This window comes from Dokdonia genika, from assembly GCF_042652845.1.
Lineage (GTDB): Bacteria > Bacteroidota > Bacteroidia > Flavobacteriales > Flavobacteriaceae > Dokdonia > Dokdonia donghaensis.
This window is the reverse complement of record NZ_JBHSHB010000007.1, coordinates 57,672-115,342: the sequence shown is the minus strand read 5'-3', so window position 1 is coordinate 115,342 and position 57,671 is coordinate 57,672. Positions and strand designations below refer to the sequence as shown.

The window sequence follows — 57,671 nt, the reverse complement described above, 5'->3', positions numbered from 1 at the left end:
ATCTTACAATAGTATATTTAATTATGATATTCTAAAAAAAACACGCTAAAAATCAAGGATAATGTATATTTGTAGCTCTAACAGAACAATGTTTAAAGCATTGTCATAATAGATACCTTTTATGTCAGACAGCATTAAAAAATTTGTCGATTATGTTGCTCAGAGCAACCCAAATGAACCAGAATTTATGCAGGCAGTCCACGAGGTGGCAGAAACTGTAATTCCTTTTATAGAAAAAAATCCAAAATACCAGGGTAAGAAACTCTTAGAGCGTATGGTTGAGCCAGAGCGCACTATTATGTTTAGAGTGCCTTGGACAGATGATTCTGGAGAGATTCAAGTAAATAGAGGATACCGTGTAGAGTTTAACAGCGCTATAGGACCATATAAAGGAGGACTTCGTTTTCACCCTTCTGTAAACTTGAGTATTCTTAAATTTTTAGGGTTTGAGCAAGTGTTTAAAAACAGTCTTACTACATTACCTATGGGTGGTGGCAAAGGAGGATCTGACTTTAACCCAAAAGGAAAGTCTGATGCAGAGGTAATGCGTTTTTGCCAGAGCTTTATGAGCGAGCTAGCTCGTCACATAGGTCCTAACACAGACGTACCTGCTGGAGATATAGGAGTAGGCGGTCGTGAGATAGGATATATGTTTGGACAGTACAAGAGACTTCGTAATGAGTTTACAGGAGTACTTACAGGTAAAGGTCTTACTTATGGAGGTTCATTAATGCGTCCAGAAGCAACCGGTTATGGTGATGTATACTTTGCACAAAGTATGCTTAAGACTAAAGGTGAAACTTTTGAAGGTAAAGCAGTAGCAGTTTCTGGATCTGGAAACGTTGCTCAATATGCTACAGAGAAAGTTACTCAACTAGGAGGTAAAGTAGTGACTATGTCAGACTCTGGAGGTTACATTTATGATAAAGATGGTATAGATGTAGATAAGCTTACGTTTATTATGGATCTTAAAAATGTAAAACGTGGTCGTATAAGCGAGTATGTAGATACATACACAAGCGCAGAGTATCACGAGGGACAAAGACCTTGGTCTACTAAGGTAGATGTTGCACTTCCTTGTGCTACACAAAATGAACTTAATGGAGATGAGGCAAAAACACTAGTAGATAACGGATGTATATGCGTTGCCGAAGGTGCAAATATGCCTTGTACGCCAGAAGCTATAGAAGTTTTCCATAATGCAAAAATTCTTTTTTCACCTGGAAAAGCATCAAACGCAGGAGGTGTTGCGACATCTGGACTAGAAATGTCTCAAAACAGTTTGCGTTTTAACTGGACTGCAGAAGAGGTAGATCAAAAACTTCACAAGATTATGCTAGACATACACGAAGCGTGTGTAGAGTATGGAAAAGATGAAGACGGTTATGTAGACTACGTAAAAGGAGCAAACGTTGCCGGATTTGTAAAGGTGGCCGATGCTATGCTAGCTCAAGGAGTAGTATAATAAGTCACACATATAATATAGTATTACAATCAGACAGCTCAGGCTGTCTGATTTTTTTATGGGTAGTAGTACGCTTTCGCGAAAGCGTAATCAGGAAACCTAACTATCTTATGCATAACCTAGCTCCATTTCTGTGCTCAAAGCAATAATTGTACATTTGGTCGTTTTATACAAATAAACAGTTACCGGTAGTGAAGACGCGTTTTTTCTTATTGATTCTTCTCACATCATTTACAGTGATGTCGCAAGACTTTTCAGAAAACTGGACAGCACATTACTCTTATAACCGAGTGTCTGATATGACCTCTGGTAATGATAGAGTATACGTGGCTTCAGAAAATGCTGTTTTTATATATGACACACTTGATGAGACTATAGAGACTAGAACCACCGTAAATGGTCTTTCTGGTAATGTAATATCTGCTATTTATTATAGTGAAAATTTTGACACACTTTTTATAGGGTATGAAAATGGTGTTATAGATGTTGTAGTAGGTAATAGCACAGATGTTCTTACAGTGGTAGATATTTTTAATAAACCTGCTATCCCACCAGACCGTAAGCGCATTAATCATTTTGAAGAGTATAATGGCTTTGTTTATATATCATCAGGCTTTGGTATTTCTTTATTTGAACTCAACCAGTTAGAGTTTGACGATTCTTATTTTATAGGTAACGGCGGTGGCTTACTAGATATAGGTAGTGTAGCCATACAAGAGCCATACATCTATGCAGCGTCTAGTGACGGAGGTTTACGTAGGGCACTTGTTGCAAATGATAATATTATAGATTTTGATAACTGGGAGACTATACGCACTGGATCATATCAAGAGATCGTAAGTTTTAATGATGACCTTTACTTACAAGAAGATAACCAGATTCTTATCTCTCAAAATGGGTTAGATTATAACATTTTTGAATCATACCCAGAGACGGTAATAGACATTAGACCTAATGAAGATTTCTTATCTGTAACATATAATGCTACCGTCTTACTTTATGATGAAAATCAAAATCTAGCTCAAACCTATGGTGCGATAGAAGGTTTTACAACAAGATATACTACTACATTGACACTTCAAGGAGAAATCTTTGTTGGGACACTGGGTTCTGGTGTGGCGCGATTTTCTAGTAATAATATTTCTGATGTAGCAAGGCTACTTCCTAATGGTCCGCTAGAAAATGAACATTTTGATGTAGCAGCAAGTGCTGGAAACGTGTGGTCTGTTTTTGGAGATTTTGATGTCTCTTATAATCCTTTCCCGCTCAAAACACAGGGAATAAGTAGATATGAAGAGGGTTTAGGGTGGAGTTTTATAAACCCTGGAGATCTTTTTGGGGCGACAAATTTTGTGCACGTCGCTGTAAACCCCTTAGACCCAACACAGCTGTATGCAAGTTCTTTTAATGGAGGTCTAGTTGAGGTACTAGATGCAACGCCTAGTATTTTATATGATGAAAATAATAGTTCGCTATCTCCTGTTTCATCAACTACAGATGATGTACGTGTAAACGGAGGAGCGTTTGATGCTGAGGGTAATTTCTGGGTGACTAATGCAAGATCACCTTTAGGCTTGCATAGGGTAAGTCCAGCGGGACAGTTTTCTTCTTTTAATACAGAGGAGATTCTCGCCGGAAGTGATGCAAATCTTGATGCCCTTGCAATAGGTCTTGATGGTGTTGTGTTTTTTGGTACAGATACCAGAGGTGTGATTGCTTATAATCCCGCTACTAATGAGTTTGCAAGACTTGCAGGAGAAGATGGAGCAGCAAATTTACCTATAGATGATATACGCTCGCTAGCAATAGATAGAAACGGGGCTTTGTGGATTGGAACACGATTAGGTCTTAGAGTACTATTTGGCCCATCACAAATTTTTGAAAACCCTCAGATAAGCGCAAATGCAATTATATTTTTAGAGGATGGTCTAGCTCAAGAATTGCTTAATGACCAAGTGATAACAGATATCATTGTAGATGGAGCAAATAATAAATGGCTAGCCACTGCAGACTCTGGTGTGTTTTACGTGAGTCCTAATGGTCAAGAAACCATTTTTCACTTCACTACAGATAACTCACCACTGCCGTCTAACACGGTACAATCTGTTGCGATAGATCCAGAGACGGGTAGCGTTTACTTTGGTACCGTAAGAGGTATGGTATCTTTTGATGGTACTTCAACCGCTCCTGCAGATAACCTGGAGAATGTACTTATATATCCTAACCCAGTGAGACCAGGCTTTAATGGTAACGTGCGTATAGAAGGACTTACCGCTCGTACTAATGTAAAAATTACAGACCTAGTAGGTAACCTCGTTTATGAAGAAAATACCACAGGTGGCAGCATAGAGTGGGATACAACAGCCTTTGGCCGTCATAAGGTTGCTTCTGGGGTATACTTATTACTCATTACCGGCCCTCCAGAAGAAATGCAAGAGACTACCATAGAAAAAGTGATGATCATACGATAATGCTAGTAAAAACAGAAGCTATTGTATTCTCTGCGCTCAAGTATGGTGAGGCAGATCTTATTGTAAAGGCTTTTACAAAAAGCAGCGGTGTCAAGTCTTATCTACTGCGAAACATTCTTAAATCCAAAAAAGGAAAGCTACGTGTAGCGATGTTTCAGCCGCTCACCCATCTGGAGATAGAAGCAAACCATAAAGACAAGGGAACCCTCGAGAGTATAAGAGAAGCAAAAGTCATTACTCATTATACGAGTCTGCACACGCAGGTTGCAAAGAGTGCTATTGTTTTTTTTATATCAGATATGCTGCGATCTTCTGTGCAAGAGGAAGAAGAAAATGCTCCATTATTTGAGTTTCTGGTTGCCTCAAGCTTATGGCTAGATTTACATAGTGATATTGCAAATTTTCATCTATTATTTTTAGTGAAGTTAAGCGGTTATCTAGGCTTCTATCCAGATGATAGTGAGGCACATCACATATATTTTAATTTGCTAGATGGTTATTTTGAGTCTTCAGAGCGCACCTTGTATAGTAGATCTGGAGAAGAAATTGAGTTGTTAAAAAGGTTCTTAGGCATAAATTTTGATGCACTTACACAAATCAAACTAAACCAAAAACAACGCACCTCCTTTCTCAATATACTGTTACAGTATTATGAGTTACATTTGCAAGGTTTTAAGAAACCTCGCTCACTAGCGGTGCTTAACTCAATTTTTAGCTAAATGCGCATACTTTTATCCCTATTTCTGCTGCTGTCTTTTACTTCTTACTCTCAGGTCATTACAGTACTAGATGTAGACACGCGTGAGCCTATAATAGGGGTTGCTATCTTTAATAATGACAAGAGTAAAAGTGCACTCACAGATTTTGATGGTAAGGCAGATGTGACCGCTTTCGCGAAAGCGGAAACCCTTTATTTTCAAGAAGTCGCACATAAGGACGCTCAGTATACAAAAGCACAAATAGCAGCATTTTCAAACCGAATTTTTCTCAAACAAAAGGATAACCAGCTTACAGAAATTGTGCTCTCTGCTAGCAAATTTGCACAAAGCCGAAAGAATGTACCTCAGAAAATAGTAGGTCTCACCTCAAAGGATATTATAAGAGCAAACCCGCAAACAGCGGCAGATTTACTAGAGACAAGTGGGTCTGTTTTTGTTCAAAAAAGTCAGCAGGGTGGAGGTAGTCCACTCATACGAGGATTCTCTACAAATAGGCTACTTATCACATTAGACGGTGTGAGATTTAACACGGCCATATTTAGAGGTGGAAACGTGCAAAACGTGATATCTATTGATCCTTTTATTATAAACCGCACAGAAGTATTACTAGGTCCAGGTTCGGTAATTTATGGTAGTGACGCTGTAGGTGGAGTGATGAATTTTTATACAAAACAGCCCAAACTATCATTTTCAGACAGCCTTACGGTAACAGGTACAGCTGTGGCTAGAGTAAATACGGCCAATAATGAGAAGACGGGTCACTTTGATATCACACTGGGTAAGAGGCAGTGGTCTTTCCTCACAAGTGCTAGTTATTCAGATTATGATAACCAGCGACAAGGGAAGCACGGCCCAGATGATTACCTACGTTCTGAATATGTGCAGACTATAGATGGGGTAGATGTAGCTGTCACAAATGATGACCCACTGGTACAAGTAGGCTCTGCTTTTAACTCACTTAATCTAATGCAAAAAGTGAGATATACACCTAATGAAAAGTGGGATTTTAACCTTGGGGTGATTTATGCAGCCACATCAGATTATGATCGTTATGATAGATTAACGAGAAAACGTGATGGCGAATTTAGATCGGCAGAGTGGTTTTATGGTCCACAAAAGTGGTTTATGACTAACCTCCAGGTTAATAAAGAAGGTAATGGTCAGTACTACGATAGAGTGATAGGTACCTTTACTTACCAGAATTCTAAAGAAAGTAGAAATGACCGGGATTTTAACGCGACAGACTTCTTTGAGACAGATGAGAGTGTAGATGCAATATCTGTAGGTTTAGATTTTGTTAAGAAGCTTGAGACTAAGAGAAACAAAATATTTTATGGCCTTGAGTATATACATAACAAAGTACACTCAGATGGTCAAGTAACAGACATAACTACGGGTGACATTGCAAACACAGCCTCGAGATATCCAGATGGCTCTACCTGGCAATCGCTAGCAGCTTATGCCAGTGCACAAATAGAGCTTTCTGATAAGACACATTTACAAACGGGATTACGTTATAATCATATCTTACTAGCAGCAGACTTTTCTGATAATAATGAGTTTTTTGCATTTCCTTTTCAAAACGCAGACTTGAGTACGGGTAATCTCACTGGAAGTTTTGGAGTGACTCACGAGGTGTCAAAAAAAGTAAGTGTTAAGGCAAATGTAGGTACAGCTTTTAGAGCACCTAATATAGATGACGTGGGTAAAATTTTTGATAGCGAGCCAGGTTCTGTTGTTGTGCCTAACCCTGATCTTAAATCTGAATATGCCTATAATGGAGAGCTGGGCGTGAGTCTTAATTTTTCTAACGTACTAGAGTTTGATGTAAACGGGTATTATACACTGCTGGAGAACGCGCTGGTGCGTCGCGATTTTAATCTTAATGGTGCTACAGAAATAGAGTATCAAGGTGAAACTAGTAATGTACAAGCTATTCAAAACGCGTCTAAGGCAGAGGTATATGGTGTGGAGATAGGGGCAAATGCAAACCTCACAAAGCATTTAAAACTCACAAGCCAGTTTAATTACACGAGTGGTGTAGAGCAAGAAGATGGGAGTTATGTGCCTTTTAGACACGTGGCACCACTCTTTGGAAATGGGCATTTAATCTGGGCAAAAGATAAGTGGACACTTGATGCCTCTGTGGCATATAGCGGTAAGTTTGATTTTGATGAGCTTGCTCCTAGCCAGCAAAGTAACTCACACCTTTATGCACTAGACGGAGATGGTAATCCCTTTTCACCTAGCTGGTATGACTTGAGTATTGCTAGTAGATATGTACTTTCAGATAGTTGGTCTTTTACAGCAAATCTTGAGAATATTACAGACCAGCGTTACCGTACGTATTCTTCTGGAATAGCTGCTGCGGGAAGAAATTTAATACTTGCGGCGACTTATAATTTTTAAGATTACGCTTTCGCGAAAGCGTAAAAAAAACCATTTAACTACTTGCTTTTGCCACCTACTATGATGACAATCTCACCCTTAGGAGGTTTGTTTGTATAATGTGCTAGTACCTCTGCTGCGGTACCTCTCACGGTTTCTTCGTGTAGTTTTGTAATCTCTCTAGATACTGATACAGGTCTATCTTCTCCAAAGTATTCTACAAAGTGGCCTAAGGTCTTTACTAGCTTGTGAGGCGACTCATAAATAATCATCGTGCGTGTCTCTTCTTTAAGTGCAAGAAAACGAGTCTGGCGACCCTTTTTTACAGGGAGAAAGCCTTCAAAAACAAACTTATCATTAGGGAAGCCACTATTTACAAGTGCAGGTACAAATGCCGTTGCACCTGGTAAACAGTCTACCTCTATACCTGCCTCTACACAAGCACGCGTAAGTAAAAAACCAGGATCAGAAATGGCTGGTGTACCCGCGTCACTTATACAAGCTATGGTCTCCCCGGCAGCAATGCGCTTTACAATAGCATCTACCGTTTTATGCTCATTATGCATATGGTGACTCATCATCTGGGTGTCTATCTCATAGTACTTGAGTAGTTTACCGCTAGTGCGTGTATCTTCTGCAAGAATAAGATCTACCTCCTTAAGTATGCGTATGGCACGGAAGGTCATATCTTCAAGATTACCTATGGGTGTGGGTACGAGATAAAGTTTTGACATACCGCAAAGTTAGTGATTAATGACAGTTTGTAGCTGTAAATCTAGCGATACATAGGTCGTACCTCTTTACCAAAAAAATATGATGCAAGTACGAGAACCGTTGTAACAAGTGTGAGAGTAATATCCTGGTCTGCATTATAATGTGCCGCTACAGCGAGCACAACATCCATAAAAATACCAGCATATGCCCATTCTGTAAGCCAGGGAATACCTCGCCAGAGTACCATTGCAACACCTGCAATTTTTAATATGGCTAGCGGTATAACAATGTATGTGGGGTAGTTTAAAGATTCAAAAAAACCTTCAACCATCGCTGTGTTTCTAAAATACATTTGTGCAGAGTATAACATAATGGCACAAATACCTATGGTAGCAATCCAGTAAATGATGCGTTGTGTTTTCATAAGTTGGTGTTATTAAGGTTAGAATTGAATTTAAGCAACTGAGATTTAAGCTCTTTGCCTTCTTCGTAAGTAATCCTAAAAGCTTTTAACGATTTTTTAAAAACACCACTTTGAGTTGAAACTATTATTTGCTCTTTTAGTCCATCATAACTTATGAAGTTTATGCTCTTAAAATCTTTTTTTAAAATTGTTTTATTAGAAAGAATTAATTGTAAGTGATTTTCTGAAACAATTATTCTGTCAGTTTTGGTCTTTCTTAATTTTAATATAAGAAACAGCAGAAAGTTATTATTGAAAATTGCACTTTCCACAAAAGTGGAAGCAGATTTTTTATTTAAAACAGTTATAGACAAAGCAGTCTTGAATAAATTACGCGTATCGACTTTCAACGACCTCCATAAATCGCTCCTCTTGTATTTCTTTACCTTCCCAGTTATTATAGTCTGGCTTTACCATCTGGGTAATAAAGTTTCTCGCCTCGCTAGCAGAAGCAAATGTCTCTAGCTGGCTTAACACGCGGTTGTAGTCAGACGTACTTCCGGCAAAGAGGTGTTTTATAAAAGAGAGTTTATCATTAAGCCCTATTTTAAGCCCTGTCTTTAAGCGATCATTAAGGTTCTTAGGTTTTTCTTCTTCTTTGGGAGTCTCGGTTGTTGTTTCTTTTGGTTCAAATATGGGTGTTTGACCATACTCAGAGCCTATTGTAAAGCTGTCATTTTTACCTACAGCAGGTTCTTGCGGGATGATGGAGTCTATCACCTTATCAATATCTGCCGCTTCTGGTGCCATTTCTGGCCACATATCTTTTATTTTTTCTATAACGGGCTCGTGTACTGGATCTTCATCATTGTACTCTGTACCATCAGGTCTGTGGTGATCTGTTGTTCCTTTTGCCTGCTCACTTTCTGTAGGTTCAGAAAATAGGTCTTGCTTTACGGTCTCGATAGAAGTTACTGCCTCAAGATTATCTTCTACATCTTTGAGACCTATTGTGGGTACACCTGTTTTTTCTAGCTTTTCTGCATAGGCCAGTACGGTTAATTTTTCGTGTAGTTCTCTAGAGGTAGCTGCTAGCTTAGTATAATCTGCTGTATCACGTAGTTGTAATATTTTGTGTGCTAGGCTTACAAGGTCTGCCTTGATGGATTTCTTCATAACTTTGAGATATGTGGGGTCGGTTTCGACGTAATTTTGATACATTTACCTACTCCTAATCATTGGGATTGATAAAACGAAATTAAATTCGTTTTGGTGTAGAAAAGTACAAAATGTTTCTCGAAAATACAGTAAATCATAAAGAGCAATTTGGCTGGATAGAAGTCATTTGTGGGTCGATGTTCTCTGGTAAAACTGAAGAACTCATCCGTAGGCTCAAGCGCGCGCAGTTTGCAAAACAAAAAGTAGAAATCTTTAAACCTGCGGTAGACGTGCGCTATGATGAAGAAATGGTAGTCTCTCACGACTCAAATGAGATACGATCTACACCTGTACCAGCAGCAGCAAATATTCCTATTCTTGCAGATGATTGTGATGTGGTAGGTATAGATGAAGCACAGTTTTTTGACGATGAGATTGTAAAGGTGTGTAATGATCTTGCAAACCGAGGCATAAGAGTAATCGTTGCGGGACTTGATATGGATTTTAAAGGAAACCCCTTTGGACCTATGCCTAACCTTATGGCAACAGCAGAGTATGTGACTAAAGTACACGCCGTTTGCACACGTACAGGTAACCTAGCACAGTATAGTTATAGAAAAGCACAAGGCCAAGATATTGTAATGCTAGGCGAGACAGAAGAGTATGAACCTCTATCTAGAGCGGCATATTTTAAAGCAATGCTGCGTGATCGTCTTCGTAAGATGGATGTAGATCAACCAGAAGAGATAACTCCTACTCAAAAAGAGGCTCCTCAAGACCCTAGCTAGATGGCTATAACACGGTTAGAAATAGATCTCAGTGCTTTAAAGCATAACTATACGTATATGCGTAGCAAAGTCGCGCCAAATGTAAGAATGATGGCCGTAGTAAAGGCATTTGCATATGGTAGTGATGCACAAGTGGTTGCTAAAGAGTTAGAAAAACTCAATGTAGACTACTTTGCGGTGGCATACGTGGCAGAGGGTGTCGCGCTGAGAGATGCGGGTATCACAACACCTATTTTAGTACTGCATCCACAGCCAGATAATTTTGAAACACTGCTAGAGCGCTGTTTGGAGCCTAATATTTATAGTAAGAGGATGCTGGAGATGTTTTCCGCTTTCGCGAAAGCAAAAAAGCAAACCGCATATCCCATTCACCTTAAGTTTAATACAGGTCTTAATAGGCTAGGGTTTACAGCAGATGATGTCCCTTGGATTGTCGAACAGGTACTCAAATCCGAGCATCTAAAGGTGAAATCCTTATTCTCACACCTAGCGGCTAGTGAAGATCTTGACGAGCGCGATTTTACTTTACATCAAATTGCCCAGTTTGATGAAATAGCAAATGAAATAAAGACCCAATTAGGTTATGCACCATTTATGCATATGACCAATACTTCAGGGATTATTAATTATCCCAGTGCTCACTATGATTGTGTGCGCACAGGTATAGGGTTGTATGGATATGGTAATACACCAGAAGAAACAGCAAACTTAAAACCAGTTGCTCGTCTTAAGTCTGTAATCTCACAAAAACATATTATTAACTCAGGTGACAGTGTAGGGTATAACAGAGCCCTTATTGCAAAAGAGCAGATGGTAACCGCAACAATACCTATAGGTCACGCAGATGGTATTTCTAGAGCCTACGGTAATGGCGTAGGTTACGTAACAATTGCGGGAGAGAAAGCTCCTTTTGTTGGGAACGTCTGTATGGATATGATTATGGTAAACGTTACAAATATTACCTGTGAGGAGGGAGATGATGTAGAGATTTTTGGAACACACACAGGGGCAAATGCTTTAGCTCAAAAAGTGCAGTCTATCTCTTACGAATTACTTACTATGGTTGGTCAGCGAGTAAAACGTGTCGTTCTTCGAGAATAGTATTTTTAACATCAAAAAAATTAACGTTTCTTTAGGCTTTCATTTTTTTTGTTACCTTGTGTTAAAATTAACCTTAAAAACTGACTAAAATGTTAAAAGAATTTAAAGAGTTTATTATGACGGGTAACGTCATAGATCTTGCCGTAGCTGTTATCCTTGCAGGCGCAATAGGATTAGTAATAAACGGTTTTGTGGGAGATATTATGATGCCTATCGTAGGTCACTTTGCAGGAGGTGTAGACTTTGCAGATCTTAAAGTAGTACTTGATGAGGCTGTTGTAGCTGCAGATGGTACAGTTACAACTGCAGAAAATGCAATTATGTATGGTAAGTGGATCAACGCGATCATAAACTTAATCATTGTAGGATTTGTATTATTTATGATGGTTAAAGCTTACAACAAAACTAAGAAGCCAGTTGTAGAAGAAGCTCCAGCAGATCCAGGACCATCTGAGATTGATTTATTAAAAGAGATCAGAGACGCTCTTAAGAAGTAATTACTCGTAGCAACCGCTACACTATTATATTCTAACTTAAACCACCTTGTTTATCTAGCAAGGTGGTTTTTTTATAGGTTGTGAACAAACTTTAACAGATTGTTATATATGTAACTAACTTTTACAGTTTTAACGACTTATTAATGGAGCTTCGGTGCTAACTTTGGCGTTTTATAATAGTTTTCGCGAAAGCGAATAAAATGTTTACAAACCTCTTTAAAACGATACTATGAAAGTAGCGGTAGTAGGAGCCACCGGGATGGTAGGCCAAGTGATGTTAAAAGTTCTTGCAGAACGTGATTTCCCAATTACAGAGTTAATACCTGTAGCCTCAGAGCGCTCTGTAGGTAAAAAGGTTACTTATAAAGACAAGGAGTACACGATTCACTCTATGGAAGATGCTATTGCAGCAAAGCCGCAAATAGCAATCTTCTCTGCTGGAGGAAACACCTCAAAGGAGTTTGCACCTAAGTTTGCAGAGGTAGGCACAACAGTAATAGATAACAGCTCTGCCTGGAGAATGGACCCTACAAAGAAACTTGTAGTACCAGAAATAAACGCAACCTCGCTTACTAAGGAAGATAAAATTATTGCAAACCCTAATTGCTCTACCATACAGATGGTGCTAGCAATGTCTCCTTTACATAGAGAGTACGGTATTAAGAGATTAGTCATATCTACTTATCAATCTATTACTGGTACGGGAGTAAAAGCAGTAGAGCAACTAGAAAATGAATATGCGGGTGAAAAAGGTGAGATGGCATACCCATACCCTATACACCGCAACGCCATACCAGCTTGTGATGTTTTTGAAGAAAATGGATATACAAAGGAAGAACTTAAACTGGTAAACGAAACTCAAAAAATACTAGATGATCGCTCTATAGCTGTTACAGCTACAGCAGTACGTATACCAGTAGTAGGCGGACATAGTGAGTCTGTAAATGTAGAGCTGCGTGCGCCTTTTGAAGAGAAGGACATTCGTAAGGTTCTTAATGAAACTTCTGGAGTAACTGTACAAGACAATCCAGATACAAATACGTATCCTATGCCTATTTATGCAGAGGGTAAAAATGATGTTTTTGTAGGTCGTATACGTCGTGATTACTCACAAGAGAATACGGTTAATATGTGGATTGTGTCTGATAACCTTCGTAAGGGAGCAGCAACAAATGCAGTGCAAATAGGTGAGTACCTAGTAGCAAACGGATTAGTGTAAATCCAGCTTTAACATATCTTAGTGTATAAAAAGTCCCTCATCGCGAGGGACTTTTTATATTTGTGATAAATACCTCAAGCATTGAAAAAAATAGACATCACTACTTGGAAACGTAAGAAGCATTTTGAGTTTTTCTCACAATTTGAAGAGCCTTACTTTGGGATTACCTGGCAAGTAGATATGACACTTGCAAAGCAGCGAGCAAAAGAGCAGGGTATCTCACTTTTTGTGTACTACCTGCATAAATCTCTTGAGGCGGCTATGGCTATAGAAAACTTTAGATACCGCATTAGACCTAATGGAGAGGTGGTGTTGCTAGAAACTATAAGCGCTAGCGCTACGCTTATGAGAGACAATGAGACGTTTGGGTTTAGTTATATTCCTTACGATACAGATATGACGGTTTTTACAAAATCTGTAGAGCGTGAGGTGGAGCGCGTGAAGGAGTCAGATGAGCTTTTTCCGCCTATTAATACAGATGATGTGATGCATTGCTCTGCCATACCCTGGATGGATTTTACAGCAATCACACATTCAAGACTCTTTAAAGCAAAAGATAGTGTTCCAAAAATTTCTTACGGCCAGATTACTCAAAAAGAGCCAGGCGTTTACACAATGCCTGTTGCCTTATACGTACACCACGGTCTTATAGATGGTTTGCATCTCTCTAGGTATAAGATCAAATTTCAAGAGCTGCTAGACGGTAAAGAGTAGGTGTTGTAATTAAGTGCTGCTCACTTCGTCTAAGGTTAGGAACAATAAAACCAACCATAATGAAATTAGCACACACAATTATAAGAATAGGCCTAGGGCTTATGTTACTTGCCTTTGGTCTGAATAAATTTTTCTGGTTTATGCCAGATTTTGAATTTGGTGATAACATAGGCGCAGCAAATCTTTTTCAGGCATTTACAGATAGTGGTTATATGTGGCCACTTGTAGGAGGGCTTGAAGCGATTATTGGAGTACTATTTATTACTAAAAAAGCATTTCCTGCGGCATTACTAGCACTTATACCTATTTCGGTAAATATTGTGCTCTTTCACGCAGTGCTTGATCCGCCTAATATTGTGCCAGCTTTACTAGTTGCCATCCTTAATGGTTACTTCATTTATCGCAACTGGTCTTATTACAAAGATTTAGTGTAGGTAGTGCGCACCATAACATATTTATACCCACTTATTTGAGTGGGTTTTTTTATGCTTTCGCGAAAGCGTAATAACTCGTATCTTGAATCTCCATTCAAACACCCACACGTTATGAAAAAACTAGTTCTATTTGCACTGGCTACAACCGCAATAATAAGCTGTAATCAAGACGCCGAAAAACAATCAACATCGATGGCTGTAACTTATACTGAAACAAAAAAAGTAGATACGGTAGATACCTATTTTGGCACAGAAGTGCAAGATCCTTATCGCTGGCTAGAAGACGATCGCAGTGAGGAAACAATGGACTGGGTAAAGCGTGAAAACAACACTACGCAAGACTACCTCAAGAATATTCCTTTTAGAGCAGAGCTTAAAGATAGACTCGCTACTTTATGGAACTATGAGAAAGTAGGTTCACCTTTTAAAGAAGGTGATTATACGTACTTCTATAAAAACGACGGACTCCAAAATCAATATGTAATTTACCGCTACAAAACAGGTGAAAATCCTAGTACAGCTACGGTATTTCTAGATCCAAACACCTTTGCCGAAGATGGTACTATTTCCTTAGGAGGAGCTAGCTTCTCTGAGGATGGATCTATTCTTGCTTATGCTATTTCTGAAGGAGGAAGTGACTGGCGCAAGATTCTAGTAATGAATACAGAGAAAAAAGAAATTGTAGAAGATACCCTAGTAGATGTAAAATTCTCAGGAATGTCTTGGTATAAAAATGAAGGTTTTTATTACTCTAGTTATGATAAGCCTAAGGGCAGCGAACTATCGGCAAAAACAGATCAGCATAAATTATACTATCATAAATTAGGTACAGCACAGTCTACAGATAAACTCATCTTTGGCGGGACAGCTGCAGAGAAACATAGATATGTAGGTGGAAGTGTGACAAAGGATAATCGCTATTTGCTTGTGAGCGCTCGTAACTCTACCTCTGGAGGAAAGTTATTTATGAAAGACCTTACTAAGCCAGGCAGTGACTTTGTAACCATACTTGGTCACGAAGATTCTGATAGCTATGTGATGGAAAACGTAGGGAGCAAGCTTTTTATAGCAACTAATCTTGATGCGCCTAATATGCGTGTTGTAACGGTAGATGCATCTAACCCTACACCGGAAAATTGGGTAGATTTTATACCAGAAACAGAAAATGTATTGAGCCCAAGTACTGGCGGAGGATCATTTTTTGCACGTTATATGGTAGATGCAGTTTCAAAGGTAAAACAGTATGACTACAGCGGTAAGCTAGTGCGCGATGTAGAATTACCAGGAGTAGGAAGCGTAGGAGGTTTTGGCGCAGAAAAAGATGAAAAAGAACTGTACTATAGTTTTTCAAACTATAAAACGCCAGGGAGCATATATAAATACGACATCGCATCTGGTACCTCAGAATTATTTATCAAGCCAGATATAGATTTTGACCCAGAAGCTTACGAGAGCAAGCAGGTGTTTTATAACTCAAAAGATGGTACCAAGGTGCCTATGATTATCACATATAAAAAGGGAACTGAGCTCAATGGTAAGAACCCTACTATTTTATATGCTTACGGAGGTTTTAATGTAAGTCTTACACCTAGCTTTAGCATTGCAAATGCTGTGTGGATGGAGCAAGGTGGAGTGTATGCAGTGCCTAACTTAAGAGGTGGTGGTGAGTATGGTAAAAAATGGCACGATGCAGGAACTAAGATGCAAAAGCAAAATGTTTTTGATGATTTTATTGCAGCCGCAGAGTATCTTATTGATAACAAATACACCTCAAAAAAGTACTTAGCAATACGCGGTGGTTCTAACGGAGGTTTACTTGTAGGAGCAACAATGACACAACGTCCAGATCTTATGCAAGTAGCATTACCAGCAGTAGGCGTAATGGATATGTTACGTTACCACACCTTTACAGCAGGTGCAGGATGGGCATATGATTATGGTACTGCAGAGGATAGTAAAGAAATGTTTGAATACCTTAAAGGGTATTCTCCAGTACATAATGTAAAAGCGGGAACGTCATACCCAGCAACAATGGTTACTACGGGAGATCACGATGATCGTGTAGTACCTGCTCACTCATTTAAGTTTGCGGCAGAGCTTCAAGAAAAGCAAGCAGGAGATGCTCCAGTACTTATACGTATTGAGACAGACGCCGGTCACGGTGCTGGTACTCCAGTAGCAAAAACTATTGAGCAGTATGCAGATATCTTTGGGTTCACATTATATAATATGGGCTACGAGGTACTACCAGAAAAGGTAGGTAACGTGATGAAAAAGTAACTAGCACAATTAAGACATAAAATACAGATGATGAGTAAACCCACATTTGGAGTTATAGGAGGAGGTAGCTGGGCAACCGCTATTGTAAAAATGCTATGTGAAAACCTAGAGACTGTAGGATGGTATATGCGCAGTAACTATGCACTTGAGCACATTAAACGCGAAGAGCATAACCCAAGTTACCTAAGCTCTGTAGAGTTTAAGCCAGAACAACTTAAGTTAAGTAATGACATAAACGAGATTGTTGCTTATGCAGATGTAGTCATCTTTGCAGTGCCATCTGCTTTTATAGGCGGTGAGCTAGCAAAGCTCACAGCTTCTTTAGAAAATAAACTCATTATTTCTGCTATAAAAGGAATAATGCCAGAGAGTGGTAAGCTGGTGGGTGATCACTTTCATAATGTATATAACATACCTTTTGAGAATATAGGCGTTATTGCTGGACCTTGTCACGCAGAGGAGGTAGCACTTGAGCGTCTATCATATCTTACAATAGCTTGTGCAGATAAAGAAAATGCAAAGCTGGTGGCAAAAAACCTATCTAGTGATTATATAAAATGTACCACTAGTGATGACATTATCGGGATTGAGTATGCTGCTACGCTCAAAAATATTTATGCCATCGCGGCTGGTATTGCACACGGTTTAGGCTACGGAGATAACTTTCAGGCTTTATTAATGAGTAATGCCATACGTGAGATAAAACGCTATGTAAAACGTGCTCATAAGATGAAGCGTGACATTAATGGCTCTGCTTATTTAGGAGATTTATTGGTGACGGGATATTCTGTCTTTAGCCGTAACAGAATGTTCGGTAATATGATAGGGAAGGGCTACACGGTAAAAAGCGCACAGATGGAAATGTCTATGATAGCCGAAGGCTATTATGCAGCAAAAAGTGCTTTAGAACTTAATGAGTCTCGCGAAAAACAAGCCAAAATTCCTATTATTGAAGCCGTGCATTGTATTCTCTATAAAGGAAAAGACCCTAAGAAGGTATTTAAAAAACTTACAGAGAAACTTAATTAAGTTGTAGTGTTACGCTTTCGCGAAAGCGTAATAAGTTACACTGCTAGTACACCATCTTTATCCATTACAGGAAGCGCTACGGCGCTTTCTGCTTTTATGGTATGTGCAGGAAACTCAAAGCGCTTCTCATACATCTTGTTATCTAGAAAATAAGTAACCGAGTAGAAGTTGTCTAACTTAAAGATATCTTCTTGCATAAATTCAATCTTTGCAAACCCCTTTGCTGGCAGCACCTTTATGGTGTGACGCGTGTGCGTGGTCATTTGCTTATCATTATAGCCTTGTACGGTAAGAAGTACCATCTCGAGTGGTGCTAGGCCATCGTTTATGATATATGCATTCCAGTCTAGCGTTTTAAACTCCTCGTGCATTTCTTGCACAGCAGCGATATAAACGTCCTTTACTTCTGGTATGATAATGTCTTTGCGCATAGCTGTAGTCTGGTCAAGCGCAGTAAAGACCTATTTAATAAAGAAATGATGTTTCCCACGACTGCGCTCGAGGGGATAGTATGACTTTAAAAAGCAGATTTAAACTGCTCTAAGAAACGTGCATCGTTCTCACTAAGCATTCTAATATCTGAGATCTGGTGTAATAATAGTGCAATACGATCTATACCCATACCAAACGCAAATCCACTGTACTCTTTTGAGTCAATACCACAGTTTTCAAGTACATTAGGATCTACCATACCACAGCCCATAATCTCAAGCCATCCGGTTCCTTTTGTCATTTTGTAATCTGTCTCTGTCTCAAGACCCCAGTATACGTCTACCTCTGCACTAGGCTCTGTAAATGGGAAGTATGATGGACGTAAGCGTATTTTACTTTTTCCAAACATCTCTGTAGTGAAGTACTGCAGTGTTTGTTTAAGATCTGCAAATGATACGTCTTTATCAATGTATAGTCCTTCTACCTGGTGAAAGAAACAGTGTGAACGACCACTTATAGCCTCGTTACGGTATACACGACCTGGAGAGATTGTACGTATAGGTGGTTTGTTATTTTCCATATATCTCACCTGTACAGATGAGGTATGCGTGCGTAATAATACGTCTGGATCTGTTTGTATAAAGAAGGTATCTTGCATATCACGCGCTGGGTGGTATTCAGGAAGATTTAAGGCAGTAAAGTTATGCCAGTCATCTTCTATTTCTGGACCTTCAGAAACGTTGAATCCTATGCGAGAAAAAATATCAATAATTTGATTTTTTACAATAGAGATAGGGTGACGTGCTCCTATTTCAATAGGTTCACCTGGACGTGATAAATCTCCGGTAGCTGTTTCTTCTTCGGCGCCTTCTAGCTTTTCTTTAAGCTCGTTTACTTTTTCAAGAGCACTTGCTTTAAGGGTGTTAATTACCTGTCCATACTCGCGCTTCATCTCATTAGGCACATTGCGAAAATCTGCCATAAAATCATTAACAAGCCCTTTCTTTCCAGAATACTTAATTCTGAACGCCTCTACCTCTTCTAAAGTTTGGGCATTAAAGGCCTTTACTTTTTCAATGTGTTCTTTGATTTTATCTAACATAATGGATGATTTTACCCTCTAAAAGGAAAGCGCAAATTTAAGAATAAAATTGGGGTGTAGCCTTAAAAAGAACGTGCGAAAATAAACACCCACAAAATCTAAGTTTGCTATTAGTAAGATTTAAGAAATAAGTCCTTTTTCTAAAAAGTACTGCACGATGGCATCCTTCATAAGTATTTGTTGCTCACCAGCTTTAAGTGGTGGTAAGGCTTCTAGTACTTTGTAATGTGGCCACCCATCTGGATCATCATAATCGTACTGGTAGTACCCAAAAGGTTCTAGTAAACGGCATATGGCTATATGCATCAAGTTCATCTTTTCATCCTTCTTAAAGGTTTTATCTAGTTGTCCTAGCTCTTGTATACCTATGAGATATATAATGCTGTCTAGATCCATCGCTCCCGTATCTCCCTCTGCAAAGCGGTCGGCTAGTTTTTGTACTACCGCTTCATATCTCTCTTTAAGTTGCTCGTCTCTTGCCATAAATGTGCATCATCGGGAGTTTAGTCCCGCAGTTGTGATCCTATTTTATTAAGAAAATAATGATGGGTCTTACAAGTTAAGACGTCCATCAAGTGTAAAATAACAAAGATACAATGCGTAGGTGAGCTACTTGCACAATATCAAAATTCATTAATCTGTAAAAAACTTATCTTAGCCATATGAACACAATAGACATCGTTTTTGGGATCATTTTGATTCTAGGTTTAGTACAAGGGATACGTAAAGGCTTTTTTGTAGAACTTGCCTCACTGGTAGGTCTTATTGCAGGTATTTATGGAGCCATACATTTTTCATACTATGTGGCAGACTGGCTTGTTGAGAAAACGGCGTGGGGAGAGCAAATTATAAAGCTTACCTCATTTGCAATAACATTTGTAATTATTGTTTTGGTTGTTTCGCTCGCAGGAAAACTGCTTACTAAAGTGGCAAATTTTGCAATGCTAGGTATTGTAAACAAACTGCTAGGCGCTGCATTTGCGGTTATAAAATTTGCCTTTTTACTAAGTGTGGTTCTTATGTTTATTGATGCAGCAGACCGCCAGATAAGTCTCATAGGTGATGATAATAAAGAAGAGTCTATTTTATACCCTATCGTACAGCCACTTGCTCCTGCATTACTTCCGGCAATTATAAAAACTGCCAAAGATGAGGATATCTATAACCCGGATAAAGAAAAAGAGCCGACTGAAACAGACGACTCTTCTAGTATTTAATAATGTTGATAGTTACGCTTTCGCGAAAGCGTAATTACACCTTACACCACATATTTAATATCTGTCTTTTACCTGCGTGTTAAGAGAATTGATGCACTCTTCAAAAGTCTCATAAACCTCTGTTTCTGGTATTAACTCAGGGATGATTTTAATACGTTCTAGCATATACTTAGGCTGTTTTCTTAAGCCTACAATATGCACATTAATTCCGCCTTGGTTAAGTTGGAGAATCGTGTCTTCTATCGCATATACACCAGACTGATCTACATATGGTACGCGCCCCATACGCAAGATAACATCTGATGCCGTTGCAGGAATTTGCTTAGTAAGTGCCGAAAATTCACTCGTATACCCAAAAAATAACGGCCCACGAAGGTGCTTTATAAATACCTCCTCCTTGAGATGATCTGGAAAAATAAGTTCGTCACTCCATAATACTTTATTCTTTTCGGCGGCGCGTAGGTCAAAAACTTTAGACTGTCTAGCGGTGAAATCACCCATCTTCTTCATAAACATAAGACACGATAACACAAGGCCAATTCCTACTGCAGCCACTAGGTCCCACACTACAGATAGCACAAGTACCACAAGCATTATAATTACCTCAGAACTTAGTTTAATAGGTCCCATCTTTAAATCCTTAGGAAGGTTAGGGATAGCTTTAAGACCTTTGTAATCCATCACTCCTATACCTACGGTAATGAGTATACCTGCAAGTACTGCAGCCGGTATTTGTGAAGCGATAGGGCCTAGGGCTAGGAGTATAAAAAGGAGTAATACACCAGCAATCATTCCTGATAATTTGGTTTTACCACCAGAGTTAATATTTACTACCGTTCTTATGGTTGCCCCTGCTCCAGGAATTCCGCCAAAGAACGAAGCAATGGTGTTACCTATACCTTGGCCTATAAGTTCTTTGTTAGGCTTATGTCTAGTCTTAGTCATATTATCTGCCACAACAGAGGTAAGCAGCGAATCTATTGCTCCAAGAAACGAAAGCGACAGTGCCGTGAGTATATATGGAGATATGATGCTAAACTTAAAATCTGTAATGATAGAAAGCTTAGGTACGGGAAACCCACTTGGGATTTCTTGAATTGCTCGGTATTCAAAAGGAGCAACATATGCTACTCCAGACACTACGAGCAGAGCGACAAGCGTACTAGGTACAACGGTTGTTATGCGTTTAAAGCCGTAAATAATAAAAATCGTGGCAAGCGCAAGGGCAAGCTCTATCCAGTTTATGTTTTGCAAGGCGCGTCCCATTACTTTAAAAGTACCTACCACCCCAGAAGAAGATGCTTTTGCAAGAGTTACGGCCTCCTTGTAAATGTCGGTATCGTCTGTAAGTTTTGCTCTGCGTATGGTTTCCTCAAAGTTTTCTAAAACCAGAAGACCTTCACCTGCTTCGTCTTGTAAAATCTTATCGAGCACAATTTCTTGCGCCTGTGGTTTAAAACTATCTACATAACTTTCATCTTGATTAGGATAATACCCCACAGCTGGTAAAAGTTGCGTGATAAGAATCATCACACCTATAGCGGTCATAAATCCAGATACAACAGGGTAGGGGATGTATTTTATGTATTTACCTATGCCCATTACTCCCAGTACAATCTGGAAGAGACCTGCAAGTAAAAATACGGTAAGTATGGCTGGTAATGCCTTATCTACATCGCCATCAAAAGTAGCAATAATACCTGCGATAACTACCATACTCACTGCGGTCATAGGAGCTGTTGGTCCCGAGATTTGAGTAGGAGTTCCTCCAAAAAGTGCAGCAAAAAATGCTATAAAAATAGCACCATATAATCCGGCACTGGGTCCAAGTCCAGAAGACACACCAAAGGCAAGTGCTAGTGGTAAGGCTACAATACCTGCTGTAATTCCTCCAAAGGCATCGCCTTTAAGGTGTTTAAAGAAGTTTTTCATAGTGGTTAGGTTGGTGTCAAAATAGAAAGTTAATTCTTTGCATAAAAATAGGGTGGCTTCTTAACGGAACCACCCTACTAATTTAACATTTTAGTTTGTATGAAGCGTATACTGTTGTGAGTTACGCTTTCGCGAAAGCGGTTTTACTATACAAATGTTACTTCACCATTTGAGATGTCATAAACGCCTCCTACTATCTTGATGTCACCGTCATTTTCCATTTCGGTAAGAAGTGGGCTATCTGCGCGCATCTTTTCTATCGTTAAGTGTACATTTTTTGTAACCACATCGTTTACAAATGTCTTATTTGCACTAGTGCGGTCTGCAGCATCCTTAGGCTCCTCTACTGCGTGTACAGCTGGACGTATTTTTGATAATAATGCGGTGATGTTACCTAGTTGTACATCGTCACAAGCGCCTTTTACTGCACCACACATAGTATGACCTAATACGACTACGAGTTTTGACCCAGCAACTTTACATCCATACTCAATACTACCTAGTACATCTTCGTTTACGATGTTACCTGCTACACGTGCGCTAAAGATATCACCTATACCTTGATCAAAAACAAGCTCTGCAGGTACGCGAGAGTCGATACAGCTTAGTACTACAGAGTGTGGCCATTGTCCACCAGTAGTATCTTTTACTTGATCTAGTAAGTTTCTATCTGCTGCTTTTGCGGCAACAAATCTTTTATTTCCTTCTTTTAAAATATCTAATGCACCTTGAGGTGTTGTAGCGTCTTGTATAGCTTTATTAAATGTTTTCATAATAGTGTGTTGTATATCACAAAAATGTGATCATTAATATTTTGTTAGGCTGTTTTAGGTCTTAGTTTAAAAAACTCAATATAACTAGGTGGGTTCTCTACGATACCACGTTCTGAGATAAGCTTGATATTTATGTTTCGGCTCTTTGCTTTAAGAGCAAAATCTTCTAGTATTTCTATAATATCGTTATCTAAGAATCTCGTTTTACGTACATCTAGTTCAAGGTAAGAGTTTTCTGGAAGGTTGTCAAGCTCCTTTAATATGGCTCCTTTGTTAAAGAAGGTAACCTCCTCGGCAAGGGTCATTTTCATCTTTTGAGAACCGTTACTTATATCTTCTTTGTTTAAGAAGTGCGAGTTTTTGTAACTCTTGTAAAGCACCACTACGATACCTACGGCAAGACCAAGGCCTATACCCCATAAAAGATCAATAAAGAAGATACCTACTACCGTTACAATAAATGGTACAAACTGTTTCCATCCTGCTTTCCACATTGCTTTAAAAGTAGCTGGTTTTGCAAGTTTATACCCTACAATAAGTAATATAGCCGCAAGTACAGAAAGTGGTATTTTGTTAAGTAAGGTAGGGATTAGAATCACAGAGATTAATAATAAGAAACCGTGTATGATGGCAGACATCTTTGTCTTACCACCAGACTGTATGTTTGCAGATGATCTTACGATTACTTGTGTCACTGGTAGTCCTCCTATCATACCAGATAAAATGTTACCTGTACCTTGAGCAAGTAACTCTCTATTAGTAGGTGTTACTCTTTTTTCTGGATCTAGTTTATCTGTTGCTTCTACACATAGAAGTGTCTCAAGACTCGCAACAAGTGCTATAGTAAATGCTGTTACCCATATAGCTGGGTTTGTAATTGCGCCAAAGTTCGGAAAAGCAAATTGCCCTATAAAGCTGTCTACACTATCTGGTACAGGTACACTCACTAAGTGCTCTGCACTAATGGCATAATCTGTTCCCATTGTGCTTACATAATAGATGATACCAACGGCTACAGCAACAAGAGGTCCTTGTACTAGCTGAAAAAACTTTCCTTTTTTAGAAAGCACGTTGCTCCACAAAATAAGAATAGCGAGTGCAATAACTCCTATAAGTGTAGCTCCTATACTTATAGAGCCTGCGATGTTTCCTAGTTCAGACAAGGTGTTTTCTCCATCCATTTGCGAGAAAGCAAAGTCTCCCTCAGGATCTGCATCATACCCAAAAAAGTGAGGAATTTGCTTAAAAATAATAATGATACCTATACCCGTAAGCATTCCCTTAATCACAGAAGATGGAAAGTAATAGCCAATAATCCCTGCTTTTAAGAATCCAAAAACAAGCTGTATCACACCTCCTAATACTACGGCTACCAAGAAGTTTTCATAACCTCCTAGAGCGCCAATAGCAGTAAGTACAATGGCAGCCAGTCCTGCTGCAGGACCACTAACACCTATTTGAGAGCCACTCAAGGCTCCTACTACAATACCTCCTATAATACCGGCTATAAGACCAGAAAATAGTGGTGCGCCACTGGCAAGTGCAATACCAAGACATAATGGTAAAGCAACAAAAAATACAACGACACTAGCGGGTAAGTCGTTTTTTAAATATTTGAACATAATTAATAAGATAAGACCCCTCCATAGTTGGACAAGGCGATGATTTTAAAATGTAATAACGCTTTCGCGAAAAGAGTAATGGGTAGTATTTACACAAAGTACTCAAAAGCTGAAGTAATCTTTATACGTAATCTGGTGGGGGAGAGCTCACATCTTTAATGTGGCCATAAGAACTGTCTAGGTAGCAATAAAAAGCGAGTACAGGATCATCTGTACGTATAATAGAAAAACTGAGATCGTCTGTAAGGAACTTCTCATATTCTTCTAGCTCTTTTTTAGACTCACTTTGTTCCTCTTCGATATCTTGAACAATCTCAATAGAGCTGTCTGATTCAAAGAGTGCTATAAATGATGGTCCTATTATAGAGAAGGACATCATAAAGGCGAGTGCATATAAAGAGATTGCCTTAAACAATGGTTGTTTTTTTAATTAGTAATAAAACTAGCAATAATTGTGATAATGTGCTTTGTTTTAAAAAAATAAATAGAATATAAGTAGACTTGCTATAAGTTACTTATAATACCTAGAATAACAAAAGTAGAACAAATAACTACAACGCTCTTACATCTGTCGTAGGAATCCAGCCAGTTTTACCATCTGCTAGTTTTATCTTGTTCCAGTTATCTACTGTTTCAAGAATCATCACCTTAGTTCCTTCGTGTAGTATAAAAGCTTGTGTACTTTTTAAGTTTGGCTCGCTCTTTACTTCAGACGTTGCAGCAAATACAATAGCTGGGTTGTCTTTAGAAATTTTCGCGAAAGCGTTATAAGCAAACACAAGTGATAAGAGGGCAAGAAGTAAACTTGTCACCGAACTCACAAAAAATAAACGTTTTTTACCAGAGGCTACAGAAAAGTAGTAGCTTATAAATAGTATTACAAATAAGAATACAAATGCCACTGTAGCATATGCCCAGCCGTCTGTAGTCATAATATTAAGAATGCTGTTAAACCATTTTTGAAGTGTGTTTTCTGGTAATGGTGTTATGGCATCTATCTTCATCTTATCTGCAAATGAAGCATTGTTTTTTATGTCACTATCTGCTGGAGCAAGTTGCTTTGCTTTCTCGTAATAGTAAATGCTAGGCGCTACATTATTTAGTTTAAAATGGGCATTTGCAAGGTTATAGTATACGGCAGCGCTTTCTTGATTACGGTCTAATATCTTTTTATAATCATCTATAGCTTCTTGATACCTGCCCTCTGCATAGTGTGCATTTGCAGTTTCAAAATATTGCTCTGGAGTTTGAGCTATAACAGGTGTAACTGCAAGCATAAGTACAGTTACCGCGATGTATGTAATCAGGTCTCTCATCTTATAATTGTTTATCTATGGCACTTATAACTCTCACGGCTTTATCATAATCTTGCTGCATTGCCACACTACTGGCTGGGGTATATCTAGCAAACTCGCAACTTTCTAGAAGGCTTATAAACTCTATTGTGGTGTTTTGATCTACATCACGTTCTTTTAGTAATCTTGTGATGCGATCTTTAGACATTTCACTGGTTGTGATATTAAGTTTTGCTTTGAGGTAGTTGTGTAATGCACGCTCCATTGCGATGTAAAACTCTTTTTGACTACCTAGGTTTTTCTTTGCAGTAGCGAGAAATTTTCTAGCAAGCTTATCTGCCTTGCGTATTCTATTACCCGTGACATCATTTGCATAAGACTCCTTCCTTTTGCGCACAAGTATGGCTATAGGAATCAATAAAAATGGAAGTAGACTAAGCATCCAAAATAGTGTGCTCTTAAAGAACTTTTCTTGCGTTACTGGTTTAAGGTTTGTTGTTGTCTTTATGTACTGAAATTGATTATTTGAAGCAACGACTTGCTGCTGCTTTGTATCATTAGTGTCAGATATTGCACTTGCAGTGTCTGTAGGTCCATTTTCTACTGTAATCACACGCTCTTGTGAGGTGATACGTTCATAAGACTTGGTCTTAGGGTTAAAGTACGTAAATGAAAGTGGTGGTATGGGGTAACTGCCCTTAAACTGTGGTACAACTGTATATGTATCTTCCTTAAGGCCGCTCATACCGGCAAGATTAGTACGTATTTTATCGCTATTTTCTGGCTCATATACTTCTAGTGTACTTGGTAAGTTAGGTTTAGGTAACTCAAAAAGTTTGAGATTCCCTCTTCCTTGTACTTGTAACTTGAGCTGAAAAGCCTCTCCAGCATCTAGTGTATCCTTAGTTGAGGTGACTTTAAAGTCAAACTCACCTACAGCACCAGAAAAGTAATCTGGTTTACCGGCATCTGGTAATGGTTTTACATCTACCGTTCTTATAGGAGCGCTTACTGTAATATTTGCACTTTTACTGAGTATACGTCCAAAGATGTCACGGCGATTAGTAGGGACACTTACGGCAACACTTAGACTTAAAGGTTCTATTTCTAGCTTTCCTGTTTTTTGAGGGTAGAGCACAGTACGTCTTAAGATAACGTAGCGATAATCTTCTCCTTTATACTTGCCTTCATAAATTTTAAACTGCTTCTCGTCTGCGCTTTGACTCCAGAAGTCTGCAAACTTTGGTGAGTCAAGCTCACGCCAGTTATTTACACTTGTCTCTTTTGAGACATAAAGCTTGTAAACAATAGTAAATGCTTCATTGAGATAAGGGCTATTTTTTGAAACCTCTGCCACGAGATGTACTTTTTCTTTTGCCAGATACGTAGGGTCATTTGGGTCCTTTGGGACCTCTACAGCGGCAGTAACCGTAACTGGTACTGGTGGTGATTTATAAACTTGACCCCCTACTGTTATTTCTGCCTGGCCTATCTCAAGGTTACCACGCTTAGTGGGTGATAATACATAAGAATATGTTTTTGAAAAACTACTCTTACCATTTACCCACTGCCTGCTTGTAGTCTGGCTAGGACCACCTACCACACTAAAACCTTCAAAACTAGGAGCTCTAAAATTATCTCCATCTTGGTTCATTATAAAATCTACACGTAAACGCTCATTTACACCTAGTCTATTCTTGCTCAACTTTGCATTGAACTGAACGTCTTGCGCAAATAAAACTGTCCCTATGAGTAGAAACAGGTAAACTATGTTTGATTTCATCTTCATTACCAGTCTTTCTCCGTTTTTACTTTTGCACCTTTTACCTTCTGTGCATTTATCTTTTCTTGGGTTTTTTTCTCTTGGTCTTGCATCGCCTTTAGTAAACTCTGCACTTGTTGAGGAGATAATTGCCCTTGCTTAGGTTGCGGTGGTGGTTGTTTTTTATCTTCTTCACCCTCGCCACCATCTTGCTTTTTGTCTTTGTCTTTAGGGTCTCCTTTATCATCTTCTTTCTGCTCTCCCTCGTCTTCTTTTTCTTTGCCCTTATCGTCTGTTTCTTCCTTGTCGCCGTCTTCTCCTTCTTTTTTATCTCCTTCTCCTTTGTCGTCTTTTTTATTTTCGTCTTTGTCCTGGTTTTCGTCTTGGTTTTCTTGGTCGTCATTATCGCTACCACCACCGCCGTTGTTTTCCTTTTCTTTTTTGGCAAGTTGTAAATTATAGCGTGTTTCTTCGTCTGTAGGATCTGCGCGTAGGGCATTTTTATAGGCTTCTACAGCGCCATCCCATTGCTCTTGTTGAAAGAGTGCATTACCTAGGTTGTGATATGCTTTGTGCTTTTCTTTTTTAGTTTGTGCTACAGCGGCTGCTCTTGCTAGCGCGCTTGTGCTTTCTTCCCACTTTTTGTTTTTGTAATAGTTGTTACCTGCATTATATTTTGCAGGTACACTCTCTGGTGTGAGCGAGATAGCTGCTCTTAGATTTGACTCCGCTTTCGCGAAAGCGTCAAAATCTACAACGCCACCTTCTTGGTTTATCATTGCTTCGGTACCTTCTAGAATATACTCTCTAGCTTCACCCGCCAGCGGATTTTCAAGTGTCTTTCCTTCTTTTGCTTTTTCTTGAGCTATGGCAGTAAAAGCTAGTGTGGCGAGCGCCAGTGTAAGTAACTTTTTCATTGCTTAGTTATCATTAAAAAGGTTTAACTTTTTGAGCCAATTAGTCTTACGGTCTAATAGAAATATATCTAAAAATAAGAACAGTAATCCTGCGCCTAAAAACCATTGAAACTGATCTTTAAAATCTGCAAACTGCTTGGCTTCAAATTCTTTTTTGTCCATACCATTGAGCAAATTCTGTACCGTTTCTACCACTGTGGCAGTGCTGTTACCGTCTATATACTCGCCATTAGCCTGCTCTGCAATAGCCTTAAGAGTAGCCTCGTCTAGACGTGTGATTACGGTCTCTCCGTTTTGATCTTTCTTATAAGATTGTACAATGCCATTGCGCTTGAGAGGTATGGGGCCACCTTCGGTTTTACCTACGCCTATGGTAAAAATGCGTATACCTTCTTTATTTGCTTGCTCGGCTAGGCTCGATGCTTCTCCCACGTGATCCTCACCATCTGATATGATAAACAGCACACGATTAGTTTGCTCCTCATCATTATAATAGGTTTTTGCAAGTTCTATAGCTTCTCCTATGGCCGTACCCTGGCTAGAGAGCATATCTGTATTCATCTGGCTTAAAAATAGCTTTGCGCTGCTGTAATCTGTCGTGATAGGTAGTTGTGGGTATGCACTTCCTGCATAGGCTATAATCCCTATACGATCGCTACCCAGACTATTGATGATTTGAGTAACTAGTTGTTTTGATTTTTCAATTCTATTAGGCGCAATATCTTCTGCTAGCATAGATTTTGAAACATCTATGGCAAACACCACATCTACTCCCTCGCGCTTTACGGTCTCAAGTTTAGTTCCCATTTTTGGGTTAACAAGACCTACAACTAAAAATGCAATGGCAATACAGATCGTAAGGACCTTAAGACCTGGCTTAAAATAAGACCTGTCTGGGCTTAATTTTTTAAGAAGATTTGAACTTGCAAATTTCTTTTGAGCACTGCGCTGCCAGATTAATACTCCCATATATAAGAGTATTACCGCAGGTATAGCGAGCAGTAACCAAAACCATATTTTTTCTTCTAATAGATACATAGGTGCCTTTTACAAAAGCATATATTATTTATACAAAACTCTTAAAAACAGTATACTTTAATAATAACTCAATCATAAGTAACAATCCTGCTAGTAAAACTAGAGGCCTGTACTTTTCTTCATAATTTGTATACTTAAACTCTTCTACATCGGTACGTTCAAGTTTATCTATCTCGTCATAGATTTCTTGAAGTTTCTTGTTGTTAGTCGCTCTAAAATATTGACCTCCTGTGGTTTCGGCGATTTCTTCTAGCAGCTCTTCATCTATAGTAACTTGTATATTTTCATATACAAAGGTGCCGTTAGGGTTACGAGCATAAGGTGATAGTGCCGTACCATTTGTACCCATCCCGATGGTGTATACTTTGATGCCAAACTCTTGAGCGAGCTCTGCTGCGATACGCGGGTCAATCTGTCCCGCATTATTCTCACCATCTGTCATTAATATGATAACCTTGCTTAATGCTTTGCTGTCTTTAATGCGGTTTACACCCGTTGCTAGCCCCATACCTATAGCAGTTCCTCCTTCTATAATGCTGTTGTACTGTATGCCTTTAAGTGCACTTAGTACAATACTCTTATCACTCGTGATAGGTGTTTTTGTAAAACTCTCACCTGCATACTCTACTAGTCCTATACGATCGTTAGGACGGCCATTTATAAAACTTGAGGCTACTTTTTTAAGTGCTTCCAGTCTATTAGGACGTAAATCCTTTGCCAGCATACTGGCAGATACGTCTATCGCGATTACGATATCTATACCTTTTGTGGTTTTAGTCTTAGTAGATACCTCTACATTACGCGGTCTAGCGAGTGCCACTATTATAAGACTAAGAGCCGCTAGTCTCAAAATAAATAGAAGCGGTCTGAGTTTAGGTAAAATGCTAGTGCTCGTTTTAAAACCTTTAATGCTAGATATTTTTACCGCAGGCGTTTGCTTCTTACGTTTCCATAAGTACCAAGCGATTGCCACTGGCAGTGCAAGAAACAACCAGAAAAATTCAGGATTTGAAAATTCAAAATTGCTTAGCATTACTTCTCTTCTTCTTTTGCTTGCAGTTCTACACTTTGCATCACGCGCTCTGCGATTTGTTTACCATAAGGATCTTCATCGTGCCAGCTTATAAATAATTGCTGGATCACACTTTCTGACTGAAAAGTTAAAAATGCATACTCACCAGAGTCCATCATTTCCTTTTCTTCGTCTATAATTTGTGTTCCTTTTCCAAAGGTTTTGAGACCTTCAGCACCATTAGGGGTTTTGAACTTTTCATTCTTCACAACATCTGCAGAGAAGCCATTTTGCTCGAACGTCGCAAGTTGATTTGCAATGAGCTGCTCTACTTTCACTTCGGCGTTTTCTGGAAATTTGAATTGAAATACGAGTATAGAAACATTTGCCGGTACTGTAGACCACGCAAATGAGGTTGCCTCCATTTGCCCTTGCGCCTCTGGTGGTAATACCACTTCTTGTCTTGTAAGAACCTTTGGTGTACTCACAATCATAGATGGCGCTCCATACTCACTGGTAATCCAAGTACCTTCGGCAAGCTCACGGGTCATATTTCCGAAAACAAAATCTTTAACCTCACTATACCCCTTAACAACTATACCTACGGTGGTTGCTACAAGTAAGATGGCCAGAACACCACCTATTGCGGTAAGCCATAGTTTTCTTTTACGCTTTCGCGAAAGCGCTTCTCTATAATCCTCCTGCTTCATAAGTTCTTCTACAGTAGGAGGTGGGAGTGCTTCTTTAGTTTCTTTTACTATTTCTTCTACACTAAGACGGTCTGCTTGCGCCTTACCCTCTGGCGGATTTACACGTGCAAATTTTATAAGGTCTGCACGTTTAAAAATATCTTTAAGCTTTACAATAGTCTCCCTGCTGAAGTCAATGTGACCACTGTCTCGCTCCATCTCAAGACGGGCAATGAGCTCATCTGTTGTGCTCTCCATAGCACGATCATAAACCTTCTCATCATAGTAGCGACGTATGGCATCTGTAAGTACAGTGTAGTACTCTTTATATTTTGCTTGAGCGATATAATCTTCTTGATCTAGTGCGTTGAGTGTTGCAATAGCTTGCTCAAAAGGAGGCACATATTTTTCTGCCTCTTTTTGTTTTTTATGACGACGTAGTAAGAACCATAAAAATAAGGCAATGGCAATAAGTACTGGGATGATCCATAACAGGTACTTCCACCACTTGCTATAGTCTCTAGGTAACTCTATAATAGGTTTAATGTCATAAAGGCCTTGGTTTACAGTGTCTAGTACAACATTGTTTACTTCTACTAGAAAAGTATCTGTCTCTACAGTTTTAGTCCCTATGATTATTTTTTGCTTTGGGATGACATAGCGACCACTATCAAACTGTGTTAAACCATATCTCTTTATAAGCTTTACTCTTGCAGAAGTTGAGCTTGCGGTGTCAATTTTATAACTTTCTATAACCTCAAGAGGGTTAAAAGTTTGACCCTCTGGAAAAACTACCGCCTCACCATCATTTGCAAGAACTTCAATCTTGTAATTAATTTGTTGCCCTATAAGAATGCTTGTAGAATCTATTGTGGCACGTACATCATCTTGAGCTTGAGATGATGTGGTAAAAAGAAAGCAGATCAAGAAAAACACAAACAAGGCAGACTTAGATATGCCAGCTGTATTAAAGTTATGTTGTCTTGAGGTATTCATTAGGTATTTCTCTTTGGGGTTTTTATCGCTACTAGCCACGTCTTTTAAAGTATCCCAGTAGCTTTTTTACATAGCTTTCATCTGTACGTACATCTATAACACCGGCACCACTGCGCTTAAAGGTTTCTTTAAAGTAAGCAACACGCTCTTTATAGTATACCTCATAGTTTGTTCTTATCTTTTTTGAACTTGTGTTGATAAGTGCTAGTTCGCCAGTTTCTTCATCTTCCATTTGTACAAAACCTAGGCTAGGTATTTTTTCTTCTCGCTGGTCATAAATACGTATACCTGTGATGTCGTGCTTATTTGCAGCAATTTTCATTGTTTGCTCATAGCCGTCTGTAATAAAGTCTGAAAGAACAAAAACAATGGCTTTCTTTTTCATCACATTACTAAGGTACTTTATAGCTTGTGCAAGGTCTGTCTTTTTTGAACTAGGTTTAAACTCTAGTAACTCACGTATGATGCGTAGTACGTGAGACTTTCCTTTTTTAGGAGGTATAAATAGCTCTATCTCATCTGTAAAAAGGATGAGACCTATTTTGTCATTATTCTGCATAGCACTAAAGGCGAGTGTTGCCGCAATTTCAGTAACAATTTCATTTTTAAACTGCTTGTCTGTTCCAAAAAACTCAGATCCAGACACATCTGCCACGAGCATCATTGTGAGCTCTCGCTCTTCTTCAAAAACCTTAATGTACGGCTCACTGTAACGTGCTGTCACGTTCCAGTCTATATTACGCACATCATCACCAAACTGATACTGGCGCACCTCAGAAAACGTCATACCACGACCCTTAAAGGTAGAGTGATATTCTCCACCAAAAATGTGATCAGACAGCCTACGTGTCTTGATCTCGATCTTGCGTACTTTTTTAAGAAGTTCTTTTGTATCCAATTCTTTTTGGGACTATAATTTATCGCATAGTAACTACTCTCACTGTTTTATGAGACCGTCTATGGTACTTCTATCTGGTTTACAATTTTGTTTATGATATCTACAGAGGTAATATTTTCTGCCTCTGCTTCATAGGTAATACCTATACGGTGGCGCAGTATATCGTGTACCACGGCACGTACATCTTCTGGTATAACATAACCACGACGTTTTATAAATGCATAACACTTTGCAGCTGTCGCAAGGTTAATACTACCACGAGGCGATGCCCCAAAGTTTATGAGAGGTTTTAAATCTGCCAGGCCATAATTTTCTGGGTAACGCGTTGCAAAGATGATATCAAGAATATACTTCTCAATTTTTTCATCCATATACACTTCTTTTACCGCCTCTTGCGCTCTTATAATTTGCTCTACAGATACTACAGGATTTACTTTTTCATAAGAACCCTTTAAGTTCTGGCGTATGATGAGTTGCTCATCTTCCAGTTTTGGGTAATCTATCACTGTTTTGAGCATAAAACGGTCTACCTGTGCTTCTGGTAATGGGTACGTTCCTTCTTGCTCTACAGGGTTTTGTGTTGCCATTACTAAAAATGGCTTATCTAGTTTAAAAGTTTCATCACCTATGGTAACCTGCTTTTCTTGCATTGCCTCTAGTAGGGCAGATTGCACTTTTGCCGGAGCACGGTTAATCTCATCTGCAAGAACGAAGTTTGCAAAAATAGGTCCTTTCTTGATACTAAAGTCTGCAAGCTTCATATTATAAATAAGCGTTCCCACAACATCTGCAGGTAGTAAGTCTGGCGTAAACTGTATACGAGAGAAAGAGCCGTGCACCGCTTGTGATAAGGTGTTTATGGCTAGCGTTTTTGCAAGACCAGGCACTCCTTCTAGAAGAATGTGACCACGACCCAAAAGACCTATGAGCAATCGCTCAATCATATGCTTTTGACCCACAATTACTTTATTCATCTCCATTGTAAGAACCTCTACAAAGGCACTCTCACGCTCAATTTTTTCATTGATTGCCTGTATGTCAATCGATGTAGTATTTTCTTCCATAATTCTTTATTCTAGTAAGCAGAAACTTCTAACGTCGCAAAGTCTCATTTTATTCCTAAAAATCTTGTTAACATTTGGTTAAAAAATATTGAAAATAAAGGGCTTCGCACACATTTCTGTAGTTTTAGAACAACTACTTTTAATAAAACCAAATTTAAAAACTACAGATGCAATTTTCAAGAATAATTCAAGGCTGTATGACCTGGGGCGTTTGGGGCAAGCAATTTAATGAACGCCAAATGGTTGAGACCATACATCACTGCCTTGAGCAAGGTATTACCACCTTTGACCACGCAGATATTTACGGCGATTATACAACAGAGGGTGAGTGGGGTAGCGCTTTCGCGAAAGCGAACATCCCAAGAGAAACCGTACAAATTATAAGCAAGTGCGGTATCCAGATGATGGGTGACAACAGGCCAGAAAACACCATAAAACATTACCAGTACGACAAAGATTACATCATAGCCAGCGCCGAAAGGTCTCTCAAAGAGCTACAAACGGAGTATCTTGATTTATTCTTATTGCATAGACCAAGTCCCCTGCTTGCTCCAGATGAGGTAGCGGCAGCAGTGAGCCAGTTAAAAGAACAGGGGAAGATTAAAAATTTTGGACTTTCTAACTTTACGGCTTCACAAACAGCACTTGTGGCTTCACGTGTAGCAGTGAGTGCAAACCAGCTCGAAATCTCCATAACAGAGCGTAGCGCTCTAGATGATGGGAGTCTAGATTATATGATGACTAATGGAATCACACCTATGAGTTGGAGTCCGCTGGGATCTGTTTTTAGAGAAGAGACACCGCAGAGTGATCGCATTAAAAAAGCGCTAGAGCCATTATGCGAAAAGTACAATGCAACGCAAGATCAATTATTACTAGCCTGGTTACTCAAGCACCCAGCGGGTATACACCCAGTGATAGGGACCACAACTGCGAGCCGCATTACAAATGCTGTACTGGCAGAAAAAATAGCATTAAGCCTTAAAGATTGGTTTACCATCTTAGAAGCTAGCGTAGGAGAAGAAGTAGCATAAAGAAAATATTATGAAAACAGCACTTATTACCGGAGCCACCAGTGGTATAGGTAAAGCAACAGCCACTCGATTTGCACAAGAAGGGATACGTCTCATTCTTTGCGGTCGTCGTGAGGAAGTATTAAAAGAACTACAAAATGAGCTTGGTAAGCACGTGCCTGTACACACACTTACATTTGATGTGCGTAACAATGAAGATGTTACCACTGCGATAGAAAGTCTGCCAGTAGATTTTAATACCATAGATATCTTAATTAACAATGCAGGTAATGCCCACGGTCTGGACCCTATACAAAATGGCTCTATAGATGATTGGGATGCAATGCTCGACATTAATGTAAAAGGGTTGCTGTATGTGAGTAAAGCAATTATCCCACAGATGACAGCGCGTAAGAGAGGGCATATCATAAATATAGGCTCTACAGCTGGAAAAGAAGTGTATCCTAATGGCAATGTATACTGTGCAAGTAAGCACGCTGTAGATGCTATAAACCAAGGGATGCGTCTAGATCTTAATAAGCATAACATACGTGTGGGAGCCATAAACCCGGGGATGGTAGAAACAGATTTTAGTAAAGTACGTTTTAAAAATGATGAGGATCGAGCAGATAAGGTGTATCAAGGTTTTGACTGCCTACAACCAGAAGACATTGCAGACATTATACACTTTACAGTCACAAGACCCTATCACGTAAACATTGCAGATCTCGTCGTGCTCTCCACAGCACAAGCAAGCTCTACGATAGTTAATAGAAATGACTAGAGTATAACAATGCACAGAGCACGATGATTAATAAACGACTTCTTGTAAAAAATCTTCTCGCTCACAATGACGAGAACAGTTTTTATGACAAGAAGCGTAAGATTGACATTAGCAATAAAGAGGGCAAAGCAAAATTTTTAAAACATATCTGTGCGCTGTCCAATAGCAACCCAAAAAACAATTCATACATCGTTATAGGCGTAGATGATGGCGAAAATGATATTATGGGCGTGCCGTTCTTTGATGATAGTAAGTTGCAAAACCTCATAAACGCATATCTAGATAACCCGCCTATTATCTCTTATGAGAACATACCATTTCCTAATCTCCCGGCAGATAAGGTGGTGGGACTTGTAACCATTAGAGCACAAGATAAACTTACAGCTTTACGTCGCAATATTTGGAAATACTGGGGAGGTACAGTCTTTTTTAGAGATGGCAGTATCTCTATGCCTAAGGTCTTTAAGTCTGATATAGTAGATGTAAATAGTGACATTGTTGCTGCAATAGAGAGACACGCAAAAAACAGCATAAAACTCACACTAGACGGTGTGATGGATTTTGTAAATCATCGTCATAAAGATAGGGACAGCACTTATAAAGTCTTTAAAGAGCAGTTTGTACTGTGCTGGGCAGGAGTAAAAAAAGTGGTTAAGGGTGAGACTTATTACTCAAGAGTAGATATAGAGCTTATTAATGAGCAGGTAAAATTATTTTACTCTTCGCTGGATGAGGTTTCAATTACCTATGATGAAGATTGTTTTAAGATTTTAGAGTACGTGCATCTCGGGGTACAAGAGCAGTTTAAATATTACCCACTAGAAGAGGTTGAGATACGCTTTCGCGAAAGCGGAACCTACACCATTCATACTAATTTGGTGTTTGAGCCACCTCAGGTAGATAGAAAGACGTTGTATCATATTTTTAATAATAACAATGTTATTTTTTACAAGCTTAAACGTGGTATAGCGCTCAATCAAGGTGAGTGGAAGGATTTATATAATCTATCAAACACGTATCTAATTTGTTATCTCAACGGTTTTGACAGCGCGATGCAAAAACTAGTAGAGCTCAAACCTTTTATGAAAAAGATAAGAGGAGGTGCCTACGGTAGATATCGCGAGACAATGCGTATTTTGAGAAAGGTGAGGTATGAATAAAGTATAAAAGAAGGACAGTTACGGTTTATGAGAACATTAATTTTTGGAGATATACACGGTGGTTTACGTGCCCTAGAGCAAGCTATGGAGAGGGCAAAGGTTACAGCAGAAGATCATCTCATTTTTTTAGGTGATTATGTAGATGGATGGAGCGAGAGTGCAGAGGTTATAGATAAGCTTATGGAGCTTCAAAAATCAAATAAAACAACCTTTATACGGGGCAATCACGATGACCTTGTACAGCAGTGGCTAGAAGGAAAAGAAATGTCGCCTAAGTGGCTACAGCACGGGGGACAAAGCACTATAGACTCTTACAGTCGTAGGTCTAAAGAAGAGATCAAGACGCATCTGGATTTTTACAAAACGTTTAAAGACTATCATATAGATGAGCATAATAGAATGTTTTGTCACGCAGGATTTCAAAACCTTAACGGGCCTGAGCACGAGTGGCACACCACAGTTTTCTTTTGGGATAGAACTTTATGGGAAATGGTATGTGCTATGCGAGATGATATAGCAGAGAGTGATGCTTTATACCCTAAGCGCTTAAAGCTTTTTACGGAGATATTTATAGGGCACACACCTACTACTCGTATTAATAAAACAACGCCTGTAAATAAAGCTAACGTTTGGAATCTAGACACGGGAGCCGCTTTTAAAGGACCGCTTACCGTAATGGATGTGCATACTAAGGAGTACTGGCAGAGTGACCCATTACCAACTTTATATCCTAATGAAAATGGTAGAAATTAACTACTAGCATATCATAAAGATGCGGTCATTTTTTTAATAGATATTGAGCGTGTTTTATAAAATAGTTGGTTTTTGAATTGTCTGTATCTTTAACCCAAATAGCATTGTATGAATTTTAGCGCACAGCCGCATATTGCGAGATGGTTTATTATCATCTCATCGCTTATCATTACCACACTCATCTTGTGGAATGTGTCGCTATTTTTTGACCAACTTAAAGATGCAGAGCAGTCTAAGGTAGAGATTTATGCTGCCGCAATGAGAGCCCTTGCAAATACAAGTGAGGTTGACCTAGAAAGTCGTAATAGAGATACCCGCATATTATCTAACGAGCTTACCTCTTTACAAAGCCTTATCATAAGTGATAATAGAACTATCCCATTATTACTGTATCAACTGGAGGCAGATACTTTTGTGCCTCAAAATATTCCAGATGCAGATAAGCTCTCGCAAGAAGATTTAAGACAGCTAGCCGAAGAGTACGCACTCGTAAATGAACCTATTGCTATCACCTTTGACGGCGTAGAGGAGCAAACACTATATTATGGCAACTCTCCTATTATAAACCAGATCAAGTACTTTCCTATTGCGCTTATCGTGATAGTTATTCTCTTTATAGCCTTAATTTACTTTTACTATCTCACCTCAAAAGCGGGTTCTCAGAACTTACTATGGGCAGGTATGGCAAAAGAAACAGCACACCAGATAGGGACACCACTCTCATCACTGGTAGGATGGACAGAAATTCTCAAAACAGAAAATGTAGATCCAGACTATATTGCAGAGATGACTAAAGATATTAATAGGCTTGAGACTATTACAAATCGTTTTAGTAAAATAGGCTCCGTGCCAGATCTTAAAAAAGTAGACCTCATTGCAGAGACGCAAGAGGCTTATGATTACTTAAGCAAGCGCAGCTCAAAACTTATCACCTTTACACTAGATATCCCGCAAGGGCAACTACCAGTAATGCTCAATAAAGAACTATATGGCTGGACATTTGAAAATCTTATAAAAAACGCCATAGATGCGATGAAGGGTAAAGGTGCGTTAACCATTACTATCACTCGTGATACACGCTTTGCGATTGTACAAATTACAGATACAGGCAAAGGCATTGCTAAGTCTAAATTTAATAAAATCTTTGAACCAGGTTTTACAACCAAAAAAAGAGGGTGGGGCCTAGGCCTATCACTCGCAAGACGTATCATAGAAGAGTATCACGATGGCCGCATTAAAGTATTGGAGTCTGAGGTTAATAAAGGAACAACAATGCAAATAGCTATACGTCTCGCATAATGAGTAATCGAATAAAAAATGTAGCAGAAGAGATTATAAGTGATCAGTGGGCAACGCTAAAAAAAGTAACCTACAGTTACCAAAACCAAGACCAATCTTGGAGCGATGTAAAGCGCGAGGTATATGACAGAGGCTACGGTGCCTGTGCCTTGCTTTATAATGTAAAAAAGCAAACGGTCATTCTCATTAAACAGTTTAGGCTACCTGCATATCTTGCGGGAGACGGTGGTTTTTTAACAGAAGTGCCTGCCGGTATTATAGAAGACGAGGCGCCAGAGCAAGCCATTATACGTGAGATAGAGGAGGAGACCGGTTATGTGATACCAGCACTTACTAGTGTAGGTGATATTTTTACCTCTCCTGGAGCGGTAACAGAGCGTATTTTTCTATTTATAGCACCTTTTGACGATGCTCAAAAAGTAACAGATGGTGGCGGTCTAGATAGTGAAAACGAAGATATTGAGGTGGTTGAGTACGCTTTCGCGAAAGCGTTACAAGACGTAAAAAAAGGTGTTATTAAAGATGCCAAAACAATTATCTTACTACAGCACCTGGCACTCTCTGGTGTGATGAAAACATCCAATTTGTAACGTGCAAGCGTATCACATTTATGAAAACAACTTATAAAACCATACATACGGCTGCCTTGCAGTGCAACTGCCCAGAATGTTATAGTAATAGTGGCTTAGAGTTAAGCTTTAAGCAGGAGTGGAAAGATACCTTTTGGTCAAAAAAAGCAACAGATGTTGTGAGAGAAGAGTTGGTTTGTAAACATTGCGATTTTCCTATCTACCCCGTAAGCTGGACCGAAGATATTGAGCGCCTTTATGAGTACCATAATAAGCTTGCCAAAAAGGAAACGTATAAAAGATTAAAAGCCCAAACCTATATTATAGTAGCGGCCGCGCTAGTTATACTTTTTAGTCTATTATATATTTTTGTGGCAAATTGATTTTTAAAATTTATAGCCAATTTTAAATAAAACTGTACGCTCTTGTATAAAGGTGCGTGTGTCATTTACAAGAAATTGATTAAATGAATTTTCATTTTTGAAACGAGTGTCAAAAATGTTATCTACATCTACGGTAAATGTCCACGGGCTGTCTTCTTGAGCATATAGTAAGGAAGTGTTACCTAGTGAAAATCTGTTGATTTGATTAAGAGATTTATTCTGGTAATAGGTATAATTGTAATCTGCATCAATCACAAAATCTTTAAAAAATCGATACTCGAGATGTACGGATGGGTTGATTTGAGTAAAGTTTGTGCGGGTAGTTGCAGACTCGAATATATTATAACGGTGGGTCCAATTAAACTCAATATTAGGAGCATTTTTAAAACGAGTTTCAAAGCCTAAAGAATACGAGTAGTTTTGCGATTCAAAATCTTGGAGTTCACTATTTATAATACGCGAGTATTCGGATAAAGAGGCATTACTTCCTATTTTCACCTTATAATCTCCTAGTAATTTTGTGTATTGAAAATTACCGCTATAATTATTCTCGGGTAAAGAAGTATAGACTAATGTATTGATTTGATCTATGCCTTCTAGTACAGTACTATTTCTAATAGATTGTAGCCTGTTTGTATAATTTAGTCCAGCATTTAAAAAGGTTCCTTTAAATAAGCTAAACTTGCTATAAATAATTCTTGCGCTATGATATAGCTCGTTTTCTAACCGCTCATTACCCGCAAATACTTGATTAAAGGTGCTAAGCCTTAGTCTATTTGCAAACTGGCTAGCCTCGCCAAAACGTGAGTTGAGGTTGTAGCGTAGTTTTACTTTGTGAGAGCTATTAAGCTCCCAGTCTATACTAAGCTCTGGAAGCACAACCGTTTTTCCAGTTTGACGTAGCTCGCTGTCTAGCTGTTTTATTTTCCAATCATAATAATGGTAAAAAATACCAGGTTTAAATATAAATTTACCAGCCTTAGCCTTGTACTGTAACCCCGCATAGGTGTCAGATAGTCGATAGTCTAGATCATTATTAAAACCAGCAGCCGTAAAATCATTAGTGTTATTTTCTAATACTTGAGCATCATAAGTGTCATATTGCTGGTCTATATAACGTATACCTGCTTCTGGGTAGATGTGATGAAAACGATGTAATACCCAGTAATGTTTTGTGTTAAAATTTAAATCGTGGCCTTTGTTTTTACGGCTTTGATTAAGCAAGATTGCATTGCCAGTATTTTCTATAGGAATTATGCCCATAAATACAGGTCTGTTAAAATCCCAATCTCCTCGGGTATGAGTATCTACATATTTATGGCTAAGATGTACAGAGGTCGTGTGTTTGGAGGTAAACTGTTTATTGATACTTACTTTTTGGGTAATGTCTGAGGAGCTTGGCGTATTGGTTTGATTTAAAAAAGTATCTTCACTACCTGTAAATGATTGTAAGCTAGACCTTGCCTTACCACTATTAGTTTTTAAGAACACCTCATAGCTCATATCTAGGTTTTCTTCTCCTATGTAGCGCAAAGAAGCTTTAGTAAGACTAAAATACAACTTGTTATTTTGTGCGGTGAGACGTTGCTCATCTAGGTTTTGATCAGAAAAATAGGTGATATTATTTTCTTGACGTGTTTGTATAGTACCACCAGATAGAATACTGTAAGCGCTAAGATCAATTTGAGGGGTTAAGGTTTGATTTATAGATAATGCTCCAAAGTTATTTCTATTAAAAGTAAAATCACGCTGTGATAAGAATCTTGCAAAATCATCATTATACAGTTTAAAATAGGCACTTGGGTCTTCTATTAAACGTGAAAAACCTCCCTCAAAATCAATATAGTCTTGGGTGGTAAATGACTTCTTTCCTATGTTGTTAAAGTCACCTATCGCATTTATACTTGTCTTAGGGCTATAATAAAACAAGGTAGGGTGTAATAAATAACGATCTTCTATACCACCACCTGCTTCTAGCTCTCCAAAGGCAAATTTCTTCTTACCTTCTTTGAGTTTAATATTAAGAGCCAGTTGCTCGCTATCACTTAGCCCTTTTAAGAAGGAAACATCATTATAATTATCTAGCGCTTCTATCTCATCTATTACGTCTGCAGGGATATTATTAACACCAAGTTTTTCATCACCAGTAAAGAACTCTTTGCCATCTACCAGCAATTTCGTTACTTCTTTTCCATTAACAGTAACATTACCTGCGCGGTCTACGTCTAGGCCTGGTAGTTTTTTAAGCACATCACGTAGTTTGCGCTCTTCACCGGTAAGAAATTTTTCTGGACGATATGTGATGGTATCTTCCCTTACTTTTACAGGGGTACGATCTGTGAGAATGATCTCCTCAAGGCTTTGGGTAGATGGTATAAGAGTGATGTTTCTCGTGGTATCTTGTGATAACTTTATGGTGTCTTTATAAGTTGTAAATCCTAGATAGCTAATCTCCATTATATAAGAGATGTCTTTCTTGAGCGTAGCTTGGTAAAAACCATCTTGATCTGTTATGGAGAAACGTACTTTATCCTGGTTTTGATTACTTGGGAAGAAAAGGATATTTGTGTTAGCTAAGGGGTTTTGAAGGGTGTCTACTACTTTACCTTTAAACACAACGGTTTGAGCAAAAGTAGAAAGTCCTACTAATAAAAGCAGGACTATAGTTATTGATTTTTTAATAATTTGATTGAGCAAATTAGATTTTAATTTGATTGATTGTTATTGTGTCACTTGTTGTTCTTTTCTCTATAAGCCCTATCTCAATTATTGTCTATAAATTTCCCGGTTAAATCCGTAATTAGGTTATTGTATTCTTTAGAGTTCATTGCCTTAGAATCATCAATTTTGTTGATTTCAATATTTTTTATTTCTTGTAATTTTTTAATACTTACAATAGCACCTTTTAATTCTATTTCAGCAATAAGGCCAGGTAAGCCTATGAATATATCTGGCCCTCCAGACAGAGGAATTGAAGGTGCATACCACGCAATAATTTCAGTTTCACTTTTTTTTATGGGATCAAAGTAGGTCCCAACTGCTTTATAAGTATTGAGATTTGCGATTGTTTTTTCTTCATCAATTAATTGCCAGTGAAGATTAATGAAATCTGTTTTGATAGTGAACTCTTTTTCAACTAACTCGCTTGCAAAAGTGATTTGTTTATTGTCATAATTGACATAAACCTCTTCATTGAATGATGCAAAATCTTTTGCTAAATTAAAATACACATCATCAAGAGCTGTACTTTCTCCAACACCAAAAAAACCATCTACTTTAAAGTAAGAGTTTTTCTTGTTTATAAAAAGCGTATACCTTACGTTTTCTGCAACATTTATAATCTTTTGAGAGAGCTGTTTTGCTTGAATACTTAAATTATCAATAGAGCCATATGGTTTTGGCTTAGTAATGTAGTAGGTAACTTTATACCCATCTTGAGAAAAAATGGGTGTTGTAAAAATAAGTAGTATAAAAAATAAGATATTTTTTTTCATTTCTAATAGTCCTTACTGTTGGTGAGCTTCGCAACCTTCATACAATCGATTAGAATGAAGGTGTGTGTTTAATCTTTAAAACCCCATTCTTTTTCTAAAAAACAAACTATCCAGCGCTGCGTGAGTAGTTGGATTATTTTACCTGGTTGTTAATTACGTAGTTTAGCGATAGGATTATTTGCTTTAAAGTATTTGTTCCACTCGCTATGGGGTAGGACATTTTCTGGTTTGTAATTTGGTATTCTTATATGAGTTTTATTGCTCTTTTTTACTTTTGTTGCTTCAAATTTAATCTTTGGGCTTTCTAATTCTAAAATTATTCCAGGTAATGTAGCATAGGCTGTAGGTCCACCTCGAAAACCTAATTCGTTCGAAAACCAAGCAGTAAGTGGTGGTGTAAGTTTGTTTTCTTCTGACGGATCAATAATTGAGGCAATGGCTTTATAGCAAGAAAATCCTAATATATTTTTAGATTCAGAAGTAATTGTCCAACTCAAATTATTCATTTTAACGCTTCTAATCTTTTTTGATAACGATGAATCGTAATAAGATAGTCCATTTGAAAAATTGCCTACTAGTCTATCACCGTCTATTGCCATTGTTATTGCTACATCTGTCCATTCTTCACCATTAAAATCGTTAGACATATCTAATTCATAATCTAATTTATAAGATTGATTATTAGATTTTACTACAAAATCAATTTTTGACAGTGCATCATTTGCGTACCGCGCAAGATCTGCCATAATATTATTTGTCTTTTTATTGTTATTAGTAACGTGTTTTGCTGTGGCTCTGTAGTGCACTTCAATATTTTGAGCTTTAATATCAAGGTCCCAAAAAATATTGGGACCTAATAAAATAAGCAGTAATAAATTAAGTTTAAGTATCATTTTTTTTACTCAACGTTTGTTGTTGCCTCAAAGCTACTTGTTCCCCCATCTAAGTAACATTGCCCCAATACTCGACCATAAGTTTGCGTAGCCATAGCTTGACCGTAACCACCTGCAAGAGTTTGTTCATACCACTCTAATGCTAAAGCATCGCAATCTACTGTGTCATTTTTTGTGGAAGTAAATGAACTCATAGTAATAAAAATCACGGTTAATGGTAAAATTAATTTTCTCATAATTTGTTAGTTTTTAGATTAATAAGTTTCAAACCTAAAAAAAAAAATGAACCAACAAAGAAAAATCTTACAGATTAGTTTAAAAGTTTCTTCTCTTTCTAAAAAATAATCTATCCAGTGCTCCTTGAGTGGTTGGATTTTCTACCTTGAATCTTTTTATAATGCGGTTGTTTAGTTTCTACTTCTTCTAATATTATCTAATATATGTAAATATTCTTTTTCAGAAATACTAGGTTTTACGTTGTAATCTATTTTTTATTATTCAATCGAGATAAAGGATTATTAGCGTTAAAATAGGCATTCCATTCTTTATGGGGCAGTATGTCCCCTTCTTTGTATTCTGGAATATTCATTGTGGATTTTTTCATAATTCTAATATTTACTGCTAAAAATTTAACTTTTTTGTTTTCTATTTCCAATATAAGTCCAGGTAAAGTAGCATAAGCAGTGGGTCCTCCTCTCATAGGCAATTTGGGACAGAACCAAGCTACCGCTGGAGCTGATAGCTTTCCCTCTTCATCAAGATTTTCAAGTGTACCTAAAGCTTTAAAGCATTCATAGCCAAGAATATTCTTAGATTCTTCTAGAATTTCCCACTTTAAATTTCTGGTTGACACGCTTCTTATCTTATCAACAAGAATGGGTTCATAATAAGCTATATTTTGAGAATTATCTACAACGATTTTTTTTCCATCTAAAGCAATCGACAAGGCAAGATTTTTCAGATTGCCTACTTCGAAATCATTTTGCAGTTTTTCTGTATAAGTAACTATATTAGTATAGTCGTTTGTTTTAACAACAAACTCGAGATTAGCAAGGCCTTTATTAGCATACCTAGCTAGAGATTTTAGATTGTTATTATGACTTTTGTTCTCAGTAGATTGAGAAATTGCAGTAGCTTGATATATTATTTCTGCTTGTTGACTATATAAATTTAGGCTCCAAAATAAATTGAAGCCTAAGAATATCCAGCTGAGAATTGTATTCACTTTAAGCATCTACTCAATATTAGTTGTATATATACTGTTTCCTCCATCTTCGTAAGTACAAGTTTCAAAAGCGACCATATAAGCGTGTGTAGCATCAGCTTGGCTATATCCCCCTGCAAGAGATGAATGGTAAAAATCTTCAGCAATGGCGTCGCAGTCTGGAGGAAGAGCCTCTGTCGTAAATGAACTCATAGTAATAAAAATCACGGCTAATAGTAAAATTAATTTTTTCGTAATTGGTTAGTTTTTAGATTGATAAGTATCAAGCCTAAAAAAAATAAATGAACCAACAAAGAAAAATCTTACAAATGGTTTTAGGCCATAAAATGTTAGCCTTTTTATAGTGGTTATTTATTTTTCAAACACCTTATTTATATCATTTATAAGCTCCTTAAATTCATCATCTGTAAGAGATACTTTCTTTTCAAATCTTATGTCATCCATATCTTGTAGCGGGATGAGGTGTACGTGCACGTGTGGTACTTCAAGACCTATGACAGATACGCCTACACGTTTACAAGGCACTACCTTCTCTAGAGCGATTGCTACCTTGCGAGAAAAACGCATCAGGTCAAGATACTCTTGTTCCTCTAGGTCAAAAATCTTGTTTACCTCTTTTTTAGGGATACAAAGGGTGTGACCTTTTGCATTAGGGTTTATATCTAGTATTGCGATATGCTTATCATCCTCTGCAACAATTTGGCCGGGGATTTCTCGGTTTATGATTTTTGTAAAAATGCTTGACATATGTAGAAATTGAAATTGAAACTGAACTTGAAATTGAACTTGAAACTGAAATTGAACTCGAAATTGAACAGTTTCCTTAATTACTATTTTTAATCCTTGTGACGATAATTCTTATGAGTTGGTCGTTTTCATCTCTTAGCGTGTTGAGGCTATTTTCAGGTAATATATTTGCTTTTACTTGAATGTTGATATTTCGTAAACTTTCTCTAAGTTCTTTTAAACATATTCTGAGCTTATGAATCTTATCCTTAGCGGTTCCAGCTCCTAAAGCTTCTCCGTAGTTGAGAGCAGAAGAGCAAGAAGAACGTATGAGTTGCTTGGCTAGATATTCTCCGGCAAATGATGAAGGCTTATTGTTGTAAAGTATAATAATCGCAGCAGCAAAATCTTCCAGTCGCTCACTTAAATCGAAAGGTTTGTCGCTCATACTATAATTATTTAGCCAACTTCATTTTGTAACTTCAGCTTCAACTTCAATTTCGAGTTCAACTTAGTTCGTTAGTCTCTAGTGATTGATACTACGTCAAATTTCATTATCCCGCTAGGCACTTGTATTTCGGCAACGTCACCTACTTCTTTGCCTAGAAGTCCTTTACCTATAGGTGAGTCTACAGAGATAAGTCCTTTCTTGATGTCGGCTTCATTTTGAGCTACTAGTTTGTAGGTCATTGTCGCGCCGTTAGTCTGGTTTTTAATTTTTACGGTAGAGTGTACCAGCACCTTTGAGGTGTCTAGTTGCGACTCGTCTATAATGCGCGCGCTTGAGGCAAGTTCCTCCAGTTTTGAGATGCGCATTTCTAGCATTCCTTGTGCTTCTTTGGCAGCATCATATTCGGCATTTTCACTCAGATCTCCCTTGTCACGTGCATCTGCAATATCTTGTGATGCCTTAGGGCGCTCTACATCACGTAGGTGATTAAGTTCGTCTTTAAGTTTTTTAAGTCCTTCTGGGGTATAGTAATTTACCTTGCTCATAATAGATCCGGTTTTTAGTATAATTAGTATTAAAATGATGTGTCAATCTCTCAGACACAAAAAAAGTCCCTCTTCGGGACGTGCCTTACGAATATACGAAATATTTTAAATCCTTTCTCGTTTTATAGTACCTTGCGAGCTTTATAGGATTAAAATTACGCTTTCGCGAAAGCGTATCAAAAACAATATTATGCGTCACATTTGTGCTTTACTTTTTGCTCTAGTTCTTATTACTTCTTGTTCTGAAAGTGATGATGGCGGCCAGCGCAATCCCTTCTTACTAGATGTAAATTTTTCTACACAACTTAGTGCGATACAGGTGCTTGATCTTGAGATACCTAGTAACCCTATTTATGTGTCTAATGGTGGTTTGAGAGGTTTTTTTGTGATTAATACGGGTAGCAGTCTTATTGCCTGGGAAGCATCAGACCCTAACCACGCTCCAAACGACTGCTCTAGAATGGTGATAAATGGTATAAACGTTTTCTGCCAGTGTGATGATGCGCATAGTTATAACTTATTTACAGGGCAGTCTAATGATGAGGTGTTGCCCTACACGATGCTCAATTACAGAGTGAGCGAATCTGGAGGAACGATTACCGTGTTTAATTAAATGAAAAGAAGCCATCTTAACAAGATGGCTTCTTTTGTTACAAAGTGTATTACAGTCCCCCAACTGCTACAAATTGTTGATTATTTGACACTTAAAGTAAGCTAAAAAAACATAAATTCAAAATTTAGTTTTAAAACTTCATCGTAGCACCTACTAGAAAGTTAATCCCAGCCTGTGGATAAAAGCCTGCTCCCTCTATAGTTGTGATCTCATTTGGTACTGAGAAATCATCATCATAGGTAAAGAAGTAACCGTTTGATACATATTCAATATCAAATATGTTATTTACTAGCGCGTTAAACACGATAGACTTAAATACCGGGATATCTTTAAGCTCATAAGTAACATTTAAGTCATTTGTAAAGTAGCTATCTAGTTTAGAAGTCTCACTGTCTATATTACCTAAGTATTGCTCACCTACATATTTAGATAAAAGGCTTATTCTAAAGTTTTGTGCTGGCTTGTAAGAAATGGTGTTACCGGCAACTAGGTTAGGCGAGTATGAGATGTCTGTATTACCTAGGTTAGTAAGCACGCCGTCTCTCTCAAAAAAGAAATCTCTGTTTTTATTTGTGCTTATTGCAACATTAGGCTGTACAGTAATTTTATCTGTTATAGCGATTGCCGCGTCTATCTCAATACCAGCTCTAAAGCTCTCTCCACTATTTGCACGTATAGGTGCTCCTACGTCATCTAGCGCCCCAGTAAGTACCAGCTGGTCACGGTAACCCATATAGTATCCGTTTACATTAAGGCTTACCTTTTCTGTATTATGACGCCATCCTAACTCCCAGTCGTTAAGACGCTCGGGACGTGGTGCTCCGTTTTCAAAATCTGTACGGTTAGGCTCTCTGTTTGCTCTAGCAAAAGATGCATACAGCTGGTTGTTATCATTTACCTTATAAGAAAGCCCCGCTTTTGGGTTAAAGAAACTATAATCTTCATCTACTATAAATTCGGCTATGTCAGAGTTAATCCCGTCTGTTGTGTATGAGATAAAACGTTGCTGTAAGTCAAGGTAACCACTCCATTTTGAGTTGAAACGGTAGTTCGCTTTCGCGAAAGCAGAAAACTCCTTCTTCTTACCAGTTCCAAAATAGTAATCATCACCTAGCTCACTATCGCTAGCAAAACGTGCCCAAATCACTTCGCCAAAATGGTCACCATCATATACACTTCCGTATAATCCACCTACAAAGTCTAGGCTTGTGTCCTTATAATTTACCGTAGCATTTGCCACATAAAAGTCATTATCTAGCCAGCGACGTCTTATAATATCTGAGGTCTCTACCGTCTCATCACCTATAACTACAGGAGCGATGCTGTAAAATGCAAGATTTTCATCTTCTTTATATTCTTCAAAGAAGCCGCGACCATACGTGTAGTTAAGGCTAAGCTGTGTACTCCAGTTGTTATCATAACGCTGGTTCCAGTGTAGCTGGTAGTGATCTTGCTTGTAATTATCTACTTGATTATCGTGAAAACGTGTTACACCATTCTCATCTGTAAATTGACCAGCTGGGTTAAACGTTCTATCTTCTGCAAGTGTCTCTGCGTCTATACCAAACCAAGATTGATACGTCACCTCAGATCCTGCAAAGTTAACTAACTTAATAAGCGTGTTATCATCTGTATAAGCCGCTTGTAAAAAGTAAGACTTAAGGTCTGAAGATGCTCTATCTATATATCCATCAGACTTTATTTGTGATAATCTTCCCGATATCTCTATATGATCATTAAGTAACCCTGTACTAAACTTCACATTGTGACGACGTGTTGCAAAAGATCCAAATGAGTTAGAAATTTCACCATAAGCCTCCTTAGAAATAGCATCTGTAAGAATGTTAAGACTTGCTCCAAAGGCTCCAGGTCCGTTTGTAGAAGACCCTACGCCACGCTGTAACTGTAAACTCTCTACAGAAGAGCTAAAGTCTTGGAGGTTTACAAAAAACGTAGTTGCGCTCTCTGCATCATTATAAGGGATACCATTTATCGTTACATTGATACCTTGGTTACCAGTACCACGTACTCTAAAACCTGTATACCCTATTCCCGCACCAGCATCTGATGTGGTGACAACACTAGTTAAAAAGTTAAGCTGTGTAGCGATGTCTTGACCTAAGTTACGCTGGGCGATTTGTGCCTTTGTAAGGTTAGAGTGCGTGATAGGTGAGTCTGCCTTTACTCTTACAGAGCGTACCAGTACTTCATCTAGCGACTCCACTTTTGTGGTGTCAATAACAGTAGTTTGTTGGGCAGTAGCAGTGATTGCTGCAAGTGCCATCATACTTAATAGGATCTTTTTCATCCGTAATTAGTTTGGTTACGAATACAAAGGGCAAATATTCCTTAAATGTTAGTATAAAACATACCTGTGCCGCGCGCACATATTGAAGAGGGTGTGCTATAAAAGCACGTCTCAAGAGTAGTGTTGCCTTACTAAAACTACGCAGTTATAGTTTTAGTAAGACCTCTTTCTCATTCCTAAACAGCATTACCTGTTCTAGGTTCAATGGGTATAATCTCAGCTTATTTAAAAGCACCCCTTTGAGATGCCGCAAAGATATACTAGAGTTTTTGATTATCAAGCATACTATGCGAGTAAATTTTTATGCTCATTTTGAGTGAGAAATATAGAAAGTTTATGAGTTAATAATTAGCCTTGCCTGTACTTTGTATAAATCCCTACCTTCGTTTATAATGTCTATACTAGAAAACATAATAAGGGCTGCTCAGTATAAAGAGCAACTGCTCGCCATACTCATAGATCCAGATAAGTTTGAGGTAGATGGTGATGGGAAGAGTAGCGCTTTCGCGAAAGCGTACTTAAAAAAAATTCCCGCGCAAACCACACATCTTTTTATAGGGGGTAGTACAGATCACAACCACAAAACCGAAAAAGTTGTACAACTCCTCAAAGCCGAAACAGATTTACCAGTAATATTATTTCCGGGAGATTACACTCAAGTTACTCCAGAGGCAAATGCGCTATTGTTTTTATCACTACTCTCTGGTGATAATCCGGAGTTTTTAATAGGGCAGCAAGTAAAAGCCGCACGAGCAGTGCAACAAAGTAATCTTGAAGTCATACCGACGGGTTACCTTCTTATAGATGGCGGGTCGCAAACGGCAGTTGAGAGAGTGAGCAATACGCAACCACTATCTCAAGATCAACCAGAAACTATTATAACGACTGCTCTAGCTGGACAATATCTGGGCAAAAAACTACTATATTTAGAGGCGGGGAGCGGTGCTAGAAGTGCAGTACAGCCTCATATTATAACATCAGTTTGTGAGGCCGTTACCATACCCATAATTGTAGGTGGCGGCATACGTACAGAGCGTGCTATGCAAGCGGCTTTTACGGCTGGGGCTACAATGGTAGTGGTAGGCACGGCTTTTGAAGATAACACCTGGAATAACTAACGGTTTAAAACCACTACATTTGTTTATATGAAAGTTTTCTTCTTAGCCATAGTACTTACATTAACTGCGGTTGTAAATAGCCAGACTACCTTTGTGAAAGATGCAGTTACAAAGACGCCGGTTTCTTTTGCAACTATCTCTTTTGGAGATGGTCGAGGTACATTTGCTGGAGAAGAGGGAGAGTTTAGATTTGAGGCATCTAAGTATAAAGACATTGACAGTCTTTATATTTCGGCAATAGGTTTTGAGAGTAAAACTGTTGCTACAGAGGGACTGGTTTCTCAAGTATTCTTACAGCCTGTAGCAAGCCAGCTAGAGGAAGTGGTTCTCACTTCAGAAAAAAAAGGAAAGTATAAAAAGAAAAAGCTTAAAGAAACTACACACATCAACTATTATAATAGCTGGCTTCCTACGGTAGAAAGTGAGGTGGCTGCGTTTTTCGAAAGGCAAGAGGGTAAGTCTACAAAAGTGGCGCAACTTTGGCTACCTATTAACTCAGAAAAGGAGTTTCGTAAAAAGGGTAATATGAAGTTTTCTACTCTTTTTAGAATTCAGTTTTATAAAAATGATAACGGACTACCTGGTGATGCTATGGTACACGATGATATCGTTTTTCGCGTAAGCGAGCAAGATGATGAGATGTATGAATTAGACATTTCAAAATTCCAAATCTTTATCCCTAAAGGTGGGTTATATGCATCTTTACAAGTACTAGGCTATGCAGACCCTCAAGGGAAATTGATACAGACTAAAAAATATAATGAGATAGAAACGCCTAGAGGTATACAAAAGGTGTCTATCACTTTTAGACCGCTGTTGCCTTTTACAAATGATCTTCCTGCGCAAAAGACTTTTGTAAGAAGGGTGTTTTTTAATAATAAAAAATGGCAAGTGTTTGATAAATCTTATAACGAGAATTCTGCACTAGTAAAGACAGGTCACGTAAACTATGGGATGGGAGCACTTTTGCACGTCTATAATAAATAAGAAATTATGAATATATCTGTAGACCTTACTTTTAGTCCTTTGCAGGATGATTATGAAGGGCATATTATAAATTTTATAAAAAGGCTACGTGACTCAGGCCTCACCGTTATAGAAAACCCTCTTGCGACGCAGGTTTATGGTGATTATGATGAGGTGATGGGGCTTCTCACTGTAGAGATGAAGCGCAGTTTTAAAGAAGTGGGTATAGGCCTCTTTTACATAAAAATGGTAAAAACAGATCGCTCAGACTATGTCCCAGATTTTTGATTTCCTCTTTGGGCAATATGCGAGTTATGATACACTAGATATCGTATTAGAGCTACTTGCCTCTGTATTTACAATAGCATCAGTTATTTATTCAAAAAAGAATAATGTTCTGGTCTTTCCTACGGGGATGATTTGTACAGCCATTTTTGTGTATTTATTACTCAAATGGGGCTTGCTAGGTGATATGATGATTAATGCATATTACTTTATTATGAGTGTATATGGCTGGTATATTTGGACCAGAACGGTAGATGGTACAGCGGTTACACCTATTACCACTACCTCAAAAAAAGAGCACATTATCTCTGTGGGTATTTTTATAGCCGCTGCGGTATTTACATATGTCGTATACATCACTTTTGATAAAATTTCGCACTGGACATCATATATAGATATGATTACGACAGGCATTTTCTTTGTAGGGATGTGGCTTATGGCAAAGCGTAAGATAGAAAACTGGATATACTGGATTATAGGTGATATCATCACTGTGCCCTTATATTTTTATAAAGGTTTGACCTTTAGTAGTATCTTGTATTTTGCATTAACAATTATTGCCGTTTTCGGTTATTTAGAATGGAAGAAAAACTTAGACAAGTCCCTAGCAGTTGTATAAGAGTATGTCTTTTTGGACCAGAGAGTAGTGGGAAAAGTACGCTTTCGCGAAAGCTATCAGAGCATTATAACGCTCCCCTGGTAGAAGAATTTGCCCGAAAGTATTTACAAGAACTTTGGGAGAAGGAGAAGAAAATCTGTAGACCCAAAGATTTACTTCCCATAGCTGTTGGACAGATAGATTTAGAAAATAAAGCAGCCGCAAGCACAGATAGGCTTATCATTTGTGATACAGATTTACTTACTACAAAGGTCTATAGTGAAGCATATTATGATGGGTGGTGCCCAGAATTATTAGAAAAAATAGCATTAGAAAATCAATATGATTTGTATCTTTTAACCTACATAGATACACCTTGGGAAGAAGACGATTTACGAGATAGACCACACCGCCGGTTAGAAATGTTCAAAGCCTTTGAAAGCGCTTTGATAAAGTATAATAGACCCTACATTATAATGAAGGGAGGAGTACAAGAGCGAGTGACGGAGGCAACTCAGGTAATTAACACACTATTAGTTTGAAAATAACAGAAGAAGATAAAAAGCAGCTGGACAAAAGAGGCATTGCACTAGAGCAAGTACAGAGTCAGTTTGAGAGTCTAACCAAAGGAATTCCTTTTGCAGATTTAAGGGATGCCGCCACAGATGGAAATGGAATACTCATCTTATCTTCAGATCAAGAAAAAGCACTTGTAGAAAAATTTGATCAATCTAGTGGTAACCTTGAGTTATTAAAGTTTACACCAGCCTCTGGTGCGGCAACTAGAATGTTTAAATTTCTCTTTCAGTTTTATGATGATTACAATCCTGTAGAGGGATCAATAAATGCCTACATTAATAAAAAGGGAGTGCCAGAACTACGCCTATTTTTTGTGGGATTAGATAGCTTTCCTTTTTATAAAAAGGTGCGTAAGCGCATTAAGAAGAGGTATAGTGATGGAGAATCACTAGATATAGATGTAAATAGATTGCGGTTTATAAAAATATTGCTCAATGAAGATGAGCTTAATTTTGGAAACAAACCTAAAGGCTTATTCCCATTCCACAGGTATAAAAAAAATATTGCTACTGCCTTTGAAGAGCATTTGTTTGAAGGCGCATCTTATGCGGCAAAAGATGGCGTAGCACGATTGCACTTTACAATTTCTGAGGCACATTTAGAGCGTTTTCAGAAACAGTTTGAAAAACGTAAAGACTACGTACAAGAAAAAACCGCCACTACTTTTGACATTTCATACTCATTTCAATCTCCAGCTACAGATACTGTTGCACTAGCAAGTAATGGAGAATTGCTTAGGGACAAAGAAGGACAACTAGTCTTTAGACCTGGTGGTCACGGGGCGCTTATAAACAACCTTAATGAGCAAGATGCAGATATTATATTTATAAAGAATATAGACAATGTAGTTGTAAGCAAGTATCGTAAGAAGGTTGCTCATTTTAAAAAAATGCTTGCAGGTAAATTGCTTGAGATACAAGAAAAATCTTTTGCCTACCTGCATAAACTAGATGATGCCGAAGCTATAAATGAGCAAGTTATTTTAGAGATTGCTACATTTCTACAAAATGAGCTTTTTATAAAGATTGCGTCAGATTTTGAGCGATACTCGCCTACCTATCAAGTGGAGTACTTGAGAGAACTTCTAGACAGGCCACTACGCGTTTGTGGTATGGTAAAAAATGAAGGTGAGCCAGGTGGAGGTCCGTTTTGGGTTCGTCACGAAAATGGGAAAGAATGTCTCCAGATTGTAGAGAGTGTGCAAATCAACCCTGGTGATAACGCACAGCAACAAATTGTAACAAATGCCACTCACTTCAACCCAGTAGATATTGTTTGCGGAGTAAAAAATTACAAAGGAGAGAAATATGACCTTCTCAAATTTGTAGACTATAAAGCCGGATTCATAGCTTCAAAAAGTTACGAGGGACAGAAAATAAAAGCACTTGAGCACCCCGGTCTTTGGAACGGAGGAATGGCACACTGGAATACCATCTTTATTGAGGTACCCCTCTTAACGTTCAATCCTGTAAAAACGGTAAATGATCTTCTTAAACCAGCTCATCAGGTTAGGTGATATAGTTTGCCATATAACTTACACATTAGTGATTGTCATAAAGATTATTAGATGAAAAGGCTTTTTATAATAGCATTGGGGATTTTTATTTTTCTATTGCTTACTGTAATTACACAAATCGGTGGTGTTGTTTATATACTTAGTATAATAGTTTGTAGGTGGTGGAAAAGAGAGTTCAGGTTTAAAAGACTTCTTATCTTTTTATTATTCTATGTGATCTTCACTTTAGTAATTGTTCCTGTAATTGCACCCATATTCGGACGAGAGAGAATTCAAAATTCTGACAAAATAAAACCCTCTAATTTTGGGACAGTTTTACTTAATAGAAACTACGTGAAGCCTGAGCTAAATTTGTTACTTTCAAAGACATCAAAAAGACTCAGAAATACCGAAATCGAAATCCATTATTTAGATGCAAACTTCCCTTTTTTAGATAGGTTTCCTTTACTTCCTCATTTAAGTCATAATGATGGTAAAAAATTAGACATAAGTCTTATTTACGAATCTAAAAACGCAGAAATAAGTAATAAGCAAAAGTCCTTTAGTGGGTATGGAAATTTTGAACATCCTAAGGCTAAAGAACATAACCAAATAAGGACCTGTTTATCGAGTGGTTATTATCAGTACGACTACCCTAAATACCTCACATTAGGGAAAATAAATGAAGATTTAAAGTTCTCAGAAAAGGGTACAGCAATTCTAATTAAGAAATTACTGGCTTCGGATAATTTAGGAAAATTATTTATAGAACCCCATCTTAAAGAAAGAATGAAACTTAATCATAGTAAAATTAGATATCACGGTTGTAGGGCAGTAAGGCACGACGATCACATACATATACAACTCAAGTAAAGATTTTCTTATAGTTTCTTAGGTTAAAATTTGTTTAATCTTTTTAATAAAATAATAAACAATAGTATCTTTATTCTAAAATTAGAATATGGATACCACATTGGTATGGTTCAGAAATAATCTTAGAGTTCAAGATAACGCGTCACTTACGGCGGCTATTGCTACTGGTAAAAGAGTTGTCGGTGTTTATTATTTTGATCCTCGCCATTATGAGGAGGGTGATTTTGGTTTTAAAAAGACCGAAAAATATAGAGCTAAGTTTCTTATTGAAACTATAGAAAATCTAAGATCAAATCTAGACAAGCTCAATATCACCTTGCTAGTTTATAATCACAAGCCCGAAGAGCATATAACCTCAGTAGTCGAAAATTATAAAGTAACTAGCCTGCATTCTCAAAAAGAGTGGACGACAGAAGAGGTTAAAGTCACAAACGCTGTAGAGCGCGCAATACCTCAAGTAAAACACGAGGTGGTATATGATCAGTTTCTATTTCACCCAGATGATATTCCCTTCAATACCATAACAGAGGTTCCTAAAATCTTTACACAGTTTAGAAAAAAGTGCGAGAAAGAAAGTAATGTGAGACCTAATTTCAAAGAGCTTACGGCACTGCCGCAAGAAAATAACTTAACTACCGTAACTCCTATACCTACACTAAAAGACTTAGGGTTAGACACCTTTGTAAAAGATCACCGCACAGCATTCCCTTGGGAAGGTGGAGAAGATGCTGCTTGGGCTCGTCTTAATGACTATTTCTGGACCACACAAAAGCTGGCATATTACAAGAAAACCCGTAACGGTCTCATAGGTGAAGGTTATAGTTCTAAGCTCTCTGCTTGGCTTGCAAATGGGTCCATATCTGCAAGACAGATTTATTGGGAGGTAAAAAGATTTGAAAAAGAAGTTAAAAAAAATCAAGACACCTACTGGCTCATATTTGAGCTTATATGGAGAGATTATTTTAAGTACGTTTCTCTTAAACACGGTGATAACATTTTTAAAATAGGTGGTATTCTCAATAAAGAATACGACTGGAAGCATAACAATAAAGCCCAACGCGAGTGGATTAATGGGAATACAAAATATGATTTTGTAAACGCAAATATGATTGAGCTCAAGGAAACTGGCTGGATGTCTAACCGCGGTCGTCAAAATGTTGCTAGCTTCTGGGCAAAAGAACAAGAGCAAGACTGGCGTGTAGGCGCAGCATATTTTGAAAGTATACTCATAGATTATGACGTACACAGCAACTGGGGTAACTGGATGTATAATGCTGGAGTAGGTAATGACCCTCGTGACCGTAAATTTAACATCAAGAGGCAGCAAGATATGTATGATGGAAGCGGGAAATATGTCAGACTATGGACGCAGGAAGAACTTTTTTAAATGAAAAAATTACGACTCATACTAG

The 57,671-nt window shown here is 38.1% G+C and carries 59 protein-coding genes (1 of these 59 only partly in view); 30 read left to right on the top strand and 29 right to left on the bottom strand.

Annotation, left to right across the window (positions count from 1 at the left end; all coding sequences use genetic code 11):
* Positions 1-121 precede the first annotated feature (121 nt).
* From gdhA to ACFO5T_RS01400, 4 genes are all read left to right on the top strand, one after another.
* Entirely contained in the window at positions 122-1,465 is a 1,344-nt protein-coding gene (gene gdhA / locus ACFO5T_RS01415; RefSeq protein ID WP_380031426.1) for an NADP-specific glutamate dehydrogenase, read from the top strand.
* A 191-nt stretch (positions 1,466-1,656) separates the two neighbouring features.
* Positions 1,657-3,936, top strand: coding sequence for a type IX secretion system anionic LPS delivery protein PorZ (gene porZ, locus ACFO5T_RS01410; RefSeq protein ID WP_380031424.1), 2,280 nt, complete (start codon positions 1,657-1,659; stop codon positions 3,934-3,936).
* A complete protein-coding gene (gene recO, locus ACFO5T_RS01405; RefSeq protein WP_038598396.1) occupies positions 3,936-4,655 on the top strand; it encodes a DNA repair protein RecO in 720 nt (239 codons plus the stop codon). The genes porZ and recO overlap by 1 nt, the downstream gene beginning before the upstream one ends.
* Positions 4,656-7,064 (top strand): TonB-dependent receptor plug domain-containing protein, encoded by a 2,409-nt coding sequence (locus ACFO5T_RS01400; RefSeq protein WP_380031421.1) that lies wholly within the window; start codon positions 4,656-4,658, stop codon positions 7,062-7,064.
* Positions 7,065-7,102: 38 nt separating this feature from the next.
* On the opposite strand, the gene rsmI is transcribed toward ACFO5T_RS01400, so the two are convergent.
* The 4 genes from rsmI to ACFO5T_RS01380 are packed head-to-tail and all read right to left on the bottom strand — an operon-like array spanning position 7,103 to position 9,336.
* Entirely contained in the window at positions 7,103-7,777 is a 675-nt protein-coding gene (gene rsmI / locus ACFO5T_RS01395) for a 16S rRNA (cytidine(1402)-2'-O)-methyltransferase (RefSeq protein WP_380031419.1), read from the bottom strand.
* Positions 7,778-7,818: 41 nt separating this feature from the next.
* Positions 7,819-8,181, bottom strand: coding sequence for a DoxX family protein (locus tag ACFO5T_RS01390; RefSeq protein ID WP_380031417.1), 363 nt, complete (start codon positions 8,179-8,181; stop codon positions 7,819-7,821).
* Positions 8,178-8,534, bottom strand: a complete 357-nt coding sequence (locus tag ACFO5T_RS01385; RefSeq protein WP_380031415.1) for a hypothetical protein — start codon at positions 8,532-8,534, stop codon at positions 8,178-8,180. Before ACFO5T_RS01385 ends, ACFO5T_RS01390 begins: the two co-directional genes overlap by 4 nt.
* Positions 8,535-8,550: 16 nt before the next feature.
* On the bottom strand, positions 8,551-9,336 hold the full coding sequence (locus ACFO5T_RS01380; RefSeq protein WP_380031413.1) for a hypothetical protein: 786 nt from the start codon (positions 9,334-9,336) through the stop codon (positions 8,551-8,553).
* Between the two features lie 113 nt (positions 9,337-9,449).
* On the opposite strand from ACFO5T_RS01380, the gene ACFO5T_RS01375 reads away from it, so the two are divergent.
* The 8 genes from ACFO5T_RS01375 to ACFO5T_RS01340 all read left to right on the top strand — a co-directional run bounded on the left by ACFO5T_RS01375 (position 9,450) and on the right by ACFO5T_RS01340 (position 17,380).
* The gene (locus ACFO5T_RS01375; RefSeq protein WP_380031411.1) at positions 9,450-10,106 is read left to right on the top strand and encodes a thymidine kinase; all 657 of its coding nucleotides are present in this window, start codon (positions 9,450-9,452) and stop codon (positions 10,104-10,106) included.
* On the top strand, positions 10,107-11,207 hold the full coding sequence (gene alr, locus ACFO5T_RS01370; RefSeq protein ID WP_380031409.1) for an alanine racemase: 1,101 nt from the start codon (positions 10,107-10,109) through the stop codon (positions 11,205-11,207). It begins immediately after the preceding gene.
* Between the two features lie 89 nt (positions 11,208-11,296).
* The gene (mscL, locus tag ACFO5T_RS01365; RefSeq protein ID WP_038598415.1) at positions 11,297-11,704 is read left to right on the top strand and encodes a large conductance mechanosensitive channel protein MscL; all 408 of its coding nucleotides are present in this window, start codon (positions 11,297-11,299) and stop codon (positions 11,702-11,704) included.
* Positions 11,705-11,933: 229 nt separating this feature from the next.
* Entirely contained in the window at positions 11,934-12,923 is a 990-nt protein-coding gene (locus ACFO5T_RS01360; RefSeq protein WP_035335284.1) for an aspartate-semialdehyde dehydrogenase, read from the top strand.
* 81 nt (positions 12,924-13,004) lie between these two features.
* Positions 13,005-13,637 carry a CatA-like O-acetyltransferase gene (locus tag ACFO5T_RS01355; RefSeq protein ID WP_380031406.1) on the top strand — a complete coding sequence of 211 codons (633 nt, stop codon included), beginning with the start codon at positions 13,005-13,007 and terminating at the stop codon, positions 13,635-13,637.
* Positions 13,638-13,696: 59 nt separating this feature from the next.
* Entirely contained in the window at positions 13,697-14,071 is a 375-nt protein-coding gene (locus ACFO5T_RS01350; protein ID WP_380031404.1) for a DoxX family membrane protein, read from the top strand.
* 111 nt (positions 14,072-14,182) lie between these two features.
* Entirely contained in the window at positions 14,183-16,351 is a 2,169-nt protein-coding gene (locus ACFO5T_RS01345; protein ID WP_380031402.1) for a prolyl oligopeptidase family serine peptidase, read from the top strand.
* A gap of 30 nt (positions 16,352-16,381) precedes the next feature.
* Entirely contained in the window at positions 16,382-17,380 is a 999-nt protein-coding gene (locus tag ACFO5T_RS01340) for an NAD(P)H-dependent glycerol-3-phosphate dehydrogenase (protein ID WP_152023918.1), read from the top strand.
* Between the two features lie 35 nt (positions 17,381-17,415).
* Here the strand turns inward: ACFO5T_RS01340 and ACFO5T_RS01335 are convergent, their stop codons facing one another.
* The 3 genes from ACFO5T_RS01335 to ACFO5T_RS01325 form a co-directional block, all read right to left on the bottom strand.
* Positions 17,416-17,811, bottom strand: a complete 396-nt coding sequence (locus ACFO5T_RS01335; protein ID WP_035335296.1) for a hypothetical protein — start codon at positions 17,809-17,811, stop codon at positions 17,416-17,418.
* Between the two features lie 86 nt (positions 17,812-17,897).
* The gene (pheS, locus tag ACFO5T_RS01330) at positions 17,898-18,914 is read right to left on the bottom strand and encodes a phenylalanine--tRNA ligase subunit alpha (protein WP_035326534.1); all 1,017 of its coding nucleotides are present in this window, start codon (positions 18,912-18,914) and stop codon (positions 17,898-17,900) included.
* 120 nt (positions 18,915-19,034) lie between these two features.
* The gene (locus tag ACFO5T_RS01325; RefSeq protein WP_035335302.1) at positions 19,035-19,397 is read right to left on the bottom strand and encodes a hypothetical protein; all 363 of its coding nucleotides are present in this window, start codon (positions 19,395-19,397) and stop codon (positions 19,035-19,037) included.
* Between the two features lie 179 nt (positions 19,398-19,576).
* Between ACFO5T_RS01325 and ACFO5T_RS01320 the strand changes: the two genes are divergently transcribed.
* Positions 19,577-20,131 carry a CvpA family protein gene (locus ACFO5T_RS01320; RefSeq protein ID WP_035326543.1) on the top strand — a complete coding sequence of 185 codons (555 nt, stop codon included), beginning with the start codon at positions 19,577-19,579 and terminating at the stop codon, positions 20,129-20,131.
* Positions 20,132-20,185: 54 nt separating this feature from the next.
* Here ACFO5T_RS01320 and ACFO5T_RS01315 read toward each other — a convergent pair whose 3' ends face one another.
* From ACFO5T_RS01315 to ACFO5T_RS01260, 12 genes are all read right to left on the bottom strand, one after another.
* Positions 20,186-22,063, bottom strand: coding sequence for a SulP family inorganic anion transporter (locus tag ACFO5T_RS01315; RefSeq protein ID WP_380031398.1), 1,878 nt, complete (start codon positions 22,061-22,063; stop codon positions 20,186-20,188).
* A 146-nt stretch (positions 22,064-22,209) separates the two neighbouring features.
* Complete coding sequence (locus tag ACFO5T_RS01310; protein ID WP_298350048.1) at positions 22,210-22,836, bottom strand: carbonic anhydrase family protein; 627 nt, start codon at positions 22,834-22,836, stop codon at positions 22,210-22,212.
* Between the two features lie 44 nt (positions 22,837-22,880).
* Positions 22,881-24,458, bottom strand: a complete 1,578-nt coding sequence (locus tag ACFO5T_RS01305; RefSeq protein ID WP_380031396.1) for a SulP family inorganic anion transporter — start codon at positions 24,456-24,458, stop codon at positions 22,881-22,883.
* 121 nt (positions 24,459-24,579) lie between these two features.
* Entirely contained in the window at positions 24,580-24,873 is a 294-nt protein-coding gene (locus ACFO5T_RS01300; protein ID WP_038598449.1) for a hypothetical protein, read from the bottom strand.
* A 136-nt stretch (positions 24,874-25,009) separates the two neighbouring features.
* Entirely contained in the window at positions 25,010-25,774 is a 765-nt protein-coding gene (locus tag ACFO5T_RS01295) for a tetratricopeptide repeat protein (RefSeq protein ID WP_380031394.1), read from the bottom strand.
* A gap of 1 nt (position 25,775) precedes the next feature.
* Entirely contained in the window at positions 25,776-27,542 is a 1,767-nt protein-coding gene (locus tag ACFO5T_RS01290; protein ID WP_380031392.1) for a BatD family protein, read from the bottom strand.
* The gene (locus ACFO5T_RS01285) at positions 27,542-28,432 is read right to left on the bottom strand and encodes a tetratricopeptide repeat protein (RefSeq protein WP_380031390.1); all 891 of its coding nucleotides are present in this window, start codon (positions 28,430-28,432) and stop codon (positions 27,542-27,544) included. The genes ACFO5T_RS01290 and ACFO5T_RS01285 overlap by 1 nt, the downstream gene beginning before the upstream one ends.
* Positions 28,433-28,435: 3 nt before the next feature.
* On the bottom strand, positions 28,436-29,470 hold the full coding sequence (locus ACFO5T_RS01280) for a vWA domain-containing protein (protein ID WP_380031388.1): 1,035 nt from the start codon (positions 29,468-29,470) through the stop codon (positions 28,436-28,438).
* 28 nt (positions 29,471-29,498) lie between these two features.
* Positions 29,499-30,503, bottom strand: a complete 1,005-nt coding sequence (locus ACFO5T_RS01275) for a vWA domain-containing protein (RefSeq protein WP_298350062.1) — start codon at positions 30,501-30,503, stop codon at positions 29,499-29,501.
* Positions 30,503-32,167, bottom strand: coding sequence for a hypothetical protein (locus ACFO5T_RS01270; protein ID WP_380031386.1), 1,665 nt, complete (start codon positions 32,165-32,167; stop codon positions 30,503-30,505). The genes ACFO5T_RS01275 and ACFO5T_RS01270 overlap by 1 nt, the downstream gene beginning before the upstream one ends.
* A 31-nt stretch (positions 32,168-32,198) precedes the next feature.
* Entirely contained in the window at positions 32,199-33,065 is an 867-nt protein-coding gene (locus ACFO5T_RS01265) for a DUF58 domain-containing protein (protein ID WP_380031384.1), read from the bottom strand.
* 59 nt (positions 33,066-33,124) lie between these two features.
* On the bottom strand, positions 33,125-34,129 hold the full coding sequence (locus tag ACFO5T_RS01260; RefSeq protein ID WP_038598472.1) for an AAA family ATPase: 1,005 nt from the start codon (positions 34,127-34,129) through the stop codon (positions 33,125-33,127).
* Between the two features lie 167 nt (positions 34,130-34,296).
* Here ACFO5T_RS01260 and ACFO5T_RS01255 point away from each other — a divergent pair, with 167 nt between their 5' ends.
* The 7 genes from ACFO5T_RS01255 to ACFO5T_RS01225 all read left to right on the top strand — a co-directional run bounded on the left by ACFO5T_RS01255 (position 34,297) and on the right by ACFO5T_RS01225 (position 40,090).
* Complete coding sequence (locus ACFO5T_RS01255; protein WP_038598474.1) at positions 34,297-35,163, top strand: aldo/keto reductase; 867 nt, start codon at positions 34,297-34,299, stop codon at positions 35,161-35,163.
* A 10-nt stretch (positions 35,164-35,173) separates the two neighbouring features.
* On the top strand, positions 35,174-35,926 hold the full coding sequence (locus ACFO5T_RS01250; protein ID WP_380031380.1) for an SDR family NAD(P)-dependent oxidoreductase: 753 nt from the start codon (positions 35,174-35,176) through the stop codon (positions 35,924-35,926).
* Positions 35,927-35,949: 23 nt separating this feature from the next.
* Positions 35,950-37,086, top strand: a complete 1,137-nt coding sequence (locus ACFO5T_RS01245) for an ATP-binding protein (protein WP_038598480.1) — start codon at positions 35,950-35,952, stop codon at positions 37,084-37,086.
* Between the two features lie 27 nt (positions 37,087-37,113).
* Entirely contained in the window at positions 37,114-37,839 is a 726-nt protein-coding gene (locus ACFO5T_RS01240) for a metallophosphoesterase (RefSeq protein WP_380031378.1), read from the top strand.
* A gap of 108 nt (positions 37,840-37,947) precedes the next feature.
* Positions 37,948-39,138 carry a sensor histidine kinase gene (locus ACFO5T_RS01235; protein WP_380031376.1) on the top strand — a complete coding sequence of 397 codons (1,191 nt, stop codon included), beginning with the start codon at positions 37,948-37,950 and terminating at the stop codon, positions 39,136-39,138.
* Complete coding sequence (locus tag ACFO5T_RS01230) at positions 39,138-39,728, top strand: NUDIX domain-containing protein (RefSeq protein ID WP_380031374.1); 591 nt, start codon at positions 39,138-39,140, stop codon at positions 39,726-39,728. The genes ACFO5T_RS01235 and ACFO5T_RS01230 overlap by 1 nt, the downstream gene beginning before the upstream one ends.
* A 20-nt stretch (positions 39,729-39,748) precedes the next feature.
* On the top strand, positions 39,749-40,090 hold the full coding sequence (locus ACFO5T_RS01225) for a hypothetical protein (RefSeq protein ID WP_380031372.1): 342 nt from the start codon (positions 39,749-39,751) through the stop codon (positions 40,088-40,090).
* 3 nt (positions 40,091-40,093) lie between these two features.
* On the opposite strand, the gene ACFO5T_RS01220 is transcribed toward ACFO5T_RS01225, so the two are convergent.
* From ACFO5T_RS01220 to greA, 9 genes are all read right to left on the bottom strand, one after another.
* The gene (locus tag ACFO5T_RS01220; RefSeq protein WP_380031370.1) at positions 40,094-42,787 is read right to left on the bottom strand and encodes a carboxypeptidase-like regulatory domain-containing protein; all 2,694 of its coding nucleotides are present in this window, start codon (positions 42,785-42,787) and stop codon (positions 40,094-40,096) included.
* Positions 42,788-42,852: 65 nt separating this feature from the next.
* Entirely contained in the window at positions 42,853-43,584 is a 732-nt protein-coding gene (locus tag ACFO5T_RS01215; protein WP_380031368.1) for a GLPGLI family protein, read from the bottom strand.
* Between the two features lie 149 nt (positions 43,585-43,733).
* Positions 43,734-44,477 carry a GLPGLI family protein gene (locus ACFO5T_RS01210; protein WP_380031367.1) on the bottom strand — a complete coding sequence of 248 codons (744 nt, stop codon included), beginning with the start codon at positions 44,475-44,477 and terminating at the stop codon, positions 43,734-43,736.
* Positions 44,478-44,482: 5 nt separating this feature from the next.
* Positions 44,483-44,713, bottom strand: a complete 231-nt coding sequence (locus ACFO5T_RS01205; RefSeq protein WP_380031365.1) for a hypothetical protein — start codon at positions 44,711-44,713, stop codon at positions 44,483-44,485.
* Between the two features lie 248 nt (positions 44,714-44,961).
* Complete coding sequence (locus ACFO5T_RS01200; protein WP_380031363.1) at positions 44,962-45,711, bottom strand: GLPGLI family protein; 750 nt, start codon at positions 45,709-45,711, stop codon at positions 44,962-44,964.
* Positions 45,712-45,894 carry a hypothetical protein gene (locus tag ACFO5T_RS01195; protein WP_380031361.1) on the bottom strand — a complete coding sequence of 61 codons (183 nt, stop codon included), beginning with the start codon at positions 45,892-45,894 and terminating at the stop codon, positions 45,712-45,714.
* Positions 45,895-46,053: 159 nt separating this feature from the next.
* Positions 46,054-46,449 (bottom strand): HIT family protein, encoded by a 396-nt coding sequence (locus tag ACFO5T_RS01190; RefSeq protein ID WP_380031359.1) that lies wholly within the window; start codon positions 46,447-46,449, stop codon positions 46,054-46,056.
* 76 nt (positions 46,450-46,525) lie between these two features.
* On the bottom strand, positions 46,526-46,876 hold the full coding sequence (locus tag ACFO5T_RS01185; RefSeq protein WP_380031356.1) for a four helix bundle protein: 351 nt from the start codon (positions 46,874-46,876) through the stop codon (positions 46,526-46,528).
* Between the two features lie 71 nt (positions 46,877-46,947).
* Positions 46,948-47,424 (bottom strand): transcription elongation factor GreA, encoded by a 477-nt coding sequence (greA, locus tag ACFO5T_RS01180; RefSeq protein WP_380031354.1) that lies wholly within the window; start codon positions 47,422-47,424, stop codon positions 46,948-46,950.
* Positions 47,425-47,614: 190 nt separating this feature from the next.
* On the opposite strand from greA, the gene ACFO5T_RS01175 reads away from it, so the two are divergent.
* Positions 47,615-48,037, top strand: a complete 423-nt coding sequence (locus tag ACFO5T_RS01175; RefSeq protein ID WP_380031352.1) for a hypothetical protein — start codon at positions 47,615-47,617, stop codon at positions 48,035-48,037.
* Between the two features lie 130 nt (positions 48,038-48,167).
* On the opposite strand, the gene ACFO5T_RS01170 is transcribed toward ACFO5T_RS01175, so the two are convergent.
* Positions 48,168-50,345, bottom strand: a complete 2,178-nt coding sequence (locus ACFO5T_RS01170) for a TonB-dependent receptor (protein WP_380031349.1) — start codon at positions 50,343-50,345, stop codon at positions 48,168-48,170.
* Positions 50,346-50,737: 392 nt separating this feature from the next.
* Here ACFO5T_RS01170 and ACFO5T_RS01165 point away from each other — a divergent pair, with 392 nt between their 5' ends.
* The 9 genes from ACFO5T_RS01165 to ACFO5T_RS01125 all read left to right on the top strand — a co-directional run.
* Positions 50,738-51,463, top strand: coding sequence for a phosphoglycerol geranylgeranyltransferase (locus ACFO5T_RS01165; RefSeq protein ID WP_380031347.1), 726 nt, complete (start codon positions 50,738-50,740; stop codon positions 51,461-51,463).
* A 27-nt stretch (positions 51,464-51,490) separates the two neighbouring features.
* Positions 51,491-52,450 (top strand): peptidase associated/transthyretin-like domain-containing protein, encoded by a 960-nt coding sequence (locus tag ACFO5T_RS01160; RefSeq protein WP_380031345.1) that lies wholly within the window; start codon positions 51,491-51,493, stop codon positions 52,448-52,450.
* 6 nt (positions 52,451-52,456) lie between these two features.
* Positions 52,457-52,717, top strand: a complete 261-nt coding sequence (locus ACFO5T_RS01155) for a hypothetical protein (protein ID WP_380031343.1) — start codon at positions 52,457-52,459, stop codon at positions 52,715-52,717.
* The gene (pnuC, locus tag ACFO5T_RS01150; protein ID WP_299149116.1) at positions 52,701-53,333 is read left to right on the top strand and encodes a nicotinamide riboside transporter PnuC; all 633 of its coding nucleotides are present in this window, start codon (positions 52,701-52,703) and stop codon (positions 53,331-53,333) included. Before ACFO5T_RS01155 ends, pnuC begins: the two co-directional genes overlap by 17 nt.
* Positions 53,294-53,854, top strand: a complete 561-nt coding sequence (locus ACFO5T_RS01145) for an AAA family ATPase (RefSeq protein ID WP_380031341.1) — start codon at positions 53,294-53,296, stop codon at positions 53,852-53,854. The genes pnuC and ACFO5T_RS01145 overlap by 40 nt, the downstream gene beginning before the upstream one ends.
* Entirely contained in the window at positions 53,851-55,407 is a 1,557-nt protein-coding gene (locus tag ACFO5T_RS01140; protein WP_380031339.1) for a DUF4301 family protein, read from the top strand. Before ACFO5T_RS01145 ends, ACFO5T_RS01140 begins: the two co-directional genes overlap by 4 nt.
* A 51-nt stretch (positions 55,408-55,458) precedes the next feature.
* On the top strand, positions 55,459-56,259 hold the full coding sequence (locus tag ACFO5T_RS01135; RefSeq protein ID WP_380031336.1) for a hypothetical protein: 801 nt from the start codon (positions 55,459-55,461) through the stop codon (positions 56,257-56,259).
* Between the two features lie 88 nt (positions 56,260-56,347).
* Complete coding sequence (locus ACFO5T_RS01130) at positions 56,348-57,646, top strand: DASH family cryptochrome (protein ID WP_380031334.1); 1,299 nt, start codon at positions 56,348-56,350, stop codon at positions 57,644-57,646.
* Positions 57,647-57,671, top strand: the 5' portion of a protein-coding gene (locus tag ACFO5T_RS01125; protein WP_380031332.1) for a cryptochrome/photolyase family protein. The gene runs 1,511 nt beyond the window's last position; the window shows 25 of its 1,536 coding nt (coding positions 1-25); it begins with the start codon at positions 57,647-57,649; the stop codon falls past the right edge of the window. It begins immediately after the preceding gene.

Bases quoted from the DNA above. Each gene is read 5' to 3' on its own strand.
- gdhA (WP_380031426.1), top strand. From the start codon at position 122: ATGTCAGACAGCATTAAAAAATTTGTCGATTATGTTGCTCAGAGCAAC.
- recO (WP_038598396.1), top strand. From the start codon at position 3,936: ATGCTAGTAAAAACAGAAGCTATTGTATTCTCTGCGCTCAAGTATGGT.
- ACFO5T_RS01400 (WP_380031421.1), top strand. From the start codon at position 4,656: ATGCGCATACTTTTATCCCTATTTCTGCTGCTGTCTTTTACTTCTTAC.
- rsmI (WP_380031419.1), bottom strand. From the start codon at position 7,777: ATGTCAAAACTTTATCTCGTACCCACACCCATAGGTAATCTTGAAGAT.
- ACFO5T_RS01390 (WP_380031417.1), bottom strand. From the start codon at position 8,181: ATGAAAACACAACGCATCATTTACTGGATTGCTACCATAGGTATTTGT.
- ACFO5T_RS01380 (WP_380031413.1), bottom strand. From the start codon at position 9,336: ATGAAGAAATCCATCAAGGCAGACCTTGTAAGCCTAGCACACAAAATA.
- ACFO5T_RS01375 (WP_380031411.1), top strand. From the start codon at position 9,450: ATGTTTCTCGAAAATACAGTAAATCATAAAGAGCAATTTGGCTGGATA.
- alr (WP_380031409.1), top strand. From the start codon at position 10,107: ATGGCTATAACACGGTTAGAAATAGATCTCAGTGCTTTAAAGCATAAC.
- mscL (WP_038598415.1), top strand. From the start codon at position 11,297: ATGTTAAAAGAATTTAAAGAGTTTATTATGACGGGTAACGTCATAGAT.
- ACFO5T_RS01360 (WP_035335284.1), top strand. From the start codon at position 11,934: ATGAAAGTAGCGGTAGTAGGAGCCACCGGGATGGTAGGCCAAGTGATG.
- ACFO5T_RS01350 (WP_380031404.1), top strand. From the start codon at position 13,697: ATGAAATTAGCACACACAATTATAAGAATAGGCCTAGGGCTTATGTTA.
- ACFO5T_RS01345 (WP_380031402.1), top strand. From the start codon at position 14,183: ATGAAAAAACTAGTTCTATTTGCACTGGCTACAACCGCAATAATAAGC.
- ACFO5T_RS01340 (WP_152023918.1), top strand. From the start codon at position 16,382: ATGAGTAAACCCACATTTGGAGTTATAGGAGGAGGTAGCTGGGCAACC.
- ACFO5T_RS01335 (WP_035335296.1), bottom strand. From the start codon at position 17,811: ATGCGCAAAGACATTATCATACCAGAAGTAAAGGACGTTTATATCGCT.
- pheS (WP_035326534.1), bottom strand. From the start codon at position 18,914: ATGTTAGATAAAATCAAAGAACACATTGAAAAAGTAAAGGCCTTTAAT.
- ACFO5T_RS01325 (WP_035335302.1), bottom strand. From the start codon at position 19,397: ATGGCAAGAGACGAGCAACTTAAAGAGAGATATGAAGCGGTAGTACAA.
- ACFO5T_RS01320 (WP_035326543.1), top strand. From the start codon at position 19,577: ATGAACACAATAGACATCGTTTTTGGGATCATTTTGATTCTAGGTTTA.
- ACFO5T_RS01315 (WP_380031398.1), bottom strand. From the start codon at position 22,063: ATGAAAAACTTCTTTAAACACCTTAAAGGCGATGCCTTTGGAGGAATT.
- ACFO5T_RS01310 (WP_298350048.1), bottom strand. From the start codon at position 22,836: ATGAAAACATTTAATAAAGCTATACAAGACGCTACAACACCTCAAGGT.
- ACFO5T_RS01305 (WP_380031396.1), bottom strand. From the start codon at position 24,458: ATGTTCAAATATTTAAAAAACGACTTACCCGCTAGTGTCGTTGTATTT.
- ACFO5T_RS01295 (WP_380031394.1), bottom strand. From the start codon at position 25,774: ATGAGAGACCTGATTACATACATCGCGGTAACTGTACTTATGCTTGCA.
- ACFO5T_RS01290 (WP_380031392.1), bottom strand. From the start codon at position 27,542: ATGAAGATGAAATCAAACATAGTTTACCTGTTTCTACTCATAGGGACA.
- ACFO5T_RS01285 (WP_380031390.1), bottom strand. From the start codon at position 28,432: ATGAAAAAGTTACTTACACTGGCGCTCGCCACACTAGCTTTTACTGCC.
- ACFO5T_RS01280 (WP_380031388.1), bottom strand. From the start codon at position 29,470: ATGTATCTATTAGAAGAAAAAATATGGTTTTGGTTACTGCTCGCTATA.
- ACFO5T_RS01275 (WP_298350062.1), bottom strand. From the start codon at position 30,503: ATGCTAAGCAATTTTGAATTTTCAAATCCTGAATTTTTCTGGTTGTTT.
- ACFO5T_RS01270 (WP_380031386.1), bottom strand. From the start codon at position 32,167: ATGAATACCTCAAGACAACATAACTTTAATACAGCTGGCATATCTAAG.
- ACFO5T_RS01260 (WP_038598472.1), bottom strand. From the start codon at position 34,129: ATGGAAGAAAATACTACATCGATTGACATACAGGCAATCAATGAAAAA.
- ACFO5T_RS01255 (WP_038598474.1), top strand. From the start codon at position 34,297: ATGCAATTTTCAAGAATAATTCAAGGCTGTATGACCTGGGGCGTTTGG.
- ACFO5T_RS01250 (WP_380031380.1), top strand. From the start codon at position 35,174: ATGAAAACAGCACTTATTACCGGAGCCACCAGTGGTATAGGTAAAGCA.
- ACFO5T_RS01245 (WP_038598480.1), top strand. From the start codon at position 35,950: ATGATTAATAAACGACTTCTTGTAAAAAATCTTCTCGCTCACAATGAC.
- ACFO5T_RS01240 (WP_380031378.1), top strand. From the start codon at position 37,114: ATGAGAACATTAATTTTTGGAGATATACACGGTGGTTTACGTGCCCTA.
- ACFO5T_RS01235 (WP_380031376.1), top strand. From the start codon at position 37,948: ATGAATTTTAGCGCACAGCCGCATATTGCGAGATGGTTTATTATCATC.
- ACFO5T_RS01230 (WP_380031374.1), top strand. From the start codon at position 39,138: ATGAGTAATCGAATAAAAAATGTAGCAGAAGAGATTATAAGTGATCAG.
- ACFO5T_RS01225 (WP_380031372.1), top strand. From the start codon at position 39,749: ATGAAAACAACTTATAAAACCATACATACGGCTGCCTTGCAGTGCAAC.
- ACFO5T_RS01215 (WP_380031368.1), bottom strand. From the start codon at position 43,584: ATGAAAAAAAATATCTTATTTTTTATACTACTTATTTTTACAACACCC.
- ACFO5T_RS01210 (WP_380031367.1), bottom strand. From the start codon at position 44,477: ATGATACTTAAACTTAATTTATTACTGCTTATTTTATTAGGTCCCAAT.
- ACFO5T_RS01205 (WP_380031365.1), bottom strand. From the start codon at position 44,713: ATGAGAAAATTAATTTTACCATTAACCGTGATTTTTATTACTATGAGT.
- ACFO5T_RS01200 (WP_380031363.1), bottom strand. From the start codon at position 45,711: ATGCTTAAAGTGAATACAATTCTCAGCTGGATATTCTTAGGCTTCAAT.
- ACFO5T_RS01195 (WP_380031361.1), bottom strand. From the start codon at position 45,894: ATGAGTTCATTTACGACAGAGGCTCTTCCTCCAGACTGCGACGCCATT.
- ACFO5T_RS01190 (WP_380031359.1), bottom strand. From the start codon at position 46,449: ATGTCAAGCATTTTTACAAAAATCATAAACCGAGAAATCCCCGGCCAA.
- ACFO5T_RS01185 (WP_380031356.1), bottom strand. From the start codon at position 46,876: ATGAGCGACAAACCTTTCGATTTAAGTGAGCGACTGGAAGATTTTGCT.
- greA (WP_380031354.1), bottom strand. From the start codon at position 47,424: ATGAGCAAGGTAAATTACTATACCCCAGAAGGACTTAAAAAACTTAAA.
- ACFO5T_RS01175 (WP_380031352.1), top strand. From the start codon at position 47,615: ATGCGTCACATTTGTGCTTTACTTTTTGCTCTAGTTCTTATTACTTCT.
- ACFO5T_RS01170 (WP_380031349.1), bottom strand. From the start codon at position 50,345: ATGAAAAAGATCCTATTAAGTATGATGGCACTTGCAGCAATCACTGCT.
- ACFO5T_RS01165 (WP_380031347.1), top strand. From the start codon at position 50,738: ATGTCTATACTAGAAAACATAATAAGGGCTGCTCAGTATAAAGAGCAA.
- ACFO5T_RS01160 (WP_380031345.1), top strand. From the start codon at position 51,491: ATGAAAGTTTTCTTCTTAGCCATAGTACTTACATTAACTGCGGTTGTA.
- ACFO5T_RS01155 (WP_380031343.1), top strand. From the start codon at position 52,457: ATGAATATATCTGTAGACCTTACTTTTAGTCCTTTGCAGGATGATTAT.
- pnuC (WP_299149116.1), top strand. From the start codon at position 52,701: ATGTCCCAGATTTTTGATTTCCTCTTTGGGCAATATGCGAGTTATGAT.
- ACFO5T_RS01145 (WP_380031341.1), top strand. From the start codon at position 53,294: ATGGAAGAAAAACTTAGACAAGTCCCTAGCAGTTGTATAAGAGTATGT.
- ACFO5T_RS01135 (WP_380031336.1), top strand. From the start codon at position 55,459: ATGAAAAGGCTTTTTATAATAGCATTGGGGATTTTTATTTTTCTATTG.
- ACFO5T_RS01130 (WP_380031334.1), top strand. From the start codon at position 56,348: ATGGATACCACATTGGTATGGTTCAGAAATAATCTTAGAGTTCAAGAT.